Raw genomic sequence first — 57,671 nt, 5'->3', positions numbered from 1 at the left:
ATCATCCTTCCGATATCAGGTCGGAAATGCTTTTCATCGCATCGGAACCGAATTTTTCAAATTCCTCCATCGCCTTATTATGTTCAATATCATTCTTGATCTTTCCAATTTTTTCTTCGACCTCGTCGAATGACTTTTCATTGAAGTTGAATTCCATAAAATAGGTTAATTCATTAAGCAGTGATATTATTTTAGCATACCGAAGGAAAATATCAAGAATTCCGTCATAACTATCTCCGCGCCACGACCAGTCCCCAGACACTCTTCGCTCCTGAACGACGTATGACCCCGGCGCATTCATCGATCGTCGCAAGAGTAGTGCTGACATCATCAAGAATAATCACGTTCTTATTTTTTAACAAAGCGGGATCCTGGCACAGAAATGCTCCGGAAATATTCTCTTTTCTCCTCAGGACCGTGTCCACCTTGGTCTGTGGTTGCGTATTTTTCACTCTCGCGACAGTGTCTTTGACGAGACTGATGTTGAATCTTTCCGACACATTCCGCGAAATTAGCTCCGCCTGATTGAATCCTCTCCAATTTTGTCTTTTTTTGTGAAGCGGCACAGGAACCAAAACCGTTTCGGTTCTTCTGTTTTTTTCTTCATCAATGTATTTGTCTTCGTCCTCAGTCCACGAGAAATTATCCAGGAATATGTCATGGAATTCTGTGAATTCCTCGGCCTCAAGAACGCTTCTTTCAATGATCTTCGAAAGCGAAAAAGAGATATCCCTGACGAAACTGAACTTAAGTTTTTTTATGGCATCGCTGACCAGCTTGCTGTCATATTCCGATGACACCCAAAGACCGTCAAGCGAGGTCTTTCTCCTGCACCTGATATGCGTCTTTCCGCCTTCACTATATTCTTCGCACGCGGGACAAGCCTGAATTCTGCGTATTGGAACTTTTTTCAGGCAGCTTTCGCAGATCCATCTCTCTTTCGGTTCCAGATCCTCGAACTCCACGCCGCACCCCAGACATCTGATCGGAAACAAAAGGTCGATGATAAAGATTCTTGCGCGCAATAGGTGTTCCTTGGTTTTGCTCATGGCAAAATGGGGTTTAAATATAATTTATCTGAAATATATTTTAAATACTTTATTAATTATCACATCAATTAATACATCACCGGATCGACACCAAAAAAACGGGAATGAATTAATATTTCCATGACAAGCCATCCTCAACAAATTTGCGAGAAATCGTGGCTTTAATAAATCCGGCAATCAGCATTAGCTGATCGCGGTGTGTTTTGTGATGCCCTACGATATGCTTTCCATGAAAAAACCCACAAGATGTAATTTTTACAAGTGGGCAATATAGGAACATTAATTATTTTGCATGATTTCTGCTGTCAAAATAATCTACGAGATAATTTTCTATTTCTTGTTCAAGCTCTTTAAATCGCTTATCCGACAAGCGAAGCGCTTTTTTCACAGAGTCTCCAATCGACACATCGCCTGGCGTAGGCCTATCCGCAATCAAAAGCGCTTTAATCTTTTTCTTCTGTTTATCAGTTAATTTATTCTCTCTCATATTCACACCTCGTACCTTAATGTCAAGTCCACGCTACCACACTTATTTATTATTGTCAAGATACACCTATCACTAAAAGATAGAACAATATCATTCATTGCCCATCTTATTATCTTCAAATAACGCTTGATCTAATAAACATTTATTTTTTCTTCTTCAAAACGATCTTTCCCTTCTCCAGATCCAAAACAACAATGTCCCCTCTTTCAACATTCCCACCCACCAGTTCTTGCGAGATCATATCTTCCGCCATGGATTGCAGATTCCTTCTCACCAGCCTTGCGCCTTCATTCGGATCAAAAGACTTCGCCGCAACATAGTCCAGCGCCTTTTTCGTCGCCTTGATCTTGATGCCATTGGTCCTCTCGATCCTCTTTGCCAGATCTTCAAACTGCATCTTTGTTATTGAATTTATATCTTTTTTCCCGAGCGGATCGAATATGATCACGCTATCCAGCCTGTTGATGAATTCCGGCCTGAATTCGCCTTTAAGCTCTTTTATTATGGAATCTTTCGTATCAATATATTTCTTGCGTATCTTTTCTTTCTTTTCATCATCATTTACGTCCGATGTATTCGAAAACCCGATCTTGGCCTCCTCGGTCATTTCCTCGGTACCGATGTTCGAAGTCATGATTATCACCGTATTCTTGAAATTCACCTTTCTTCCCGCCGCATCGGTAAGCTCGCCATCTTCAAATATCTGCAGAAGGAGATTAAAAACATCCGGATGAGCCTTCTCCACCTCATCGAACAATATCACGGAATATGGATGGAGCCTGACTTTTTCCGTAAGCTGTCCGCCTTCTTCATAGCCCACATATCCCGCCGGCGCTCCAACAAGCCTCGAAACATTATGGCGCTCCATGAACTCGCTCATATCAACTTTGATCAGCGCATCCTGATTCTCATATATCACCTTCGCAAGCACCTTCGCAAGCTCTGTTTTTCCGACTCCCGTAGGCCCCAGGAACATAAAAACGCCAAGCGGCCTGTTCTCGCTGGAGATCCCGAGCCTTGCCCTGCGCACGGACTTCGAGATCACGCTTATCGCTTCGTCTTGTCCTATGATGAATTTTTTAAGCTTTCCCTCAAGGTCCTTCAGTCTTTCTCTCTCTTTCGAAACCATTTTTTTGACCGGAATCCCGGTTATCCTGGTTATCACGTCAGAGATATCATCAGCCGTAACGGGTGTTTTGCTTCCTTTCTTGTTTTCCTCGTCCTGCAATTTATAAAGCTCGATCACCTTTCTTTCAGTATCCCCCTCCTTATCCTTGATAAGAAGCGCTTCGTCATATTTTTCTTCATCGATCGCCTTTTCTTTTTCAAGCTGGATCGCCCTTTTCTTCGCCTCAAGGATCTTTATCTTCCCGAAATAGTTCTTTCCCGTATTCCTGCTTCGAACCAGAGCCGACGCTTCATCGAGAACATCGAAAGCCTTGTCGGGCAAAAATCTTTCCGAAAGAAATCTCTCGGAAAGTTCCACTGCCATATCCACCGCTTCCTCGCTTATCAAAAGATTGTGATGTTTTTCATAAAGCCCCTTGAGCCCTCTGAGCATCTTTTTTGTCTCTGCTACGCTCGGCTCTTCGACAAGGACCATTTGAAACCTTCTCTCAAGCGCCGCATCCTTCTTGAAGTGTTTCCTGTATTCGTCCAGTGTTGTCGCGCCGATACAGGAGATATCTCCCCTTGAAAGCGGCGGTTTCAGAATATTCGCGGCATCAAGACTGCCTGAACCGCTTGCGCTTCCGGCGCCTATGATCGTATGAATTTCGTCTATGAACAAAATTACATTCGGATTTTCCTGTGCTTCGGCAATGACATCTTTCAGGCGCGCCTCGAACTCGCCCCGAAAAACCGCTCCGGCGACAAGAAGCCCCACGTCCAAAGAATAGATCCTCTTATTAAGAAGGTTCACGGGAACCTTTCCTTCGAATATCCTTTGCGCAAGACCTTGCACTATTGCCGTCTTTCCAACCCCGGGCTCTCCCACAAGCACCGGATTGTTCTTCGTTTTTCTGTTCAAAATATTGATAACCTTTCCGACCTCTTCCTCCCTGCCGATGATCGGATCCGTCTTTTTTTCTTCGAAACTCTTTATAAGATCTATGCAAAAACATTCGAGGGCCGATTGCTTCTGGGACATCTGATCGCGGAAATTCGGCATATCCATCATAAACCCGTTCATACCCTGCGGACCTGGAAATATCTGTCCGGGATTTATCTTCTGAATTTTCACTGTCTGGTCGAAAAGATCGACGATGTCGGTAAATCTCGCCGAACTCTCAAGAAGCGCCTTTAGCTGCTGCAACAATGTTTCCGCCTTGATGCCCACGCCGGAAAACAGATCTATGGTCTTTTTGTCATTGGTCACAAGAATGGCATAAAGCAGATGCTCCGTACCAATATATGAATGTTTGTATTTGCTCGCGATCAGAACCGTTTTTTTGAAGATGTTCTTCAGTTCGCCCGAAAGAACCGGCTTCCATTTTTTCGCTTTCGGGATCACATCAATGACATCATGCAGATTTTTCAGATTGACCTTATCCATGCCGAGAACATTCGAGCCGATGCTTCCCTTCTGGGATATTATCCCATAGATTATATGCTCGATGCCGATATAGTTATGATTGAATTCTCTCGAAATGTTTTCGGCGTTGTTGATCACGCTTTTCAAGTTCGATGTGAATTTATCCTGTATTTTTGGTGGAAATAGACCCATGTTTTAAATTAAAAATGTAAAATGTAAAATGGCAATATATGCTCCAATACAATTGATTCCGCATAAAATGATACGAAATTAATGTTTTTCTGTTTTATGTTTCACGTTTCATGCCTCATCTACCCCATTTAAGCAGTTAATTCAAGTATACACAAGACTTGACAATTATCGTTTTATTGTATATAATATGCGGTTGCTCTTTTATAATGGATTTTTGTGGGGATAATTGGATATTTTCAATCGGGAAAAGGAGATTAGCTCCTTTCTGCCCGAATTATTAATAAATATCTATTTAAAGTATTCATCTACCCCCACAAGAATATTGGCACCAATATGGAAGTGCCGCTTATGGGTAAGTTACAAAATACGTGAGGAATATAAGATGAGTGAAAAACCAGAAAAACCCAAAATAAGCAACGAAGGAAAGAAACTAGCCCAAAGAGTATGGACTGGTACGAGCAATAAGGCAATCGAAGAGGAAATAAGTAATGACCTCAAATTGCTTGGGGAAAGAAACCTGATCTGGCAAAAGATCGAGGGCATCAGAAAAGATGCCAGACAGAAAGGAAAGAACGTAAATATCCCGGCAGATGGCTCCGCTGTTGCAGAAACATCAACCGAGAAAGAACAGCCTGCGACTGTTTTTGTTCCAGGTTTTGAACCGATTGCCTGCACAGATCCCAAAACTACAGTTTTCAAGAATCGAACCGGCGATTCGGAAGACCTTCGCACCGCAAAAAAAATGCTTGCAATAGGCATTGAGAGGGTGGAAGAGAACATTTCAGAGATGATTGATTCAGCCAAAAAGTCTGCTCAAGCATTGAAGCAGAAAGACGGCGGAAAGATCCTCTGGGAGGGCAAACAAAAAGAAACAGAAATGGTAATGTCCACAGAAAAGAATAAACCGGAAAATTTTGCGAAAAACGCAGGAGGTGGACACATATTAAGCCTCTACAAGGCGGCCCGAGGAAATCCCGAAAAACGAAGAATAAAACATCTCAGAGGAAAACGGGAGGGCGCTTCAGTGGAGGTCTGCACTTATCTGGCCATAGACCGGGATATCAGCGCTGAAATCGACATCCGAAACGCGAAGATCATGCAATCGGCAGGCCATAAGATCATTCAGATCGGAGACCTGCGCATAGTCATTCCGGAAGACATTGAAACACCGAACAACATACTGACGGGAAAATTCGCCTTGAAGGTGATTGCCATCCGGGAATCGGAAGAGCAGCCGCGCGCTTTCTTCCCCCAGATGAAATATCACCATGAATTAAATGGTGAGAGGCCGATATTGGTCGTAAGTGTCGACAAAGAGAAAAGAGAACCGTGTGAAAACTCATATCACACGACTCCATCGTTCAACGGAGACATAGTCCACCTTGAACCAAGGGCGGAGTAAACAACTCAACTTGGTAGCCCAAGGCTACCAAGTTGGAATATTTTTTCAAGAGTGATTGTCCGGATAAAGATCCGCACAGCCACCCTTTAAAAAGGAGATGATTGAAATGGAAAGCGCAAAAAATACAATAAAAAGAAAAGTTACAAGAAAGAAATTGGGAATCAAAGACAGGAAATCGTCCGGAATAATAATCCATCACAGAATAATAAAGGGGACGGACAGAATCAGGAGTGCGTATTTTACATACGCAAGCACAGGAATTGAAGAGAAAAATTTTGCAGCCATCCTTGTTCATAGCGATGGCAGGGATATGCTGATCCCCAAAACACAGATATCCGAGCCCGCAAAGTTTTTCTATATAGAACCGACTTCTTCCGAACTCATCAAAGAGATCGAGACGGAGATCGGAAAAATTAATTTGTACTCTGTCGATATCATCGCAGAATACTTCTAAGGAATGCCGGCAACATTCCTATTGTTATATATTTTGGCATTTTTAAAATATAACGACTCCGGAAACTCGAAGATCCGAATGGTCAGAGACAGACCTCTATATGTTTTCGGGCTTTAGGTATGCCCCATATCGCGCTCTTGACAAATTGTGTGATTGGGTGTATAATACTATGTTGTTCATTAAAAATACCGTTCTGTCCCTTTAGGGCACTTGCATGGGTCTATGGACATATGCAAACACCCTAACGGGACGCACTCATGACCGCTAATAAACGCGGAATAGAGTGTTTTTTTGAGAAGAAAAGAAGAATGAATTGGAGGATAAGAAATTATGTCAAAGAACCAGAAAGGAAGCAACGAAAGACAGCTGAAAAACGAAGCAAGAAGACTGTTGGCCATGCCGGAAGATGAAAGGGAAGCTAAGCTCAGTTTGATGAGAATAGTAAAGTCCGATAAGGCAGAGAGGATTAATCAGCTCATCGCTGAAATAATGGCAGAATCTGCCCCAAAGAAAGAGAGCGAGGAAAAACCAGCGGAAGTTACGGTGGTTGAAGAAACCATAAAAACAGAACCCGAGGCAGTTCCTGCAGTGGACATATCAGAGGAAGTTACCGTGGTTGAAGAAATCGCGGAAACAAAACCTGAAGTTACTCTTGAGGAAGAGAAGCCAGCGGAAGTTGCTATGGTTGAAAAAACCATAGAGACAGAACCTGCAATTATCCCACAGGAGGAGAAAGCTCAGCAGGAAGAAAAACCGGCAGAAGTTACTGTGATCGAAAAAATCACAGAAACAGAACCCAAGGCAGTTCCTGAGGAAGAAAAACCGGCAGAAGTTGAACCGGAAACAAAAATTCCGGGAAGAAATGCCGGACATGTTCTCTGGGAAGGGAAAAAAGAGGAACCAAAAAAGGAACGGAGGATAAAAAAGAACAATAAGGTCAAGATGTTGACAAGTAGCGTTGTCAGGGATGAACCAGAAATCGCACCGCGAAAAGCGTTCATTGTCTCTCTTGAAGAGATCATGAACAATATGAACGGTGACGCGCATATTAATGCGCTCCACAGCGATATAAAAGGGATGGGGATGTCAATGTCGACTCATGCAGCTTTTCTGCATAAGAAATTCGGCAAGATGATCCCTGTCATCATCCAAACTTCAACGGTGCCACACAGGCGCCAACCATCAAGACAGCTCTATGAAAAAGACGTTGGCAGCTGGGTACGCGAAAATGTGCCCGACTGGAAGAATGGTGTATGGTTCATGAGGATTGGACACACAAACATAGTGTCCGACAAGCCATTGAATGTCAACAAAGACATCAAGGGCTACGTCCTGATAAGCTCGAAGAAAGTCGAGCAGGCCGGACGCTTAACACAGTATTTCCCCCACATTATAGTCCTCGGAACCGAGGAGAGGATCGTACCAGCGTTCAGGCTGAGTATAAACGATGAAGCGGGAAACGCTGATGAGTCAGGAGCGGTCCACATCGGACCTACCGTCTCGGCAATGAGGGACGACAAGGAGGTAAAGGAATACCTCCACCTCGAACCTATCAACCTATAGGTAATTAGCACGAAATTCGTGCGGCTAGCAATTTACACCGGAATAACTTGGTGAAACTAAGTTGCTAGCTTCTTTTTTTAAAACATAGCAAGCCTTTATATATAAGCTAAATTCTGATATCATACAAAAGTATGAACGAGAACAATAACTACAATCCGATAGAATCTCAAATGCCACCAAATGGCCGTTCTTTTGACAATGAAAACAATGTTCCGGCAAAAACGGCGGCGCCCAGAAGCCGAAGGATAAATAATGTCGTAATGCCCAACAAACCCCATCTTGATCCGATCACGGCATATTATCTGTTGCTCCGATACGGAACTGAAAAATATCCCGGCATCTCGGAAGCAAAACTGTTTTTCTGGGATTCCAGCGGAGATCCCGATGCCGAAACGCTCAAAAAATGGAATGACGAAGGTTCGATCCTTATCGACGTTGCCGGCGGAGAATTCGATCATCACCTGATTGCGGGAGGGTTTTCTTCCCTGCTCGTCGCCAAATGCCTCAACATCGAAGAAAATCCCGAGATGAAAGCCATATTGGAATACCTCCGTGAAGACGACAATCACGGGCTTCACAATAAATTCGGCGATCTTGCCCACATCGTGAAGATGATGCACAAGCAGAACATCGAGATCCAAAAAATATTCGACCTCGTATTCCTCGCGCTCAACCCAATGATATATTTTGATGACGAAGCAAAAAAGGAATTCGAGGCCAATTCGGTCATTCACAAAGTTAAACGCGGAAAGAACAAAATGAAAGTCGCCGTAATCCGATCGGAAAGCCGGAATGTCGCAAAATACGCCATGCAGAATGAAAGGGTCGGCGTCGTGATACAAAAAAGACCGACAGGCCATATAATGATATTCACAAATAACATTTACAAGATAGATCTCAGGGATGTGATCGGAGCCATAAGAAAGAAAGAGATAGAACTTGCCGGAAAAGAAATACCGGACCTCCGCATTTTGAAAAAAGAAGGCAAGCATCCCGATGTCCAGCATTGGTATTATCACAGATCGCTTAATGCCATCTTGAACGGATCAGATGCCCTTTCGGACACTCCCGCCACGAAATTAACGATTGATGAGATAATAGAGATCGTACTATTCAGCGTAAGCACGGAATATCTTGAAAAATGCGATAATTGCGAAGAAAACAAATGCCCGCATTACAGGCATGGATTCTATAAATGCTACGCAAAAAGAAATAAAATGGTTTAAATTCGATCCGATAACAGGCCAAAATACCCCTTAGGCGGGGGTATTTTGTTTGTGAGTATAATACTTGACAAATCCGCAAAGAGCCACTAATATGCACACATTGGCTAAGGAGGTAGTCAAAATGATCGGTAATGGAAATGACCAGACGAAGATAATATGCGTCGAATTCACTGAAAAACAAAACATAGAAGGTCTCGGACTTGTCTGGGCCGCTGAATATGAAGATTATGGAAGCGACAGGATCGTTATTGTTCCCGATGTAAGATTCTTTGTGCCAAGCGTTGAAGGTTCCTATGTCGCTGTCAAACCAAAAGGATACAGATCATGCAATTCATATCACAAAGGCCTATTGGTCTATCAAACAAAAATTTTTGAAATGATTCCGATCAATGTCACGGAAAATGGTGTATCGATTTTTGAATCTGACTTTTACATCCCACCATGCTTTATGAAGAAGGGCGATTATAATGTATTTTTCCGGACAACGAAAATAAAGAATCAATTTGCTCTGATATGGATCAGCGATGAAGATATGAGAGAAAAGATATTCAGGCATCTCAGAAAAAATGTTCCCTATACAAATCTTCAAGTGAATTCATTCGACCTGATAACAATTGAGGCGGAATTCAGAGAAACCCAGGAGGGATTGGAAACAAAAATAATAAATTCAATTACTTACTGCAAGGGATAGCTTCCCTTTTTTTATTATAATGCCGGAACCTGCCGGCAGACAGGCAGCGGAGTTTGGTTCATTTCAGTTTCCGGCCTGCCCGTTTCGTTTTTTGCCTGATCGGATTTATTGGCTAAAGCCCGTTTATTTGGTAGAATTATGACTATGGAAGAAAAAAATCAAGCAATGATGTTCGCAATGAAGCTGATCGGCCTTCGCAGAAGATCGGTATTTGAAATTGAAGAAAGACTGAAACAAAAGGACTATCAGGAGGACATTATCGCCACGACCATAGATGAACTCAAAAAATTCAGATATCTGGACGATGAAGCATTCGCCGAAGCCTTTATCCGCGACAGGATCAACCTCCGCCCTTGCGGAAAAAGAATGATGGGAAGAGAACTTCGGGCTAAGGGCGTTTCTTCCGGGATCATTGAAGAAAAGCTTGCATCGTTGTTCGACGAACAAACGGAGATAGAACTCGCCCGGCGCTTGGTCTCAAAGAAGATGAAAGTGGTCAAGGACGGTGCAGACAAGAACAAAACCAGGAGGAAACTCAGCGCGTTCCTTGCATCCCGGGGTTTTTCATTCGATATCATTAGCCAAGCCCTGAAAAATAAGCTAGAATAGACTTATAAAAATTATCAATAAAATGAAAAGGACAGAGAAAATAGCATTGGTTATCACAATTATACTTATACTTTCGGCGGCTGGCGGGATCGCATTTTTCAATTATTCGCATAAGGACAAAATACTGCCGAATGTTTTCATAAACGGAGAGAGCTATGAAAATCTTACGCTCGATGAAGCGAAGAATAAGCTTGAGAACAAGATCAAGGATGCCATCGGCAATGGGATCACGTTCTCATACAAAGACAAAATATATACGGCCCAGCCTGCCGACATAGGACTTTCAATAGACACTGAGCGATCTGCAAAAGAAGCATACAGCTTTGGACACGATAAAGATGCACTTGCAATCCTGAAGGACGATCTTCGCCTTCTTGCGGGCAGGGTGGATATTTGGATAGATATGGAGATCGACAAAAACGCTTTCAATGATTTTCTGGCAAAGGAAATTGCCCAGATCGAAGATCCTCCCAAAAATTTCACGTACGATTATGATGGCGATAAATTCATTCCCGTTCCCGCAAGATCCGGAGTGGTCCTGGACCGGACAGACCTGAAACGCACTATTCTGAACAATTTTTCAAAATTCAAAAATGAAACCATAATCATCGCTCTTGTCAAAATGGAACCGGAAGTCACGAGCGACGCCAATAGCACTGCGCTCCTGCATGCAAATAACATAATGGCAAACAAACTGATCCTGAAATATAATTCCAGCAAATGGGCTCTTCAGGGCGAAGATATCATACCATTCGTAAAGTTCGATCCGATAGCGAGCGCAAGCGGAACTTTTGAAAAGGTCCTCGGGATATCGGCAAATGATGAGAATATCGGGAACTATCTTGCAACTCTCACCCCCCAGATAAACCAGGACCCGGTCAATGCCCAGCTTGAGGCAAATGACGGAAAAGTGGATGTATTTTCACTTGACCATGACGGGATCGCGCTTAATGTGGGAAAAAGCGCCGAAGAGATCACCAAGACATTCTTCATTCCCGACAACTATCTAAACAAACAGGAAAAAACTATCGAGATCGATCTTGTCGTCGAAAACGTCGAACCTGAGATCACGATCGAAAGCATAGACAATATGGGGATCACCGCGCTCCTTGCGACCGGAGAATCCGATTTTTCCGGCTCGCCAAAGAACAGGCGCCACAATATCGGAGTCGGCTCAAGCAAGTTCCAGGGCATTCTTGTGGGTCCCGGCGATGAGTTTTCATTTGTAAAGATCCTCGGCGAAGTCGGTCCGAAAGAAGGATATCTTCCTGAACTTGTGATAAAAAAAGGAGAAACTGTCCCTGAATATGGCGGCGGCCTCTGCCAGGTCTCCTCGACCGCATTTCGAGGCGCAGTACAGGCGGGACTGGAAATAACCGAAAGACAGAATCATGCCTATCCGGTAAAATATTATAATCCTCAGGGCACGGATGCCACTATATACCCTCCGCACCCCGACCTCCGGTTCAAGAACAACACTCCGGCCTATATCCTGATCCAAACCAAGATCAAGGGAAATAAGTTATACTTTGAATTCTATGGTTCCGACGATGGAAGAAAAGTTGAAATGATCGGCCCGAAAACATATGACAAGAAAACTGACGGTTCGATGAAAGCGGTTTGGACCCAAAACGTAACCGATAAAGACGGCAATGTGATCATAGACAAAAAATTCTACAGCATATACAAATCCCCCGCCCTGTATCCACACAAGAATCCGCTGGAGTAAAATAGTATAAGTATCGAGTATTCAGTATTTTGAAATCAAAACTTTATAATCAATATTCAATGTCTAAACAAGATAGCATCTCTAAGAAAATAATCCTTGCGTCAGGTTCTGCCAGCAGGATCAAACTCCTGAAAACTGCCGGGATAGAATTTACAAGTGAAAAAAGCGGATACGAAGAAGACATGGATGCGGATCTTCCAGCAAGCGAACTGTGCCAGAAGCTTGCGCTCGGAAAAGCAATGGATGTCGCAAAAAGACACGAAGGCGAAAATGCGATCGTTATCGGCGCAGACTCATTCGGGATCATTGACGGCAAATTTATAGGAAAACCCAATGACTCGGAGGAAGCGAAAAAAGTTCTGAGGCTCATCAGCGGCAGAAAACATGAGCTCATAACAGGTTTTGCCATATTCGACTGTGCAAACGGCAAATTCTCAATAGGTGTCGATATTGCGGAAGTTTGGATAAAAGTTCTTTCCGAAACAGAGATGGACAAATATATAAGAACAGGAGAGCCGCTGGACAAAGCACCCTCCTACACGATCGAGGGCATAGGTGCATTGTTCATCGAAAGGATTAACGGCAATAGTTCAACGGTTATCGGCCTTCCGATCCAAAAAATATATAAAATGCTGCTGGATTTCGGAGTTGACCTTCTGGACTACCACCGGCCCTCCCCCTCTTGATTTTTTTTAAATTTCGGTATATTATACTGTAGTTAGCAAAAAGAGCGCTCGTAGCTCAATAAACAGGAGCACTTGGCCCCTCTGCCGACTATACAGGCCCTTGTAGTGAAATGGATATCACGCTTGGCTTCGGACCAAGAATTTCGGGTTCGAGTCCTGACGAGGGCACAAACGCTATGCTAAGTTGAAAGTTAAAAATGAAAAATTAAAAGTCTTGGAGTTTTGCTTTGCAAAACACAATTATTTTACATTTTGATTTTTAAATTTTTAATTTGAGCGCTAAAAGCGCGATTGGGTTCGTAGCTCAATTGGTTGATCCGCCGGCTGGCGGACTCTTAAGCAATTGGTCGCATGATAATGTTCGATCAAAATTAAATAGTTCGGGTTCGTAGCTCAATTGGTAGAGCAGTTGCCTCTTAAGCAATTGGTCGTGGGTTCGATTCCCACCGAACCCACAAATCAAATTTTTAATTTTAAATGAATTTTTAACGACGCGATTTTTAATCGTTTAATATTTAAAAATTGGTCATTATTTTAAAATTTGAAATTAGAAATTAGAAATTCCTCCGCCATAGGCGGAGGCCATGGTGGCTATGGTGTAGTGGTAACACAGCAGGTTGTGGCCCTGCTATCCTGGGTTCAAATCCCAGTAGTCACCCCATTGTTTATTTCTTGAACACTGAAGGACCGTATCAAACGGTCTTTTTAGTTTAAATAAAAGCTTTTTGCCATTCAATTGGCAGTTCTGAAATAGAAAATTCACGAGTTGTCTTTTTTCTTCGGGTTCAGAACTTTCAAAAATTTCATATGCTCTATTTGCCAAATTTAGGACCTTATTTGCCGTTAGATAATAGCTTTCATTGGCTTGCTGGTATTTCCGCATGTCAAACAATAATTCCTGTTGCTTTTCGTTATACTCTTTCAGTTTTTTGTCATACATGTCCATAGTAATACGCCCATCCAGTCTGTCTTCATACATAACACCCATTCGTTTATCTATCTTATCATAGTCTGATCTGAGATTTTCCAAAGCCTTGTTATGAAATTCATTTTTTGATTTTTCCACAACTTTCAACGATTCAGTAACATCTTCTATGACATTTTGCGGAAGGGCCATATTCTTCAAAACTTCAGCAATCGGCTCTAAAAGCTTTTCCTCTCTGACCCAAACCCTTTTGCAAACCTCTTTGTAATTCGTGCAACTGTAATAAACATATTTTTTCTTATGTATTTCCGGACTAACCGCACAACCGCATTTACTGCATTTCACAAGCCCTTTCAAAACAAAAGGCTTTGACGCATTTTTTCTTGGTTGCTTGTTATAGCTTGCTTTCACTTCTTGGCACTTCTTAAATAGATCATAACTGATGATAGGTTCGTATTTATGGGGGTAAATCTGCCCTTTACGGAGCATTTGACCATGATAGAAGGGATTATTAAGTATTGCTTCAATTTGACGAGCCTTAAGCCGTGTATCTGCCTTATCCTTGCTTATCAAGCCCATCTCCCCTACCATTCTGGCAATTGTTTTCATTGAAGAGTATCCGGATGAGTATAGCTCAAATATCTTTGAAATAATATGAGCCCTCGCTGGATCAGTTACAATTGTTCTATTTCCTTTTCCGTCATCCACATTCAAATAACCAATCGGGGCTTTTCCGGTATATTCGCCTTTTCTTATTTTCATTTCAAAAGTCCGCTTCACGTTGTCGCTGATCTGACCAACATAACTCTTTGCGATAAAAACAGCCAAATCCCATCTTTGAATTTCAGAGCTATTTGAGTCCTTATGTATTACAAGATTTTCCCTGATAAAGTGAATGTCCAGTTTTCCATTTTTTCTAAACTCATCCAACAAAACAGATTCCCTGAAGCTTCTTTGAAGTCTATCAACTGTTTCAACGATCAGAGACAATTTTTCCTTTGATTTTTTTATTTCATCAATAACCAGATCAAATTTCTTCCTTTGGTCCTTGGTTGACGATTCTTCAAATTGATATTCACTTTTTATATCAAACCCTTTTCTAGTTGCATATTCTCTGGCACGAGCAAGTTGAGCAGGTATTGACTGCCCCTCGATCATCTGTTCTTCCGTTGAAACTCTGGCCAAAATTATTGCTTTCATAAATTTATTTATATAGCTTATCATACTCATCCGTAAATTCCTGTTTTAACTTTTCGTTATATAAAGGAAGTCCAATCAAAATATAATCCTTGCTTTCCTTTTTCAAAATTCCTTTAGGGTACTTCTTCGTAATCGCTTTTAGAAAATCGTCTTTCCATTTATCTTTTTCAAGTAGGTTATCGCCTTTCGGCTCAATAAAAACTTGATAGTATTGTTTTTTCGCGTTTCCCAAAAAAAGAAGAAAGTCGGGTTGAAAACCCTGTCCCGTTTTGAAGTCAAAAATTTTGTACTGTTCTTCGTTTCTCAAAAGATACACTTCTTTATATTTCTTTTGTAAGTTCCCAATAGTATCTTTCACAAACTCAATCAAACTCTTTTCCTCACTCGTGCCATAGAACTGGTCCAATGCATACCAATCTTCGTATTTCAATTCTTCTTCTATCCGTTGGCTATCCACATCTTTCATAACGCTCTTTTCTTTTACCTCATCAAAAAGATCACTGAATTTGAACGCGATAAAACCCGACCCATTAAACGGATTGATATTTTTTTGTAGTTCAATCAAAAAGCGGTCAAAAAATGCGGATAGTATCGCGAGCTTTTCTTTGTTCGTTATGTCCTCAAATTCTTTGTCTTTCGTAACAATTCGTATTTCAAAACCACCGATAAATCCAGTTCTAAATTGCTCAACGCTTTCAATTTCAATTTCTTCTTTCAAAAATTCAAATCGAAATAAAGAATTGTCTGCTTTTGCCTTATCGTTCAACGCCTTATAAAAAATGTGTCTTTCAAAATCTTTTATTTTAGCCATAACGGTTTTCAATCCCGTTTCCTCAATACTCAATCTTTCCTTATCGGTGTCTTCACTTTCAAAATCCAATTCTTGCTCTTTTACTCCCAAGTTATGCAAGTCAAAAGTAAAAGGAAACTTCGCCTCTTTCAAACTTTTCTTTCTTCTTTCTGGATTCGCTATCTGCTCGTTTTTCCAAACCTTTATGTCTTTATAGAACCCGCTCTTCATAAATGCGTCTTTCAATCTGAAAGTTTTTCGTATTTTTCCGTCATCAATAAAACCCCGTTCTTTAAGCTCTCGTTTCAATTCAGTGATATATCGATGGTCCGATTCTGAATGATAAAAGAGTTCTTCCAAAACCCGCAATTCGTGTTTCAAATCCTCATCAAACCTTCTTTTATTCTTTTGCGTATCTTTGTATGGAAACGGACAATATCGTACGCCCCGCCCAATAAGCTGTATTTCCGAAATAGTGGTACTTCCCGCCTTTCTGTCGCCTTTGCCCGTCTTTGATTCATCACGCCCCCTATACAAGCGTACAATGTCATACAGATTAAGTACGTCCCAACCTTCCGTAAGCCGATTAACAGTAAAAATAGCCTGTATATGATTATATTTATCTTCCAAGCTGTTTAAAAGCTTCTCTTGATCCGCGTCTGTCTTTTCCGCGGTCTTCGCGGTATTCGTCTTCGAGTTCGTAATAATACAATTCCGCTCGGCAAAATGATATTTTATTAACTGAATAATTTCCGCCTTTTTCACGCTCTCTTTTTTAATAAACTTAATCACATCCAACACGCGGGATTTTCCCTGTTCATACACTTCTTCGCCCTCATTAAACTTGCTCTCAATGTCTTTCAAAAAATCAAAATCACTCACCTTCAAGTTTTGGACTATTTTCAAAAATTCCGCAAAATCCTCTTTTGATTCTTCAATCGTTTTACTTCTGAAAAGTATCACGGGCTTAAAATTTGAAATGCCGTTTTTCAATGCTATTGCGTGCCTGTACCAGTTAAAAATAAGGACTTGTAAAATCCGGTCTTTCTTTTTAAGCGTTGAGGAAAGCAAGTTTATTTCTTTCGTATACCCCGCAGAAAGAAATTGTTTCAAATCAAATTTAAAAACCGTTTTCGGGGCGTATTTATCAATCACTTTTTGATTTTCGGGAATAGTCGCGGTGAATTCCAAAAGCACGTTTTTGTTTCCTTCGCCCTTGCCATTCTTGTTCAACAAAAGCTCAATAACCGTATGTTCCCAACCTTTCTTTTCAATTTCCAGCGGATTCGTGCTTTCCCTCAATTCCGTTTTCAAATCAATTTCAAGCTGTCCGATTTTCTTCGTATCGGCGTTCAAGTGATGTCCTTCGTCCGCCAACATCACAATATCTTTCTTTTTCAAGTCGCCAAGAAAAACCTGATTTTCTCTTTCAATGTGAATGTCATTATACAATTTTTGGATTGTCGTAAATTTTATCTCTATACTATCGATGTTGTTTGAAAACGTATTCACCTTCTTTATTTCAACCGTCTTTCCGTCCACAATAATTTTTTCTTTGAAAACATACTTGCTGTGTGCAGTATCAATAAAATTGTTTTCCGTTTTATCAACGATATTGTTTTGATTCACAAAGAATATAAACTTTCTATACCCCTGTTTATAGTAGTACAAAATCGCTCCCGCCATTAAGAGGGTCTTTCCCGTACCTGTCGCCATATTAAACATCAAATGAGTAGGATACTCCTTATGGTCTTTTTCGCAGAGCAAAAGATTTTCAAACGCTTCTCTTTGCCAGTCAAAAAATTCATATCTCAAATTATCCGAAACGTATTTCGGTATCGCGATAATCTCGGGGGCGTATTTTTTTATCGCGTTCTTCTCAGTATTAAGCTTGTCGTAAAGATATTCCATATCGTTTATTTGCTGTAAAATTCCTTTGTAAGCTTTTGATCATCTTTGCTGATCCCAAATCGTTTGTCGCCCATCTCGCTTTCTTGCACGTACATTTGATTCAAATCAAGCATAGTCAAGAACATTCGCTTTTGCTCATCAAGTGTAATTTTTTTAAAATTTTCTTCTTTCAAAACCTTCTCTTTAAACTCTTTTATTTTCACATTGTAATTGAAAAAATACTTTTCGTATAGCATATCAAACATTTTTTCAAGGGCTTTATGATCCTTCGCCTCGTTTATTTCTTCTTTCGCTTGTTCGTTCCATTTTGCTAGTTCGCAATAAATAAAGCTTCCGCCACCTTTCCATTTCACTAATTTTGAAATACCCGCTTGTTCGCCCTTAACAACCTCTTTCAATCTTGCCTCGGGCAAATCGTGAATATAATCCATTTGTTCAATACCAATCCAATGACGATTCATTTTGTGTGCCACCGATAAAGTCGTTCCTGTTCCCGCGTGATAATCCAAAACATAATCTCCCTCGTCGGTAGTCATTTCAATCAATCTTTTTATTAAAGCTTCAGGTTTTTGTCCGCCCGTAAACTCTTTTTTAAGTTCGGTATGTTGTGATTGATTTTCTTTATAAGCTCGCGGGTCTGCATATACTTGTTTTATGTCATTCCAAACCGTTGAAAGCGGTATCCCTTTGCTTTCATCAAGATATTGTTTTTCCCACTGGGCTTTTCCATTATTGTCGTATCCACGCATACGACGTCGATAGCGACGTCCGTCGCCATCAGTGTACTTAAACCAATCTTCAATATATTTTTCCGAATAAGGGATATAGATTTTGTTTTGTTTTCTTCTTTGATAGTTCTTTGTGTAGTGAAGTATATAATCGTGGATATTTACAGGTTTTGCCCCCGAAGCCCTCCCACCCGAAGGCGACCCATATGACCATATTAACTCTTCCACAAAATTACTCTCATCAAAAACAGCGTCGCAAAGAACTTTTAAATAATGCGATTGATTTATATCAATATGGATAAAAATGTTCCCGTCGTCTGTGAGTAAATCTTTTGCAACTTCCAACCTATTTTTCATAAAGGTCAACCAAGTGGAACGTGTAAATTTGTCATTATAAACAAAGGTATCTTTCCCCGTATTGAAAGGCGGGTCAATATAAATAAGCTTTACTTTGCCAGCAAATTCAACTTTTAAACTATGCAAAGCAAGAAGGTTATTACCCTTTATCACAAAGTTTTCTTTTATCGTTCCGTTTTCATCTCGCTCAATATCTTTTACTGCCACACCGTCCTTTCCACTGTCTTTCGTATGCCGTTTCCAGTTTACCAATGCCTTTTTATCGAACAAGCGGTCAATTTCATCGCGAGCAAGCACTTGATTGAAAAATACCTCGCTTCGTTTCGCGGTCTTTTCTTCGTACTTTTTGCTTTTCTCGGACCATTCAAAATACTCATCCATTCCTTCTTCCGTACTTTGCCCGCCTTCCAGTACACAATCTTTATACGGAAAACCAAGCACAACCTCGCCTCGGTCTTTCAAAAATTCCGGACCATCGGAAAGTCCAATTTGATTCGCGAATTGCGTATATGAATTGTTTATTTTGTTTTCGTCTAAGAAAAACTTGAAATCATTAATATTGAAAACATATACATCTTTGATTTTCGTAAAAAACTTTTCTTTTGTTTCTTTGTGGCCCGCCAAAAGAGCGATAAGATTCGGGTCAATCTTATCCGCGGAGTCCTTCACTTTTGTGTAGCTCAATTCCTTCGTTTCCGTATCAAGAAATGTTTTCTCTTGCTTCAAAATTTTTTCAACTGCTTGTTTAAAAGTGCCCATGATTATTTTTTAGTTTTAACTTTATCTAAAAATATATTAAACTCTTTTTTCTCAATCCTAAATTCCTTGCCTATTTTATAGGCTATGATTTTTCCAGCCTTTATATAACGATAAATGGTCATTATATTTACATTTAAAAGAACCGCTGTTTCTCCTGCGGTTATAAATTCTCTATTCTTCATATCTTTGCATTATGCCTATTATCATAAAACAAATGCACAGCTTTTACACCTACCATTATACTTTACAATTGTTTACAAGGCAAATTTCTAAACTTTAGAGGTTTTATTATGCTTATATGATGTAAATTCTTTAAGCCCTCTTTGAATATCCGCTATAAATCCATAGGACCGCTGATTGAATTCAGGTTTTCTGAACTTCTTCAGATCTTGGCTCATTCTCGGCCATATTGCTTTTGGTAAAATTGTTCTTAATCCTCTGATTCCCTCTTCATCTTTGCATAGAAGATTTAATCCGGTTAAATATATAGCTTGCTTCTTCTTGATCTTGGGATAAGTCAACAATATTTTTTGTAATATTTTCTGCGGATTATTGCCGATATCGAATAAAAACAAATTATTGTCAAAATATTTATTCCAATAAAGATTTAATATCTTCCTGCATAATTCTTTTTTGAAAATGTCTCTGAATAACGGATTTATCGGATAGTTTACCTCTTTCAAAATGCTATTCATCTTGCGTTTTTTGGCTAATCTTATTTCAAACCTCAATACTTCAAGATATTTATATTCCTTTTTTATTAAGTCAAACAATGATTGTTGTTTCAAGGGTTGCTCTTTATCTATCGCCCTGTTCTTAGGCTTACTCATATCTATTATCTTGTCATACATCGCAAAAGCGTTTGAATTTGCATAAAACTGCAACGAATGGCCATTGTTTCTAAAGCTGACTTTTTCCAGATCATACCTTCCATTGAGATTTATTTTCGATAATTCCTTAATGGCTAAAGTTGATGTATTGCCTTTGCTTAATGGAATGTTTTTTGAAGGATGAAATGCGGAAACTTTGGCATTTTCGATGAAACTCGTATAAACCTTTACGCCCATGTCTTCAATTCTCGCTTTTAGTTTATTTACCACTTCATTAAAATCGCTTTCTTCCATTTCGTCCAAATTGTTATCAAATAACAATTTCGGAGCTGAAAATTCTATCTTTAAATCAAAACTTGCTCCTCTTTTTATGATCGTCAATCTCGGTTTGTATATTCCCCTTTCCCTATCTTTCGCTGTCGGATTATTCATATATTTGAAAAAGAATTTCAGATTATCAAGCATTCTTTCAGTTGAAGGACTGAATTTATTGTTATCAGTTATGAGATAACCATTTCTCGGTATTGTTAAAATTATTGTATCAAGCATTTAAGTTTTCATTACATCTTTTATGTTGCTATTTATCAAGCAATTTTTCCACTCTTTCTATTATCGCTTTTTCAATGGCCTTGCTCATTTCCTTATTGATCGGATGATAAATATTGATATTTTTATCGCCAACTTTCTTAGTCGGATAGGTTATCCGGTATCCATTGCCGTCTAATCGCTTATAAACCCCGATTGAGCCTAAATATAGGCAGTTATCAATGACTACGCTGGCAAAAGCCATTAAGCCGTTATTTGGCTTAATCGGCAATATTTGTATTTCCGTTATTGTCATATTCTTCATTACTTTGATAAATTTCCGGATTATTTCTTTTGTCTATTTTCAAAAGCAGATCAAAAAATCCGACAAGGTTTTGTTTTGCCTCAAAGTCCATGTTTTTTAACCGGTTTTGATTTTCTGATCGATCCATTTGTAACAAATAAAAATAGCCTATTACTAGGCTACCTTTATTATATAATATTGTATAAGGCTTTTTCTGTATTACGGAAATTTTCTGTATTACAGTTCTTTTCTTCTCTTCTTTTCCATAGATATTATCTTTCCAATATATTCATAATCCAAATCTGTCTTAAATTTATTGCTCACTAGCTCTTTTATTCTCTTTCTTGGCAAGCTTTTGTTGCTATAAATAAATTGATTTCTCTTTTGAGTTAATTGTTTTTTGGCTTTTATTTTACCAATCTTAATATTTTTATCCTTATATTTATTCTGTAAATACTCGATTTCCCGCTTCCAAATCGTTTTATTTTTTATAAAATCTACTATATCTCTTTGACTGGCATAAGGACTTATTCTTATAGAAATCGGATATGCCATATCATCACTTTTCTGGAATAATTCACCAAATGGCTCTATTTTTTCCTCTATTACATCTTCTACCCTAAACAGACCGCAAGCACTCAATTCATAAATAGGATATAGCTTATTATAATAAATATATTGCAATATTACATCAGAAAAATCAAAATAGTGTAGTTTATACTTTTTGCATATTTTTTCGATGATATCATTTCTTAGATTATTATAGCTATTAAAATTATTTTCAAGAATTAAGTTATGAGGTGGCATTGAATAATGCCCATCAGGATCTGGCCCGAAACCCTTATCAGGAATTTTATATTTATTTCTCAATTCCTTTATCGTTTCAACAAAATATTCATTCTTAGTAATTTCTAAAAAATAGTTCCACATTTTTTGCACCCCCTTGCTTCTCATGTATAAGTCAAGGTCTTTTTCGTTTCGTTTTATCCAATCATCTTGTTTCTTATCTTTTTTGCTCATAAATTAATACTTTCATTACATTTTTATTAATCACTTTATTGTACTTATCGTACCAAATATGGCTGAAATTGCAATATTATTAAATGAAAAGTTCGTGCGATCCTTTTATATTTGCTATGCTAGCCCTAATTTTTTCAGTGTTTCATTTGCTATATTCGCCTCGGCAAGTGCAATATTGATAAGATCCTTTGTTTCTTCTGAAATACCACTATAATTATAACCCTTATTTATATTATTTTGTAATAATTTAAGCTCGCTAAATTTTTTATCAGAAATTTTTGCCACATACGGAAATCCATTGAACTTATCTTTTATTTTTATTAATAATTCTTCCTTACTAAACGATTCTATGTTAGTTATATCAATATAAGAACAACCATTCAAATAACAAGAGTTTTTTTCTTCCCACTCTTCCTTGCGAACAGTTAATGTATAGTATTTTTTACATGTAATTTCCTTCGAGGTTAATACAAAAAAAATATAAATATCGAGTATTGAACTCGATGATAATTTATATTTTGGTTTTACTACAATGGTAGTTTTTTCTTTGGATTTTCTATCCAAAAATACGTTTCTTGTCTTAATTTTGCTTAAAAGCAATTTTTCTGGCAAATCCATAAAAATTATTTGGTTTTTAGATCCAGACTCATACTCATATTCTCGTTTCCGCCCAATGTTGCATTTAATGCTTTCATGGGTTTTGTTTTATACGCAATTTCGGTTAAGGTCCTTGCTCCAAACCCCTTTACACTTTCCAGCACTTCATCAATAATTTGCGTTTCTGCTCCTAATAATTTATCAAAAATTACACTTTCCGTTTCTTCATTAAGCGAATAATGAATATACTCCTCACCGCTAGCAGTATAGTCGGATTTTGCTATTAAGATACCCTTGGACTGCAACTCAGATAAATCCCTATATATTTTTTGATCAAAAGGACCATACGTATATCTTTTATATCTATACTCGGATATTTGTCTACCATATTTCTTTTCACCAACCAAATCAATAAGATAACAGATCTTCATTAAAACTGTTACCGTTGCTTTCTCATGTTTTTTGGCTAAATAAGCCAATAATTGTTCGTTTTTTGTAGGCATATATTTATTGTAGCATATATAATAAATCTACGAAATTTTTATAAATCAATATCTTGACATTTTTAGTTTATCCTACAATCTGTCGGGTTGTTAATATGAATCAGATATAATATAATGGTTACGTACTATATTAAGGGATATTTTAAAGATTGACAAGTATTTAAAATCTCTTTGCTGTAATATAAATATTATTAACAATAAATACAAATATGGATGATACAACTATGCAACTAATCATTGGAGGTGCTGGCGTAATTATTAGTGCTTTAGTTTCTTTTTTAATTGCTTCGTCACGAATTGGAGAGTACAAAAATAAAGTTGATACTGCCGTTTCCGATATAACTGATCTTAAAAAAGAGCTTAAGGAAGTTAGGGACAAAGCTGTTGCTTGTGAAACATCCCTAAAGGAACGTGAACCACTAACAAGAAAACGAAGTCCGATTGCTCTTACTGACAGGGGCTCTAAAGTATTGAATGAAAGCGGGGGGAAAAAATTTATTGAAGATAATTACGAAGAGTTGAAGAACAACGTTGACGAAAAAAAGCCAGAAACATCTTATGACATACAAGAAATTTCTAGAAACGTAATTGAAGAAATGAAAAATGATCAGAGATTGAATTCCTTGAAAGAATATCTCTTTAAGGAAGGTATGGAGCTGGACGATATCGTTGAGGTTTTAGGTATTTATCTTCGAGATAAAATACTAAACGATAAAAAGTTAAGTGTTAAAGATATTGATAACTATGACCCCAAAAGAAAAAATTAAAATATAATATTAATTTTAGTTTCCAATCAAAGTTTCTAAAATGAATCTTTATAATAGAAATATAAGAAATATGCCCATTGGGTGTGTTTTTTTGGCGACACTTGATTTTCAAGGCAAAAAAGTATAAGCTCAAAATATTGCATTATGTTGTTTTTTTTAATTAAAGAATTGTGGTTTAATTCAGATAATCGCACCAACTAGATAAAATACTATATGAGCGAAAATCAGATCAAAGACAAAAGTATATTTGTAGTTGGAATACTTGCTACTTTTTTGGCATTTAGTACGCTTAAAGAAGAACTGCAACGGATAATTGTTCTATCTACGCCCACAAGAAATGTGAGCTTTTTCGATATTCTAGTTATATTTGTCTCCCTTCTTACTATTTCAGTGTATATGTATGCTTTGGATTTTGTTAAATATAACTATGGACCAAGAATACAAAACCATCTTTTCTTTAAAGCAATTATTTGGTTAGCAAACTTTTTCTATTCTTTTGCAATATTTTTTCCTATTTTTATTGTAATTATAATTATCTTCCAAATACCAATAATCGACAATCTTACAAAAAGATACAATGGATTAATCTGGCTTTTTGACGTAATAATGGGACTTATATGGTTAATCACATCCGTATGGAATACCTTTTTTATAAATCGAAAAAGAAAAGAGGACAGCATGAAGATTTTAGAAAAGAACGCAGAAAATACATTAGAAAACGCAACAAAAATGTTAAGAGACAAATATTATTCTTCCAGTATAATTGAATCTTATAAAGTTTTAGTTCTCAATTTAAGAAAAATATTGCTTCAGAAAGATATTTTGACAGAAAATACTTCAGATCCGGATATAAAGGCACTGGCTTTAAAATTCAAAATTATTCCAGAGGAATTGGTTGCAAATTTTAATGATATAACCGCAATGAGGAATAGAGCTGTACATCTTGATGTGACATTTACGAAAGAACAGGTAGAATTGGTTATAAATACAGTAAACCAAATTTTAACTAAAATTGCGCAAGACATTACTTAGCTGATTATATAAGTGCAAATTCTTTACTCAATAACTCATAATCCCGCCTAATCCCATTCCAGTCTAAAGTTCTGAACACATCCCCTAACCGACCCCATTTAGAAAAAGCAGGTACAACAGACCTGTTTTTTGTTTTATATAACACATTATTCGCTGGTTCTAACGCTCTTGTTTCATTTTCTGCTATTTTATTAAGGTTAGAAATGGAGATCAGCCACCTTGAAGGTTCAATGCTTAATTCTCCGCTTTTTAACGTATAAACTTGCCCCAATGCTGATAGGATCTCTCTTTTAATCTGCAAGTCTTTCGTTGTTATAAATTTTTCTCTAGCATATACCGCAAAGTTAAAAGCTCTTTCGATCAGCTCGATCCAATTCTGGCCTCTATCTTGATTTTGATTAAGTCTTTCCCTTGCTTTAGTAACTTCATTCTGCAATTCTTCTTTCCTTTTGATAAAATCATCATCATCAATCAAATCTCTTAATCTTAAATTCGTTAAATTATCCAATTGCTTTTGCAAACTCAAATAAGTATTATTCAGCATTTCATATGATTGATTGCGCCTTTCGATTTCCTTCCCATTATCGACTTTCAAAACTTCCAAAGCCCAATCCTTGAACCCGAGAGGTATAGTGTATTTATCTATTTCCTTTATGATCTGCTCTTCCAAATTCTTCATTGTGATTGCCGGTTCTTGGCAATTTAATTCTCTTTTCCTTCTTGTGCAACGATAATAAGTATAGTTGGCATATTTTTGTGTGCATTTGATAAACTTTCTTTTTTCTTCCGCCGTGATCAAACAACCGCAATGCCCGCACCGGATAATTCCTGTAAAAGAAAACTCATGCGTTTTTTGTTGCGGTCTATCTTTCCTTCCAAATAATTCTTGCACCCTTTCAAATTCCTCAATGGTTATCATAGGCTCATGAATGCCTTTGCTGATTTTGCCCTTGTACTTAAAATAGCCATAATAGAATGGATCATTAAATATCCTATAGAGTTCGCTTTGAGACATAGGCCTTGCTCCAGCTCTTTTTGTTTTTTTGGTCCGATAACCCCATTCATTATTGGCTATATCCAAAATCTTAGATGGCGGACAACTTCCTGTAAGCATTAAGCTCCACATCTTTTTAATTAGCTCAAATCTTTCCGGATCTTTGATTATAGTTTTATTGATTACGTCATTTGTATAACCTTGAGGCGCTTTGGCTGGGAATTCTCCCCTTTGCACTTTACCCTCCAATCCCCTTTTGGTGTTTTTCCTCAGATCCAAAATAAACTGGTTTGACATCCCGCTTTCCATGCTGAACATCAAAACATTATCTTCCGGCAAATACTGTTTGTCTATGGTTTGAATGGATTTGATAGTTCCTTGTTGCAACATCCAATTTATTTTTCCGCTATCAACCGGATTTCTGGATAAGCGGTTAATTTGCCAGCAAAGTATTCCTTGCGCTTTTCCTTTTTCGATTTGTGCCAGCATATTTTCAAAAATCGGTCTGTTATTTGGCTGTTTTGCGGACTTAGATTCGGTTAAAACTTTGATTATTTCCAAATCCGAATCTTTCGCCAATTCTTTTAGCTTATTTATTTGATCATCAATCGACTGGACCTGCCGATCATCGCTTTCAGATGATTTTCTGGCATAAAGAAAATATTTGATTTTTGTTGTGTCTTGATTCATATAATTGTAATTACAGATACTAAAAGGACGGTTCTGGTTGATCCAACAAACTAAAAGCCTGTCAGCAGAACCGCCCATCTAGTTGGACGATAAAAGCCTTTAGTATTTCATTGGATCAACGCTTGTATTATACCATAAAATCTATTTTTTCGCCAACAATCTGCTCACCCTTGAAACAAATCTCATTTCATTCTGATATAGTTTATCTTCCATTTTCAAGAGCCTTCTATGCTTTACTGTTGGCTTACCCCTATAATGCCATCTTTTCATTTTACTTTGATATTCCTCGATGTCCGGATAGGTATAGGCATAGCCATCAATTCTTGAGCGATAAGATAAATTATAGCAGTGTCGGCAAGCAAAATAATGGCTTCCATTGCCGAGATAAATTTTTGCCACTTTTCGCCCGCAATAATTCCCTTGATGATATACCGAACATTCAAACCAATATCTTAATCCGCCATAATTGCACTGAGTTGTAAGTATTGGGTATTTATGATTAATTTCATGCTTTTCTCCTGAAAAATGATCAGTAATTGTATAATCCAGCTTAAAATATTTTTCATTTCCAAAAGAAGCTAAATCAACAACATAGCTGACACTGCTTTTCTTTTCGCTCCAACCGCTTGTCCAATTGATCATTCCCGAATGATAGCCTTTAAGGCATCCCCATTTTCTCAAGTCATATATGCTGATTGTCCTGCAATCTTCTTTTAATATTTTGCTCATACCGTTTTAATCCGTTAAAAACCGTTTTTAAAACCGAAATAATTAGAGATTCTCCAGTTAATCAAGTTTACCCCCTATCTAGCTCACTATTGTTTTTATCATCCGATACAGTGAGTTGAGCAGTGGGGTAAATAAGCACTTTTCGTTTATCATTCGGGTCTGCTTCTTGATTGATCAATCCAGTAGTTTCCAGCATTGGAATAATCTGTTGCCTAAGTAGCCAGTCCGGAATAGGCCTGCCATAAACTTCATAATGTTTTTTGAATATATCCATCCTACTTATTCCAACCTTTATATCTCCGGCATTTCCTTTGTTTTTATCCTGCCAAGCGGTTAAGATGACTTCTCGAAAGAGATCATAGACAAACGGAGGCAAATTATATTCTTGGCTTTCAGAGATTTTATCCCAAATCTGGACCGCCTCTTTTATATCATCCGCATTGGCTATAATAATATTATCTTTTCTATCCCTAAACCACAAATTAAGCAAGGCAAACATTTTGACTAGAGAAATAAGCCTGCCTATATCCCTTTGATGCCTCGGCTTTAATATCGCCCTTTTATTTAAAAATATTTTCTCTATCATTTCCGGATCAGCGATTTTGATTTCTTCAATATGTTCATTTCTAATCGCTTCTATCCGCTCTTTCAACAGTTTGCGCTCTGGATCGCCATCCAGCCACAAAGCATAGGCGTTGCTATCCGTTTCTTTTTTGATTTTTTCATGTATTGCTTGTCTTAATTTTTCTTGGCTAGTTTGAGGAGATAGCAATAAAAACCTTGTGCTTTCTTGTTCATCGATCTGCAATCCGGCACTGCAAAAAATAACCGCTGGATAGCCCTTGATAAAAACAGTTTTGGTCCTGATCCCGCCTTTTTGGGATTTATCCGTGATCTTCAAAAGCATTTCTTTTTCATCGTGGGATAAAAGAGGCCTCAGTCTTTCCAAAAGCATTGAATGCGGTTGATCCAAAAAAATTAGAAGCTTCCTTGATAGATCTATCTCATAACCTTTGCGCTCTTTGTTAAATTCTCCGACATCGTGAAAAAATGATGTAGGCGTTGCATAGCCGATTTCTTTCACATCCTCTTTGGGAAACAAGCGGGCAATTTCTATGGGTATATAGCTTTTTCCTGTTGAGGAAGGAGCATTGAAACTGATATTGAATTGTGAGCTTTCTGTATAAGTGGATAGTCCGCACAGAAAAGTTACCAGCTTGTTTTCTTCGTCTTTCTTGATCGTTAATCCAAGAATTTCCACGACTTTTCCCGATGTCATAGGTTGAAATCTGGAAATCTCTATTTTCTCGGGAATGTTATTCTCAATTTCCCGCATTCTCTCCTCAAGTTTTTGTTCGTTAATGTTCATATTCATTTTAATATTAACCAATTAAATATCTAACGGCCTCCGGAAAACCGAATCCCTTGAGAAGCCTTATAAAGTTGATTGAATTCCCGCCATGATTGCATCCGAAACACCAGCAGGAATTTGTTTCAAGATAAACATAGAAAGACGGATGTTTTTCATTATGTAGCGGGCAAAGCCCGACCAGTGTTTTACCGCTTTTTCGGAGTGGCTGATCCACCAAGCTTTCAATCGGAACTTCCAAGGCCCTTTGAATCTGTATGTCCGTAATCCAGTTTTTGGGTGTATAGTTTCGAGATGTTGAAATAACTCTTTTCAATCTTGCGATCTGATTTTCCGTTTGAACCAATTTTTGTCCCGCATCAATTTTGATCCATTCCCTGAAAAACCATTTTGAAAAATCATCAGACTTATTATGTTTTACGATTGCCAATCTGTTTTTTATAGCCTCTAACTGTATTTTCTTTATTCCCTCCAGCTCTACTATTTTCTGTTCAACAATGCTTTTGGCCTCCGGAAAAATCTCCAGCAGTTCTCTTTCAGCAAATTTAGGCATTGATTTTCGCCATTTCTGCTCAAGCTCTTGATAAAATTTTTTAGCCGTATCTGGCATTTGTATGATCTTAATCGTAATATAATGTCACTTGTTATGCTTTTAGGGAATAAACCCCTCCAAATGGCAAACCTCCCTTATTTTATGTCGTCCTCAGGCGCATTTGATAGATTGCACAAGTGTTTTAATATGCCTTTTTTCTCATTTCTCGCATAATCATCTTTTTCAACTAATTTATTAAACCAGCGATGAATAGTTTGCTTGTTAAGTCTTTGTTTTTTTACCGCTTCCGCAAAACAAATGTATGAACTCCATAAAGGCTTTTTGTCTGATATATTCTTAAATCGTCTTTCAAGCGACTTCATAATTTTGATATTAAGTTTTATTAAGCATTTGGCTTTTAATCTTTTCGCTAAGCTGTTTCAGTCTCTGAAATTCCGCCTCATCCTCCGGACAGCAAATAGCAGTGATCAAAGTTATCAATTTTAATCCTTCCTTTAGTGCTTCTTCTTTGGATATTTCCTCATTAAATCTTTGCTTCCAAAGGAACTGATATTTTGCTATTTGATCATCCGTTATCATTTTGATTAAGCGTTATAAATTCTCGTTTTTATCTCTTTCAGAAAATTAAAAAATGCTAAAGGTTCTGTCTTTAGCTGATGAGTAAAGAATTGCTGAATCAAATTATCTAGTTGTTCGTCTCGTTTGATTAAAAAGATAGCCTTGTTGGGGTTTTGGTTGTCGATGGCTTCAATGTTATAGCCATAGCAACAAAGTGCTGAGCAGAGACACAAATCTGAACTCTTAAAAAAATCCGTTTCTTTCAATGTTTTCATAGTAATTATTTAGTTAATTATAATTTGTCTGCAAACAAAAAACCTGATTATGTAATCAGGTTAGCATTACGCCATCTTGGATAAACTTAAGACAATTTTAAGACAAATATTTTTTGTTAATTTTTACAGATTGTTTAGTTGTTATAAAAAAGTCTTTGATTCCTTGTTTCTCAAGTTTTATTCTTAACTGATATATAGCGTTATAGTATTTTTTGTCATCTGATTTACTTTCAGTCCTCTCTACAATTTCTGAAAAAAACCATTCTTGAGGAAGATCGCTTGGATTTTCAAACATTATTCTTAAGGTATGATATTCGTCCTTAAATTTCAAAAGTTTTATTTCTTTACCTTGCACATAGAAACGAGATTTATCTTTATCAAAATAGAGTTTTTTGGATAAATCCTCATTGAAAAATGCAGGTAAAATTTCAATTTTTGCTTGATAAGTTAGCATTTCGTCTTCGTAAATACTCCAACTACTGCCAAGCGACAAGAATTTTATTAAACCTTGTTTTTGAAAAGCAAATAAGATATGTAAGAAAAAAAAGTTTCTTTCTGAATATCTATTTCTAATAACTTCTGCTTCTGGGTATGAAATATTTGGAAATCTTTTTTCAAATGTATTTTCAATAATTACGATATTCCCAAAATCATCTTGCATTTTATGCAAATATTCCCTAAATAACAAACTGTGTTTTTCAAAAGTAAATATATTTTTTGATTGAATAACAGAGGTATTGCCAATTCTTTTTGACTCGTTGTTTCTAAAAAGCTTCCCTTGCATAAAAGCTTCAATATAAGAGCCGACATCATCTTTTATTTTACTCTTTTTAACAGAGTTTAAAGCAAATGAAAAACTTGTATAATCAAGTATTTTTCTAAAAATATCTTTTGATAGATATAGCTCGCTTTTTTCGTCTTTATACACAGGAGCTATTCTTTCTGCATAGATCAATGCCCGTTCTATGTCTGAAACAGAGGCGGTATCGGTAAAAAACTTATTGAAAAGCACTGCTTCCTCTCGGTTAGGTTCTTTTTCTCTTAATTCTAAAATCCATTTATATGCCCCTTTATATTGCCTTGGCTCGTCTGATATTTCATACTCATCCTCTACTGCTCCTATGTATGTTTCTATGTTCTCTATGTTTAAATTATATTTATTACTAACTGACAATAAAAATGAAATAAAATCAATGCTTGTCCATTCAAAAGGATGATAAAATAAAAAAATCGCACCAGAATCTCTTTTAGCCTTAGAATCAACACTGAAAATACCCCTTGATATTAAATAATACACAAATAAGGAGTTGTCATCAACAAACTTATTTTCAGATAGACTTTCTTGATTATTGAAAAAATATCTTTCTGGTAATTCTGTAAAGTCTAGTGGTAGGAGTAATACTTTATTCTTATTTTTTCCAGTTGTTGGATTTGGCTCTATTTTTGCTTTGGTAATTTTCATATAATTTTCATTTTAATCTTGCAAAGTTTCAAACATTGCTCTATAATAATGTTATCAAATGTTAAGTAAAAAGTCAATGACAAAAACAGCTAAAAACAAAGAAATAATGCCAGAATTGTTCACGCTAAAAGAGGCGTGTGATATTTTAAAGTGCCATCCGAATACCTTAAGACAATGGGACAAAAAAGGAATACTTCCGGCGATCCGCATAGGCATTAAGAGAGTAATGAGATACAAGAAAGAAGATATTCTGAAATTTATAAATCAAAAAAGGAAATGAGGTAAGTTTTAACAATTGAGTTGCCTAACCCTTATAGATTTTCTACAAGGTATGGCAAAAAAGCCCATCACAGGTATTAAGCTCCTCGTCAGAGCGCCTGTGATGGGTCATATCTCGAAAGGGATGTGGGTGGCGCAAGCCATCGCTGGCGGGGGGCTTTGTATATCCGGCCAGCAATAATTTTAAAAATAATTATTAAAATTAAAAAAATGAAGAAAATATTTGTTATTCCATTAATATTGATTGTTTTGATTATTAGCGGTGGTGGATATTTTATATATAATCAATATCAAACAACTAAAATTAAGCAGGCTGAGGAAAAACGCTTATTGGCGGAAACAGAAAAAGATCGTCAAGAGAAAGAAAAACAAATAAAAGAAGCATTGGAAAAAGCAAATCAAGAAATCGAATCATTAAAGCAAAAACAAAATGAGCAAGAAAAAGAGCCACAAGTTATCGTTAAAGAAACAATTATTAAAGAAACGACCAAAGAAGTTTCAAAAGAAATTCCTAGTATGCAACTTACTAATGAAGAAATTAGCACTATATCAAATAAAATAGTTTATATAGAGTGCTATTTCAATGACGGAGCGATTCAAACTGGTTCTGGTGTTCTCGATAAGGGCTTGGCTGTTGATGGAACATATATGATAGAAACTAATGCTCATGTAATTTTTAATTCCGTACCAGATCCGCATAATCCTCCAAAAATTAATTGTACGGCTTCTTTGCCTTATTTTGGGTTATCTGAAAAAGTGGGATTTGAATCGGTTTATTCAACTAAATTAGGATGGTTTGGATATGTGCTAGACAGAAATATTGATAAAGCATGGTTATATGTAGATAAAGCCATAAAGGGAACTTCTGACTTAGACAAAAGACTTGCTGATCCATTTATAAAAACATGCTACTACAATAAAACGGGAATGGATATTTACATTTTTGGGTATCCAGCATACGCCGTATCTAATAATATTGCGCGATTAACCTTAACCAAAGGAGTTATAAGTGGTAATACTGGCAGGGGGTATGACAGTCTAAATCGTGAAATTTTAGAAAGTTATTTTACAACAGCACAAATAGATGGTGGTAATTCCGGTGGTCTCGCAGTTACCAAACTTATAGAAGATCAAACAAACTCATATGGTACTCTTAAAACAGGGGAAATTTGTGCAGTTGGAACACCGACATGGGTTAGTATTGGAACATATGCCAACGTGGGATTGATACAAAACCGATAACTAATAATAAATAAACAATGAAGAACTTCATCAAAGGAAATCGGTTTAAAATAAACATCGTTTTTTGCATATTTTTTGTTGCTTTATTTATTAATTTTTTTAATGAAGAAACAAAAGCATACGGTGATTGTTCTCAATATGGTTATGCCGCATATTCTGATGGTTCGAGATATTGTAAGTGTATGAGTGGGTATGTTATGGATAGTTTATTGGGAAGTCCATATTGCGTTTCTGGTTTAACCTATTGTTATAATAAATATGGCTATAATTCAACATACAATAGCTTATCTGATAAATGCGAATGCAATTATGGCTATGAGTGGGGATATGATACGTTTGGAAATATGAGTTGTATAAAAGAAAAAAGCAAAGATGATATTTGCAGAGAAAATCTTGGCTTTAATTCGAGCTACAATTCTTATCTCAATCAATGTGAGTGTAGCAACGGCTACGTGATTGATGAAAGTATTTTTGGAGACAAAACTTGCACTTCTTGTTCTTCTATATATGGATATGGTTCAGCATACGATTATTTGAATAATTCTTGCAAATGTTCGTCTGGCTATGTATGGGGAATTGATTCTTTGGGCGAAAATCAATGTGTTTCGGGAAATCAATTTTGCCATGATAAATATGGCTATAGTTCCAAATATAATTCTTTAACCGATAAATGTGAATGTGACACTGGTTATGAATTAACACTAAAAAAGATTGGTGACGGGCTTGAATGTAAATCGTGCTTTTCTAAATATGGACTGCATTCTTCTTATAATTCGTTGATAGATAAATGCGAATGTGATAATGGTTATACATTGAACAATGACAACGAGTGTGTTGAAAAGCAGAATAATGTTTATTTTCTTTTAAAAGAAATAGATACAACTAGCAAAAAAGCGATTGTTAAAAGCGATTATGATTATCAAAATTATCTGATTTCATATGGCATTGGATGTCTAAGCTCATCAATCAGCCGATATAAGAATAATAAAATTGTAATCAACTTGGGAACTGATTTTGATGTTGATATGTTTGATAAAATTGTACTTTACGACGATAATGAAACTTGTGATATTACAAGCGTTAAAAATGTAAGTTCTAGTTATAGCTTAGAGCCAGAAGAAGATATTTATATTCCATATAATCTTCCAAGCGTCGAAGATATTGCACCAGCTATTTCCGAAGGCGCAATTATTCGCGCAGAGAATGGCATTGATGTTTATATTGTCAAATACATAGGATCGAAAAAATTCAAACGACTTGTTTTAAGTCCATCTGTTTTCAATAACTATGGGCATCTAAAATGGGATAATTTGATGGTTGTAAGCCAAGCATCTCTTAATTCTTTCACAACTTCTGAATTGGTCCGAGCTGTTGGCGATAATAATATCTATAGATTGTATCCGCAAGGAGATTCTGGACAAAAACGATTGCTGAAAGATACAAGTGTTTTAAGCAAATATGGTTATGATTCAGATTCAATTTACGAAATAAACAGCTTTGACAGAGAGTCATATATCACAGGCGCGATCTTAGAATAATATAAAGTTTATTAACAAATTAATATAAAGAGATGAAAAAAGCATTATCAGTAATTCTAGTTTCGCTAATAATGGCCTTGAGCATTTTTAGTTTTGCGGAAGCAAATGTAATAAGAGTTAAACCATATTATAAACCCAGCATAGGAAGATATGTTCAGCCTCACTATAAAACCAGCCCAAACAAAACCAAGTTTGACAACTATTCAACAAAAGGAAATTTCAATCCTTTTACAGGCAAAAAGGGATATGCAAGCCCCTTCAAATCTTTAAAAAAATATAGATAAATTATGGACAAAAATAAATTAATTCTTCCAATTACAATTTTATTAGCAATCGTTGTTTTAGGCTACATTTATTACTCAAATATAAACTCACAAAAGTGTAATATAAAGGGCAATATTTCAGGAGATAAAATATACCATCTATCAAATTGTCTTTCTTATGCTAAAACTACTATTGACGAGAGCAAGGGAGAAAGATGGTTTTGCTCAGAAAATGAAGCCATTAATGCCGGATGGAGAAAAGCCAAAAATTGCGGAGAATAACTTCTAACTAAAATTATGAAATTTTTTTCATTGACAGCAAAAATTTATTTCCTTATTCTGATGTTTTTTGGACTTGCTACCGCATATACTAGTGTTCAAGCGCACCCTGGCAGAACGGATTCTTCCGGTTGTCACACCTGCAGGACCAATTGTTCTTCGTGGGGTTTGAGTAGTGGTGAATACCATTGTCATAAAGCAAAAACTGTTGCTCCTCAACCAGAAGAACCGATCAAGAGTGTTTATGGGGAAGGTGGCACCGGATATACGAAATCCGCTCCAGAATATAAAACGCCACTAGATAATACAGGGTCTATAGCGAACACTAATGTTACGGGATCAAACTCGGCAGAAACATCCAAAATCGAACCGATGAGATTTACTAATTATTCAAAGGCATTAGAAGAAGAAAAGAGGAAAGAAGAAAATATGCCCAATATAGTTGAAGGCACGAATAACATAGACTCATCACTTGGAGCCTTAATTCTTCTTGCCTTAATTGGTGGGACTGGATATCTTATAGGCAAGAAAAAATCATCTAATAAAAAATAATTATGAAAAGATTCATAAAAGAAAACTGGTTTAGGACTACAATTATTATTGTTTTGTCAGTAATTGCCTTCATTTTTGTTTTAAGTAACAGATATTACTTTATACAAAGAGATGCGATGATTGTCAAATGTGATAAATTTACTGGAAGTTGCGAAGAAAAAAGCTTATCAAAAATGAAGACAGTGATTCAAAAACCTCCCGTACTATGTAATTTTGAAATAAGAAACATAACCAAAGACGGCAATTATTATATAGGATCTATAAAAAACAATTCAGCGGATAAACATTTTTTGAAAGCTGTGATTGCAAAAGTTTATAACGATGAGGATGTTCTGGTGGCGGGTGGCTATGATTCAATTGAAGACTGGATTGAACCAAGCAAATCATTGCCCTTTCGAATTCATACCTTTCTGGGCGATGACACAAATTTAAAGCGGGATATCTATCCATGGTTTACAACTTGCAAATAAGCAATTTATTAAATAATTATGAACAACTTCATTAAAGAAAACTGGTTTAAGCTCGTTATCTTATTGACAGTTCTTGGTTTGTTCTATTGGTATGAATACAGACCGACTAAAATAAAAGAAAAATGTTCCGCTGAGGCTCGTTTTGATAGAAGAGCAGATTCTTTAATTGGTGACGAATATGAAAAATTTATTAACAGTTATTATGATGATTGTTTAATGAGATTTGGATTAAAATAATATAGTGAGTAGCACTGGGGGTAAAAGCTATGATCCCAATTCCGGAATATAAATCCCGCCATTTAAGCCTATATATCCAATCTCAGTTCTAATGCCCTCCACTAGGCCACCCATCTTAAAATAACCGCTTGTCGAAGCGGTTATTTTTAATATTAAAAAAGATAGATCTTTGATCTACCTATGTTTCTCAGGCTTTTAACTTTTCATTCCATTTTTTTGTTCTATTCAATGTATCTTTGTCCATACGGTCATCGTAACACAATGGGCCGTCTATTATATCTCCTTCAGACGTCAGATACATTCTCGTACCATAATCGCACATACAGGGGCTTGCCTTATGATTGCAGAAAAAATCCAAACCATCATCGCCAAACAATTTTTGTGAATATCCCACAAACACGGCCTCACCGCTCCTGACACGCTTTATATTATTTTCAATGAATTTCTTTTTAGCGCTTATGGCTTCTTCCAAGTGTTCCTTTGTGTACACAATATTCGTCGTAAGCATAATACCCATACAATCGCACTGCCAATATGGAACCAAGGATATTTCTTCCGTAATTTCTTCAAGAAGATTTCTTACGGCTTCGGGTATCCATTTCGGTAACTGATGCCTTTTTATTCTGATTTTTACAGTCACCTCTTTCGCCTCGTCGGAGTAATCAATATCGCTCCTGTATTCTCTGAAGGCATTTCCTCTTCCATAAAATATCGATCGACTTTTTTGGACAGAAACCTTTTGCCCATCATCAAGCTGATACAGATCATACTTATTATCCTGAAAGCAGTATGGACTTGAAGACGCCTCATCAACCTTTTTTAGTTTCGTTTTTATTTCAATTATCTTGCTTTGTTTATCCATGTCATATACCTCCGAAATCTTTTCAGATCCTCATAGAAACATTCGATTGGCTATAATATTAATATAGCTTTATACTATAGCACTTTATGTTATTTATGTCAATAAGCCACCTTCCCTCATCTAAATAGATCCGATTGCTATCCCTCGTCTCATTTTATTTTTTCCTATCCAAAATCCTGAACGCATCCCTTAAGCGGACCATTCGAAATAATCGCTTGTCCAAGCAGTTATTTTTTACACCCGATAAAAAAGCTAATACCATGATTTTGTTTCTTGAGTATCAGCTATTGACTTTTAGAAGTAATAAGATAAAGATGGAGCAAGGAGGAATATTTAGACATGGCAGAGAAATCAAGAATTGAAGCGCAGTGCGGTGCATGTGGCGGAAGCGGCATATATTGCGGTTTTGCCGAACCGAAAGGAGTGGGCGTCGTTTGTCTTGAGTGTAAGGGAAGCGGGAAGATCGTTATTGAATACATACCTTTCACAGAACGCAAAAATAGGAAAGATATCCATACAGTTCGGCTTTCCCGGGGTAAATTCATATTTTCCGGTGTTGGTCCGGCAGGAAAAGAAATCGGCTATAAGGAATTTCTTGCAGGCAAAATGCCTCAGCAATAGATCTTATCGAAATAGTATCAGCGTTAAAGAAGGCACTCGGCTATAGAGAATAAATCTATGTGGTTCATGCCTCTTTTTTTATTATGGTGCCGGAATCTGCCTGCTTGCCTCGCTACTGCCACGGCGTAGGCGGGCTTGCCTCGCTGTCAACCCTCGGCAAAACGGGCCGGCAGGCAGCGGAGTTGGGTTCATTTTAAGTTCATAGTGAATTACATCGGGATAAGACATAAGACCGGATCCCCTGCCTCAGATCCAATATGTAAGCACCATCTTTCAAAGCATAATTCACAAACTCAGTTTTAATGTTCTCCACTAGGCCCCGTTCAGAAAATTAATCGCCTATAAGGGCGGTTATTCTAATATATCAGGCATTCAAACATCCCGTGATTGACAAAATAATAAATATCTGATAAACTGCCCTGTCTTTGAAATGATCAAAAAGACGAAGCAACGGAGGCAATATGGAAAAGAGTAAATTCATCAAATTGACGCATGATTGGTGGTATGGCAATTTCAATGGAAATGGACACGAGAATCAGGTTGAGCTGCTATATTTAGGCAATATCAATGCATATAATAAAACGCTATACCCTATTTATCGCGTGATGGTGTCAGGAACCGATGATTTTAAGATGGATTTCAATACGCATGATGAAAAAAAAGCGAACAGGATGCTTCATAAATTGCGTGAATTGGGATTCTTGGATATTGATGAACTTGAAAAACTGGGATTCAAAGTTTATTGAAAAGACATCGGTTAGCGTTATAATAAATCGGTTGTCAGTGCATTCTGATATTTCTCCCCGGGTGGTTTAAACTTGAACCATCCTTGTTTTTTTATACAAATAGCCAAACCGACAAATTCATTTCCCGCATCCTTCCAAGAAAAAAGAGAAGATGCATTGCCCTTCTCTCCTGTTTGCATGTTTGCAAACGATCATAATCATATAATGGATAGCGCCTAGTTTGCATCCTAGGAGACAGTACGAAAAAAAAGAATTTTACACTATCCACTATGCCATATGTTAATATATCAATCTCCGTATGTCAAGGATATGGCAGACAAACATCTGCTGAAGTTATCTTTTTGCGGATCATATCATAAAAAAAACAGCTATTGTTTATGCTGTTTTATTTCTTACGATCACATTGTGGCAAATTTGTCTTCCGGCAACCCCTGCACCATTGCTTCCTGGGTGACTTTCAACAAGCGCGCATAATTCACATAGATATCTTCTATTGTTGCTTTTAATTCGCTGCCCCCTTCCCGGAAAAGAGACATTTTTACATATATTCCCATTTCTTTCAGGATCTCATAATAGATCTCGGTGCCATTTTCAATGGGAAATCCCGTACTGCCCTCTCCAAAACTGCCTGCGAGATTTCTTGAAAAGTCCCTGAGAAAACAAACAACTCCGAACAAATTTCCATCGTCGCACATTTTTTCATGAGCCTTTACCAGGTCGAATCCTTTCAGCATATCCAATAGGTCATTAAATGCCGCAACTGCATAGGTCCCGCCTTTTTCCATTTCCCAAGAATACATCTGCAGATTAACCATCCATTCTCCGACAGTTAAACTGTCTGCCTTGTTATTCATTCCCGACATATTAATCCTCCTTTATGCTAAAGCTACCAAATTCTCATATAATGTCAACATTGTCCTGTGCTAAGCCGGAACGATACCACGATACGCCGGCACGGAAATAATTTCCCGGTTGATGTTTCCCCTGAATAAAGCTATAATTGGCAGATGGAAACCGGCAAACAGCAAAAAATAAGAAGAAGAAAACCAAGCATGTTCGGATTGCTTCGTCCATATAAGTGGTCGATCGGCGGCTTGGTTCTTTTGGCTGTTGCAAGCAGCGCACTGGGTTTGATGCTGCCCAAGATCATGTCCCGGAGCATAGACGCATACACGGACCATGCGTTTATTTTAAATACATTAATCGCCGAGTATGGGACCATGGTAGTGATCATATTCATTCTGACCTATGCACAAAGCATCGTACAGACCTATACATCGGAACGCGTGGCGCGCGACCTCAGAGAAAGACTTTCGGACAAGATATCCCGCCAGAAATATGCCTTTGTTGAAAAAGTTACGCCGGCCAAACTCCTGACCAATCTTACATCTGACGTAGATGCGATCAAAACCTTTATTGCCCTGGCGATCGCCGCGCTCGTTTCTTCGATCATTATCGTAGTAGGCGCCGCCATTCTGCTTTTCACTATCGACTGGGAGCTTGCTCTCGCGGTTCTGACGATCGTACCCGTCATAGGCATTCTTTTTTATCTCGTATTCAGCAAAGTCAAAGCTCTCACCACCAAAAGCCGCGAGGTCATCGACTGGCTCAATAAAATTATCAATGAAAGTATTCTGGGAGCCGCTCTGATCCGGGTGCTTGATTCTCATAAACCGGAATATGAAAAATTCTTTTCTGCCAATTCTGAGGCAAAAAACATCGGCCTGCAGATCCTGAAGATCTTTGCGAGCATGGTCCCGACCATCGGCTTCATTGCTAACCTGGCAATATTGGTAATCCTGGCCCTCGGCGGCCGTTTTGTGATCGATGGCGCAATTTCGCTTGGTGATTTCACGGCCTTCAACAGTTATGTCGGCCTTCTCATTTTCCCGGTCCTGATCATCGGCGTGATGAGCAGCGTTATCGCACAGGCGGCGGCATCTTATGAACGCATTTATGAAGTCCTGGAGGCAAAAGAGGATGGCCGGCATGGATTGCTGAAAAAAGAACTTGCGGGAGACATCGAATTTAAAGATATCACGCTTGCCTATGACGAAAAACCGGTGTTGAAAAATATATCATTCAAGGTCAAGGCTCACAGCCGAACTGCCATTATCGGACCGACAGCGGCCGGAAAAACCCAGCTTCTCTATCTTCTCATCGGCCTTGTCGAGCCTAATTCCGGCTCGGTGGAATATGACGGCCACCCCATAAACAGTTACGATGAACAGTTGTTGCATCGGCAAGTTGGACTTGTTTTCCAGGATAGCATTATTTTCAATCTGACCTTGCGGGAAAATATCGCATTCAGCGACACAGTGCAAGACGCCGACCTGGAGAAAGCGATCGGGACCGCAGAAATGAAAGATTTTATCTCATCATTGCCCGAGGGGCTGGATACGATCGTGTCGGAACGCGGGTCAAGCCTTTCAGGCGGGCAGAAACAGCGCATTATGCTCGCCCGCGCGCTTGCGCTCAATCCGAAAGTTCTGCTTTTGGACGATTTCACGGCCCGCGTCGACAACAAAACCGAACAGAAGATATTGGATAATATCATCAGGAACTATCCCGACATCACCCTGGTCTCAGTTACGCAAAAAATAAGTTCTGTCGAAAAGTACGATCAGATAATACTTCTTATGGAAGGAGAGATCATTGCCGCAGGTCTTCACGACGAACTCCTGAAAACTTGCCCCGAATATGTTCAAATTTATAATTCCCAGAAAAGCACGAATCAATATGAATAGATTTCGATATCTTTATATATAAACATTTCCGCTCAATATCATGACCAATTACGCCCTAAACAAACCATCCGGCCAGGAAGAAAAGCTTAGCGTGAAAAGATCGATCGGAAAGCTTCTGCCCCTGCTGAAAGACGAAAAAAGAAATATCATGCTCGCCACAATTGCAGTGCTGATCAATTCCGGATTGAATCTCCTGGCGCCCATTCTGATCGGCTACACTGTAGATAAATATATTTTGACCGGACAGTACAACGGCGTTCTCGTATTTTCCGCTATTTTGCTAGCGATGTATGTCATAGCCGTGATCGCAGGTTATTTCCAGACTATGCTAATGGGCGCGGTCGGACAGCATCTGTTGTTCAATCTGCGTAATGCGGTCTTCAACAAAATACAATCCCTACCGGTGGCATTCTTTAATCAGAACAAAACTGGCGACCTGATCTCCCGCATCAACAGCGACACTGACAAGCTGAATCAATTTTTCTCGCAAAGCCTGATCCAATTCGTGGTAAACACGATTATGATCATCGGCGCCGGTATTTTTATATTATTCCTGAATTTTCGGCTCGGTGCCGCAGCTCTATTGCCGATGTTGCTGCTTTTGGTCTTTACCCGCCTGATCTCTCCCTGGATCAAGCGGAAAAATGCAGCCAGCCTAAAAAATGTCGGAGGATTGAGCGCGGAGATCTCGGAGAGCATCGACAACTTCAAGGTGATCATCGCATTCAATCGCCGGGATTATTTCCGAAAAAAATTCAACGAAGCCAACAACGCCAATTACGCCAGCTCAATCCGCGCCGGGATCGCAAATAATACGCTTACGCCGGCATACGGACTTGCTTCGAATCTGGCTCAGCTTATTGTCATCGCCTACGGACTTTATCTGATCTCTGCGGGAGAATTTACTTTGGGATTTTTGATCAGTTTTTTGACATATATCGGAAAACTATATGATCCGCTCCGGCAAATGGCCGCGATCTGGTCTAATTTTCAGATCGCTCTGGCCGGATGGGACAGGATCCATGCGATCTTAACGCTTAAGTCGAATCTGAATATTGTTCCTTCCCCTGAAATAGCTTCAGCAACGGCGCCGCTGATCGAATTTAAAAATGTCCATTTCGGATATCCCGACGGCAAGGAAGTTCTGCACAATATCAATTTCAAATTGGTTTCAGGAAAAACATATGCATTGGTCGGTCCGACCGGCGGAGGGAAAACAACCACAGCCTCTCTTATGGCACGCCTATACGATCCGACCAAAGGAACGATCCTTTTGAACGGAAAAGATATCCGCTCATATGAGGAACGGGAAAAAGCACAACGGATCGGATTCATTCTGCAGGAACCGTTCCTGTTCTCCGGAACCATCAGGGACAATATTCTCTACGGAAATGAGATCTATAAAAACTGCACCAATGAGCAGCTGGAAAAGACGATAAGGGATTCGGGTTTGGAGTCTCTGCTGATACGGTTCGAAAAAGGACTGGAAACTAAAATTGCCTTAAGCGGAGGAACTCTGAGCCTCGGACAGAAACAATTGATCGCTTTTATACGCGCCGTGCTTCGCAATCCCCAACTGCTGATCCTGGATGAAGCGACGGCCAATATCGACACGGTGACCGAAAAACTTCTCGAAGAGATCCTGAAAAAACTTCCGCACGAAACGACCAAAGTTATCATAGCGCACAGGCTCAACACCATCGCCAATGCTGATGAAATATTTTTTGTGAACGCGGGCGAAATCACTCCCGCCGGCACCATGGAGCATGCTGTCGATATGCTGCTCCATGAGAAAAGAAAAAGCTAGGAAAGTCCCGTCGAATTGATTTCCGGCAAGATAACACTTTTCTATGCCGGATTTATGGATCCGGTTCAGATTTTCTGCGCCAGGTTATCAAGTAAACAATAAATCACTTACTAGAGTGATTGTTTTTGTTCATATCGCAATCAACTGACATATTTATCACTGACATATTTATCATGCTTGACTTTAGGATGGTTATATGATATACTATAACGTTATGCTGCCAAAATTGTAACAACGAACCGTTCTTTGCAACAAAAGAAAAAATGACTTCAGGACTATAAACTTGCGGCAAACTATCACTGGATTTGTAGCCGGTTCAAAGCCCTGAAGAAGAAATATCGGATGGACTGAAAGTTATGCAATAAAGGAGGATGAATATGGCCAAAAGTATACATAGATTGAAAAATCTGCTTACTATAGCGACCGAATCCGGGAAGATCAAATGGGTCCAGGTTGGAGACAAGGTCGATGATGACGGCAAGGTCATGAGCGATCTGGAAACAACATTCGACGGCATGACGGTAAGGATCGTTGTCAGAAGCTACATTGAACGCTCAAAATGGTGGGGAGACAAGACAAAAACGCTCTACGGATTGATCATAGATGATAAAAAAGAGAGAATAGTATTCTCTTCCAATCCCGATCAATTCGAAGGTGAAAAACCGGGCGATGACGAATATAACATGGACCTCTGGACCCTTGCCTATGAGATCCAACGCATGATCGAAGAAAAAGATCTGATGGGTTCTGTAAAGCAGAAACTTTCCGCAATGATATATTCTTAACTCATTTTTTCTTTTTATTTTTCCAAGTCTATATATTTATATAGATTTAGAAAAGCTCCGAATCGCATAGGTCCGGAGTCAGCCTCTGATAAAATTATCGGCGGCAAAGATTATCGTTCATTCAAAACAGATCAGAAAACCAAACAGTGTCTTGAAGCCGTGAATTTATAAACTAAGCGCGTATTTTATAAACTTGCGGCTTCAAGAAAGAACAACGGCCGAGAAAACAGGAGAGGATATAATGAAAAGAAGATATATGGTCATATTGACGATTCTGACACTTACGGTCTTGATGCTCGTAGTAGCGACAGATCGCCTGGAGAATAACAATGAAAACACCAGCTTCCTGCAAAATACGCAGTATGTGTTTAACAGCCCTGCAAGAGGCCACATAAACATTTCCGAAAAATTCGGGATCCTGAACAGCAGCCTGGAAGATAACAAGATCTTGGATAAATACGGATACGGCAGATGGACAGAAAAGGAAAGGAATGAACTGCATGAAATGATAAACATAACCATCGAGTCCGCCGGGGTATTTAACACATATGTGGATATATCGGAATATATCCTGGATGCGGCAAAATATCCTGAAAAGTTCGACGACATGCAATATGCCGAAATACTCTTAAGAAATGGATACAGAGAATGGACCGAAAAGGAAAAATTTGATTTTTTCCGGATGACGAACATAACAGCCGGATCCCCTAATGTCAGAAATACATATTGGGATCTGCTGAGAAATGAATACCGACAAGATTGGAGGAATACAGATGACAAATACCAAAAAGATATTAGCTATCCTTATGCTTCTGGCCACTTTATTTTTTTTGGCTGATAGCTACAGGATGCAACGGAATGAAGAAAAGACGATGCGAGAGTCGCGCGAATCGGCGATCTATCCGAACAGCACGCTCGAAGGAAAAATATTTTTTGATTCGAACAACAATTACAGACTGGATGCATCTGATATCCCCATGACGGGACCCGTTAAACTTAGTCTTATCCAATCCTTCCCCGAATCTGATGAAATATACAATATCGTTTCGGAAAATGGACGCTATATTTTCACGGCGCCGCGTAACGCAGATATAATCAGGATATCTCTCAATGGCTCCGCGGAAGAGCTGAACAACTTGACGGACCCGGCGGATCAAAGCGCCGACTTTAGGATTTTCAGGTTCTCTCTGATCAACGGATCGGAACAAGTCGGCTCCTTTTGGCAGTCAGACGGCAGCACTATCTGGTTTCCAGAGGGAAAGTCAGTTATGAATATCCTTATCATAGGAATCAAATAATGTAACTGCCTTTCCTTATTTTTTCCAAGCCTATAAATATCTTGTAGATCTGGAAAATATAAATTATCAAAACAAATGACGGTTTATCTCAAAACATAAACACTATTTCAGATCGGATGCCATGAGTGATATTTTGGCATTTGTTCTGAAGCAGTGTTTGTGGCTTCACGGAGGATCTATGACAAAATTAAAAATGTTCTTTATACTCGCAATAATAGTGTTGATAACCTCGGGCTGTTTGGAGAAAAATGGAAATAATTCCACCGACTCGAACCATAACAATAATACATCGATAGACATAAATGGAATCATTCATGAAAATACCGGCAATATGACTAAGGCAAACATCACGCCGGCAAAAACAAGGGCTCCCGTTAAAACTGCGGCCAAAACAAAAAATAATATATCAAGTATTCGGGTATATGACTTTCAAGAGAAAGATTATCCCGTAGTAATCATTTGTCTGAAAAATATAGATAGATCATGGGGAAATTATTCCATAGGCAATGTAAACGACAATGCGAATGACCCCACGCATATTTTTCAGCCGTCATCGAGCATAGCGATCAAATTTGATGACAATATTCATACGTTTTACGCCGAAGATATTGGCACTACGCTGCCCTACAACGAAGGAGTGATAATTGAAGTTCGGAAAAATTGCGAAAAAGAATTAATTGAGTCGGTTCAATAAATGGATCGGCTCTATTTTTTTGTATAAAAATATCCGTCCTAGACAACGGCTATTTTCTATATATAAACGTATTTATATTATTACAACTTTCCAAGATCAAGCGTTTCATCGATCCTGATCTCGCGAACGAACTCATCCATATGACTCACCATGATCATCGTTCCGTCATATTCATCAATAGCTTTGGCTATTACCGGAATGTGCCTGAAATTGATGTGATTCGTCGGTTCATCCAGGATCAAAAGCCCCGGTTTCATCAGAACCAGGCGCGCGAAGCTCAATAGCCCCTTTTGTCCTTCAGAAAGATCGGAGATCTTGTGGCCCATCAGCTCGCCCGTGATCAAAAATCCCGCGGCGATGGACCTCATTTCCTGGACATCATTTTCGATTATGGCACCAAAAAGAGAATCATATACTGTCTGATCGAAATCCAGCGAAGAAAAATCCTGGCTATAATATCCGACCCGGACTCCTTCCATGATCTTATGCTCGGGGGAATTGCCGGACACGAGCGAGCGGAGGAATGTGCTCTTTCCAACACCATTGGGGCCGGAAACAAGCATATGAGTTCCCCTGCGCAGGACCATCTCCAGTTTTTTTTCGACTTCCTCGCCATTCTTCAGGGCTTTCACCGCCGCTATCTCGACTATCTTTCCCGCGATATCCTGGCTTGGAATGGAAAAACTCCTGATCGTCTTATCCTCCCGCCTCACGTCAACCATATTCTCCTCGTCTTCCGTAACCTCCTCTTTGAGCTTCTTCGCAAGACGCCTCATCTTGCCTCCCTTATGGGCAAAAAAGTTGACCTTTTCTTTCCTGTCAATTATGTTCTTTTCCAGCTGGGCATTCTTCTTTTTCTCGCGCTCGATCCTGTTTTTGATCTCTTCCACCACGGTATAATAATCGCCGACATATTGCTCCGTTTTATGAGTGAACACATCAAGATAGACAACGCCGTCGGTAAAACAGTTCAAGAAATCGGCATCATGTGATATGACAATAACAGTCTTCTCATACATCATCAGAAAATTGATGAGATGGGCAATGCCATCTTCATCCAAATTATTCGTCGGTTCATCAAGAAGCAGGATGTCGGGATTCTGAATAAGCGCAAAAGCAAGGAGCAACCTGGCCTGCTGACCGCCCGAAAGGTCGCTGACTTTCTTTTCAACAGGAACATTAAGATTGACCGCTTCCAGAACTTCCTTGATCTTTACCGGAATATTATACGGCACATCCCTATAGGCCTTTTTGAAGTATTCCAGAACCGTAAGCGCTAGATCTCCCCTGTCCATAACCTGCTTCGAGGTCGCAATAGTCGCGCCATTTGAAACTGAGATCCTCCCGTTTTTTGGTTTGATCGCTCCGGTTATGAGTCCGAACATGGTGCTCTTGCCCGCCCCGTTCTGCCCCATCAATGTTATTTTCGAACCGTTCCTCACGCTGAAACTGGCCTCGTCCAAAAGGGGCTTTTTGTATTGATATTCGAATGACACTTCGTCGAACCGAAGCACTACCTCTGAATCTGCCATTATTATGAAAGATATAAATTACCAGGATATTCTAGCATGAAATATATGGAAAGTAAAGGATTTAGCCCCGAAAGATCCAAGCCAAAAACGCTCTTCGGAAATCCCTCACGGACCCTGCGTCCCGATAAAAAAAGACATTGCTAATTTTTATTCAAAGCAATGCCGCTTATGACTTCTTCTATGATCTTTTGATGCTCCGGAAAATAAAGAGTGCTGCCTTCAATTGCCTTTCTTCCTCTCTCAGTCAGACATATAAATACCCTTTCTTCCAGGCCAATATCCGTGCCTGTCTCTTTTGACGACACTTGAACGATAAAGGATTCGACCTCTATCCATCCGACCTCGACGAACAAAGACAGATCTCCGTCAAAAGTCGGCCATGGTTCATCAAAATCAACATGCGTATAAATATTCCTGACCCCTTTTCGGTCAAGTTCGTCGAAAAGATCTTCGAGTGTTTTTTTTTCAACCCATTTCTTTTTTATCCATTTTCTTTCTCTTGTTCTGGCAATTATCCTGTCTATTATGAACAGCATGATCCCGCCGGATTTCGCAATTTCCATTGACGCACCTCCTTTTTACTGGATTCATATTATATCATTGAATTTTCCATGTCAATCAAATAAAAAAAGGTGCTTGATCGGATGACCAACCTTGTTTTTTTGACCTCGCCGGCAGTATTTTCATCCATTCCGAAAATATGCAAGTTTAGCATTCATTTACCTCCATGCATAAAGATATCCATGTCAATTTTATCGGATGGACAAATAGTCATATCAAATACGGCTATTTACGCTCAAATACTTTTAAAAACACTTATATTGGTTTCCGACTGCCAGACATTCCATATGTGCTCATATTGACAGTTTACTGTTTTTGTGCTATAATATAATTGTGATTAATAATGACCTTTTATAACATGGATTTGAGTGGCTTTAACTGGTTATTGAGTATTAATGGCCAATTGAAGCCACTTATTAAAGTGACGATACAAGAACTGGGAGGTTCACATTATGTCAGAGAAGAAAAGAAGTAAAAAAGTAGCATTGATTATTTTGTTGTTTATGAGCTCAGTTATTGGCCTAGGCTCATACCTGATGTTCACTACCCTGCCGGAAACAATGGCAGTACCAAGCTGGGCAGAATCAAATGTTGTCAAAATCAACCCCGGATGGGAAAATCTTACATCATATGATGTAAGTGTCCGCCCATTTCCATGGATAGACACGGAACGGGAGACAATAGAGAGCCCGATCAGCAGCGCACTGTTCCTGTATAAAGTTGAGACAGGAAAGATCGAGAAAGTTAGATACGTAATCAAAGACCACAGCGTCAAGCTGTACGGATATGAACCCGAGCTGGCATATAACAATATATCAGCCAGATGGGACCTATATTCCACCGAATTGGCGCCAGTACCGAAAAAACCTGGAGACGGAATGTTTTTTTCCAATCCAAGGCCAACGGAAGATGGAAGGGGGATAATATTTGATGAAGAATATTCCGATATATACTTCGGAAAAGCCATGATCGTAATATTCACCACATTGGGCGGAGGCACGACTCTCTTCTTGATAATCAAGATGCTGTCAATCGCAAGAGACAAAGAATTTGAAACCAGAGAGGAAGAAAAATAGGTCAAAAGACCGAAGATACTTTCCTCTTTTTATTTTTTGCCGAAGAATCCAGGCTTCCATCCGCAAAGAATAGACAAAGCCAAACACCTGACAAATTATATAAATATATTATAATACGAATCGGAGGAAATATTATGGAAAGACCAATGGTATTCTTAGTTGCAGTGCTGATATCATATGCGGTTGCAGTTGCGCCAATTGCATATTTCAGCGGAAATGAGCCGACCCAGAAGATATTTATCATGTTATCCGGATGGATAATAATCGCTGTATCAATATCGACAAATTACATTATCACCGGGTTGGGATCGGTTAAAAAGATCAGCGTTGCATAATAGTCATTATAAAAACATACCCGGCATCAGTTGGGTATTTTATTTTATATACGAATTAAGCTGCACTTTCTATGAACAGAACCGGGAATCATCCGTCATCATTCCGAAGATCTTCATCCGAGATATAGTAAAGATTCATCGAAACCGCAAAAGAAAGAAGTATCAGCATTATCTCTTTTTCGAATGAATCGATGACTGCGAGATATTTCAATGGCCCCTCAGCAGACATCATTCCGCTCCGTTCCCCTTTTATATCCGCGACATATACATCCGGGATATTCTCTATTTCATCATCGATATCGGAGCTGCAAATATAGAAATCTTTGAAAAATGTATATTGCGTATCTGATATACGAATGGGTATATTTCCTGCGGCTTCCGGTGTATTTTCTTCCTCCAGTTCAACGCCTGCCGAATTGCAGGAATCATCGTTCTCAGGATCATTGATCGCGGCGCTGTCCTGCTCCGGCACAACCCGAACTGCCGTTGGCGCCTGAACTTTATCTGTTTCCGTGGATGTCGGCCCGTCTGTCTCGACCTGCACTTCCGCCTTTTGGAATTCAACGGCATTCTTCCTGGCGAGCGGCGAACCGAATTCTTCCACGACTATAACAGTCTCCGCTCCATCGAAAATTCCCCTCTTTACTGCAATACCTACATCGGAATAATTCGCATTCAAAAGATTTTCCCTGTGCGAGCTGCTATCCATCAGAGCCTTGTGAACTCCTTCCGCAGAAACGAAATCCATCGCCAGATTTTCTCCGGCGAATAAATATTCATATCCGGCCGATCTGATGAATTCCCATGGAGTTTTCCCGTTCGGGCTTTCATGGTTAAAATATTGAGATTTGAACATGTCATTCGCCTTTGCCTCAGCGGCCGAAACGAGCTGCGTATTCATGTTAAGTTCCGGTACCCCGTTTGCTTCCCTGGACCTGTTGGTAAGTTCCAGCATGATCTCGGGGGCGATCTCATGTTTTTCAAAAGCAAAAGCGACGACAACGCCGACATTAAAGATGGCAATCAGGGAGACGATTGCGCCGATCTTAATTATTGTGTTTTTTGAGCATATTTGCATTTTTGTTTGTGTTTTTGTCTGCATTTTCCGGCTATAAATAAAACAAAGGGCCTTTCACCCTTTATCCTAAATATCAAATTCTATACTATAATTATACACCAATTTTACCCTCCGGTCAAGACCGTTTTTTGATGATCAAGGCCTGCCAAAGAAAAACATCCCGGAACTCCCATCCGCTTACTTGAATATCGATCGGTTCAAAACTGTGATCGATAAGCTTTTCCCCTGAAAGTTTTTTCAATACATTGGCCAATTTTTTGATGCTCTTATCGATGCCAACCAGCCTGATTTTCGAACTATAGCAGCAATTGATCGGGGCGATCCTTATTTCTCCATTTGCACTCAGGATCCTGATGCAATTTCTGATCAGCTTTTCAAATTTTCGCTTCCCGTCCCTCTCGAAAAAAAGCGTGCTGGCTCCTCCATTCGAAACTATTATATCCGCGCGCGAAAACGGCAACTTTTTTGTATAATCCCCCTTGATAAAATTTTTTCCGTATTTTCCATCTGAAAGCTCTTTTCTTATTTCGAGGTCCAGGCCATATGCGCTTTTCACCTTGCCCCTCTTCAGACACTCAAGGATGAATTCTCCTTCGCCGCATCCGAGATCAATGACATCTTTCCCGGAAAAGTATCTGTCTCCTCCGGTAACGCAAAGATATTTAAGATAGATATTATATCTCTTTTTGCATGCATTGTCGTTAAAAACCTCCGGCGAATCATCGCTTAGCATTTCCACGGCTTCGCGTCTTTTTTTCTCTACATAATTCCCGAAAGCTGCATCCCACTCATTTCTCGGAAGTTGTATTTGGGCTTTTATATAGCTTTTAAATTCAGGCCGCAAGGCTCCGTCTCTTCCCCTGCCGGCATTTCGCACGATTTTTCTGGTAGTCATGACCTATGTGTTACATTTTCTTGCTGAGCGCGACTGCAATAATGATGATTATGCTGAGAACCACTCCCAAAACAGCAACGATCACACCGCTCAAGCCGGAATTCTCTATTTCCTCATTAAATTTCGCCAAGGCATCATCATTCGCATTGTTATCGCTTGCACCATCTGTTTTAATACACGCCCCATCCTCGCATCCGTTCTCGCAAACGTGATCGGCGGCCTTGCCTCTGCCATCTTTTTCGCAATAATATTCCTTCAGCGTATCCTGCGATACGCATTGATCGGAATTGGTTTTTCCCATATACACCACATCGCCTTTTCTGAAAACATCCTGTCCTTCGTCCGTATCGGTGCATGATCCTTGCGGTTTTACCGGAGACGAGCCGCCATTTTTCCCCAGGATCACCTCTATATCCAGACTTCCGCTGTCGGCGCACGCGCAGCATCCTCCGCAATTGCTTCCCGCCGAAAATTCAATATATCCGTCGCCCGACTCGCATTTCACCTCCTGACCCTTGTTGCTTCCTTGCGCATTGCATTTCACAACTTCTTTTATTTTCCAGTCGGAATACGGATTCACTGTCAGTTCTCCTTTTGATTCCCCGGGAGACGAATAGCCGCAATCGGCCGGAGCAGTGCCCCTTATAAGTATCTTGTAGTCCCCGTTATCCATCCTTTTTCTTTCCGCATACCATCCCTTTGCTCTCCTGGCTTGCTCCGCCTCAAAAATATCTCCCCAATAACTGCTTGTGCAGGCTTCTCTTCCGATATATTCATCGTAAAGATCATCTGTTGCATTTAATTTCGCATAATACTTGTTTCCGACAACTCCGGTCGCTGAAGAAAACGGATAGAAAGATCCTTTATTGGCGACATCGAAATTGACCGATACGTCCCAATCTTCTATCGCGGCGATGCCGACCGTAAATTCCGCGTATGAATTACCAGTCTTTCCCTGATAGTCGGCAGTTGCCGTTATCCTATATACCCCCTCCTGCATCGCGTTCACATATATCACGTTCTCGCCCCCGACTTCGCTTGCGTTATGGAACACGCCGTTATTTCCATTTCCGCTGCTGTCGAACACGATCTCTTTTTCCGTCCTTTCGAAATCCCAGAGAACTTCCAGGTTTTTTTTGCTCACGTTTATATCCGAATAAAGAGCTCCTGCCTCGGACTGAGACAAGGCTCTTTTATAGACCCGGACCTGATCGATATCCCCGACAAAACCGTCCGACCAATCGATGCAATTCCTATAATGATATCCGCAGGCATAACCAAGATTGACGTTCTTCATATCCGGAGCGTCCCAGTCGAAATTCGACATTGGTGTATCAACGTCCTCTCCGATAAATTTTCCATCGACATAAAGTTCGCCCTTGGGAAAATCGCCGCCGCGGAAAACAGCCGTGAAGAGGTGCCATTTATCATCCCGGTAGTCATATGAACCGTCAGTCGAAACGGAAAGGTCGTTCCTGGTTCCGTTATTATTTACAAAAGCGAAATATTCCACCGTCCCGTTGTCTTTTCTGATGCTGAACTTCGGCGCGAAGTGGTCTCCCGAGTCCTTATAATATTCGGCTTCATAGAATTTTCCTCCGACTTTGGTTTTGAACCACATGCTAATGGTCACATCGTCTTTTTTTCCGAACCCCGGGAGATCTCCTATATAAGTGTTTCCGTCAAAACTGAAAGCGCTCCCGGACCTGCCGCTGACCAGGTTCGAACCCTTGATCAACGCAGATGATGTCTCGACGCCGGACAGATGCTGTTTATAGAAATATGACGTTTCGAACGATCCGTCCGGAGCAACGACCACCCCTTTTATAAAAGATCTGTGTTGTTGGTCGATATCCTGAAAATTGGCCCGGATCATGACCTCATCGCCGATCGAATATATCCTTTTGCCGATCTCGAGCGAAAATTCCGGACCGATGCCGCTGTCCCGGCACGCGCCATCCTGGCAGCCATTCGGACAATCCTTGGTGATTTCCGCAGGCTGCATACCTTTGCAATACCATTCATGCAGCTGGTTCTTTCCGTCGGAGCAAATATCGATATAGTGCCCTCTGGAACCGGCATCAGCCGTATCGACCGTTCCTTTGGTGTAGTAAGCTATGCCGCCATCCGAATCTACGCAAGAATCAATGCTGACCACCCTCTTGGTGACTGCAACAGCGGCCAATGCGGTATCGGCCGAAGCCAATGGCACAAGCACGCCGAAACAAAAAAACACGGCAAAGTTTCTTGAGACCGTTTTTTTAATTTCATAGGCGAAATTTGTTTTCATTTTTGTATTTAGTATATTATTATTTTACATCTTATAACCGCAATTCATATATTTATTTTACACTATTTTTCCCATAAAGTTAATAATTTGCATTAAAAAAAGACCGGGGTTCCAGTCTGTGTGTTTATAATCCATTTTTCTCGATATCGCCTATGAGAGCGACAACAAGCCTTATTGCGCTTTCCATGTCCCTAAGATCCGCAACTTCCACCGGAGAATGGATATATCTCGCGGGATTTTTTATGGCAACCGTCAAAATGCCGCTCTGGCTCAGCTGGATCTCGGACGCGTCCGTGGTGCCGAAAGATGACACCTGGAGCTGATATTTTATTTTGTTCTCTTCAGCGATCTTTTTTATCCTCTCGACCATATGCATCGGGGCAATGAATCCCCTGCCTTCTTTGTCTGCAATGACGATCGCAGGACCTTCGCCTATTTTAAGCGGAGTGATCGCGCTTCCCATGCCGGGATTTCCGCCTGCTGCAGTCGTATCAAGTACGATCGCAAGATCGGGGTTAACCCTGAATCCGCTGACCCCTCCGCCTTTGCAGCCGACCTCTTCCTGGCAGGTGCCTACGGCCGAAATTTCCAGATTCGTGTCTTTGAGCCTTTTCATGACCTCGATCATCTCGATGACGCCCACCCGATTATCCAGGCACTTGCCCGTGACCAAATACTCGCTGCCGCCAAGATATGAAAGCTCGCGTTCGATCGTTATGGATGTGCCTATGTTTATACCGCACTTCAGCACATCATCTTTTGTGCCCGCACCCATGTCGATGAACATGCTGCTTGCGTCCACAGCTCTTTTCTTTTCATCATCCTGCATGGCATGCGGAGGCTTGGATCCGATAACTCCGATCACGTCTCCCTTCGAACCGTGCAGGACAACTCTTTGCGCCAGCACGACCGGATCATACCATCCTCCTGTCTTTATGAATCTTATGAATCCCCTTGCGTCTATGCTCTGCACCATAAGTCCGATCTCGTCCATGTGGGCGGCGATCATGATCCTTGGAGCGTTTCCCGCTTTTGTCGCGATGAGATTCCCCATGCTGTCCGTTTTTACATCGCCGGCAAAGTTGAGAAGTTCTGAAGACAAAAGTTCTCCTACTCTCGTCTCGTTTCCCGATGTGCCGCATGCATTCGAAAAGAGCGCCAGTCTTGCATATAGCTCTTTCAATTCTTCTTTACTTTCCATATATATCACCTCTCAAATCGGACAAAGAATTCGGGCTTAATATTTTCCCGGATTTACCTGTCCCGAAAATACGTTATATTTCAGATATAACATGCTTTCGGGGCATGTAAACATCACGTCATGATACCAGGATATGCCATAATCGTCAATATCGCACAAGGCAGAATGTCTTTGACCGAAAGGCATATCAGTATCATTTCGTTTTTTTTCATTTCTATGTTATAATAATATCAAATCAATTTAAAAATAATGAAACTAAAAAACATTTTCATAGTGTCGGCCATAACTTTGCTTCTTGTTTTTTGCGCAATGTTATATGTGTTTTTCATCCGGAACAGGATATCGACTGTCGAACCGGAGATCTCCACCGTCGCAATGGGAATATTGACCTCGGACGATAAAGTCATCGCTCAATATCAAGCCTTTGCAGACTATCTGAATAAATACTCCGGCGTCCAATGGTATGTCGTACCAGTCAAAGATGCGGGGTCTTTTATTGAACAGATAGAAAATCACAAGATAAAAAGCGCGTTCGTCGGAAGCGCCGTGGGATATCGCATAATAAAGAATAACCTTGGCTTTCCCGTCGCAAGGGGTGAACAGAACGGAATATCCACATATGATGCCTACGTCATAGCGAAAAAAGACAGTGGGATAGAATCCATTGAGGACCTGAGAAACAAAAGATTCGCATATGTCGACATAAATATGACGTCCGGATATCTTTTTCCGGCATATCTCCTGAGGTCATTGGGCCATGACCCCGATATTTTTTTCAGAGCATCTTCTTTCCTCAAAACCACATCAAACGTAGTCGATGCGGTCATTTCCGGCAATTTCGACGGCGGCGCAGTGAAAAGCTTGGATCTGCTAGCTTTGATCGAAAAAGATCCCGGCATCCAGGACAAGATCAATGTGATTGAAAAAGGGGGGTCTTATCCAAACAACACTTTTATGCTGAGCGTCGATTTAGACGATCAAACGGCTGCCAAAATACAAAACCTTCTTTTGACCATGAACAATTCCGAGGAGGGAAGGCTGGTCCTGGAAAACATGGACATCGACCGGTTTATCAAAACAAGCAATAGCGATTTCAGGGAAGTTGAAAAAATCATGAATTTCTAATCATTATGCTCAAGATCAAAACAAAACTTTTCCTTTTCTTCCTGACTAATGCGGTTTTTCTCTGCATAAGCACCGGCTTTGCGATCATTTATATTGAAAAACTGGGGAGTTCGATAGAAAACATGTCATCCCTCGGAAAAGCGGTAGACGACATCATAACTCACTCGGAAGATTTTTCCAAGGTCGCGTATTCATATTCGACGTTGAGCCCCGATAAATACGACTCGCTCCGGTCCGAAATGACATTTTCAGCTTCACATTTTGACCATGCCATAGAGGTTATGCAAAACGATCCCAATTTGCATGACTATATTTCAAGCATCAAAAAGATCAAAGATCAATATCTCGACCTTGCACAGAAGATCTCCTTGAACAGAAAATCCCGTTACGAACAGAACTTGGCACACAGCGCCACCCTTTCCGACCTTGAGGAAACAAGAGAAGGACGCATCGGAGAATACAGCAAGTTAACGGCCGATATGGAACTGCTGTTGACGCAAGTGGGTTACAGCGAAAAAGAATTTAATTTCCAATTTGAAGACAAAGAACATTCGGACGAGTGGCTGGCATTGATCGAAGATCTGGAAGCCGCCTCAAAAAAAGAAGAGTCGGATGAGTTCTCGGGGCTTGTGGCAACATATGCGGGAATTGCCGATCGGTCCATTATTGAAAAAAATTCATTGATCGATCTTGACCTCAATTACGGATATTATCTGGAAAAAATAGATAATGTGTCGCTCGAGAATCGGGTACGGAATGCAAAAACAAAAGAATATATTGATTCGATGATCAGCAGAGTCCGGCAAAGCAATAATGTTTTCAAACTGGGATCCATCTTCTTCATATTCTTCCTGCTTCTTTTCGGAAGCATAATGCTTGCAATATATTCAAGAAAGACTACAGCGCCGATATTGAGCCTGATCGATGTTTCAAAAAAGATACTCGGAGGAGATCTGTCTGTCAGAGCAAGGATAAGATCAAATGACGAAATGGGATACCTTTCCGACACATTCGACAAGATGCTCGACAGCATAGATGAAAAAAATGTCCGTCTCAAAAAAGAAAGCCTGCAGCTGAAGACTCTCCTTTCCTCCATAAGCGAAGGACTGCTGTTGATCGACGAGAAATACAACATACTCCTCGCAAACACCGCGGCTTCGCTTATAACCAGAACCGCTTCAAAAGATCTGCAGGGAAAGAATCTGAAAGAAACCCTCGAAATATTGCACAACATGGACATGGTGCCCAGCGACAAGTGGCCGTTCGAGCATGTTTTCAAAACCGGAAGGTCCATCTCGCTGAAATTAAACGATGAATACTATTTCAAAACAAGAGAAGGACGGATCTTCCCCGTCGAGATCATGATAGCACCCATCGAAAGCGGAAATTCTACCGGAGCGATTGTTGTGTTCAAGGACATAACGGAAATGAAACTGATAGAAGAAGAACGGGAATTTTCAAGAAAAAACCTTGAAAGCGTTTTAAAAAGCATATACATAGAGCGCGACAACGTCCAGGAAGAGAAAGACAAGCTCGAAGCGCTTCTCAACAGCATGGGCGACGCGGTTCTTGCGATCGACGAAGAGAAAAAAGTGATCGCATTCAATCCGGTCGCAGAAAAGATCACGGGACTTGGAGTGGATGAATTCGAAGGAGAAA

The 57,671-nt window shown here is 39.3% G+C and carries 59 protein-coding genes, 3 tRNA genes and 1 pseudogene (1 of these 63 cut by a window edge); 33 read left to right on the top strand and 30 right to left on the bottom strand.

Annotation, left to right across the window (positions count from 1 at the left end; all coding sequences use genetic code 11):
* Position 1: 1 nt before the first annotated feature.
* The 4 genes from WC788_04595 to WC788_04580 all read right to left on the bottom strand — a co-directional run bounded on the left by WC788_04595 (position 2) and on the right by WC788_04580 (position 4,261).
* Positions 2-157, bottom strand: a complete 156-nt coding sequence (locus tag WC788_04595) for a hypothetical protein (protein ID MFA6096876.1) — start codon at positions 155-157, stop codon at positions 2-4.
* Between the two features lie 73 nt (positions 158-230).
* Positions 231-1,049, bottom strand: coding sequence for a double zinc ribbon domain-containing protein (locus WC788_04590; protein MFA6096875.1), 819 nt, complete (start codon positions 1,047-1,049; stop codon positions 231-233).
* 283 nt (positions 1,050-1,332) lie between these two features.
* Positions 1,333-1,536, bottom strand: coding sequence for a hypothetical protein (locus WC788_04585; GenBank protein ID MFA6096874.1), 204 nt, complete (start codon positions 1,534-1,536; stop codon positions 1,333-1,335).
* 142 nt (positions 1,537-1,678) lie between these two features.
* Positions 1,679-4,261 (bottom strand): ATP-dependent Clp protease ATP-binding subunit, encoded by a 2,583-nt coding sequence (locus WC788_04580; protein MFA6096873.1) that lies wholly within the window; start codon positions 4,259-4,261, stop codon positions 1,679-1,681.
* 382 nt (positions 4,262-4,643) lie between these two features.
* Here WC788_04580 and WC788_04575 point away from each other — a divergent pair, with 382 nt between their 5' ends.
* The 11 genes from WC788_04575 to WC788_04525 all read left to right on the top strand — a co-directional run bounded on the left by WC788_04575 (position 4,644) and on the right by WC788_04525 (position 13,282).
* A complete protein-coding gene (locus WC788_04575) occupies positions 4,644-5,663 on the top strand; it encodes a hypothetical protein (protein MFA6096872.1) in 1,020 nt (339 codons plus the stop codon).
* 106 nt (positions 5,664-5,769) lie between these two features.
* Positions 5,770-6,117, top strand: coding sequence for a hypothetical protein (locus WC788_04570; GenBank protein MFA6096871.1), 348 nt, complete (start codon positions 5,770-5,772; stop codon positions 6,115-6,117).
* Between the two features lie 330 nt (positions 6,118-6,447).
* On the top strand, positions 6,448-7,680 hold the full coding sequence (locus WC788_04565; protein MFA6096870.1) for a hypothetical protein: 1,233 nt from the start codon (positions 6,448-6,450) through the stop codon (positions 7,678-7,680).
* Between the two features lie 131 nt (positions 7,681-7,811).
* Positions 7,812-8,906: a hypothetical protein gene (locus tag WC788_04560; GenBank protein MFA6096869.1), complete on the top strand. Its 1,095-nt coding sequence runs from the start codon at positions 7,812-7,814 to the stop codon at positions 8,904-8,906.
* Positions 8,907-9,027: 121 nt separating this feature from the next.
* Positions 9,028-9,597 (top strand): hypothetical protein, encoded by a 570-nt coding sequence (locus tag WC788_04555; GenBank protein ID MFA6096868.1) that lies wholly within the window; start codon positions 9,028-9,030, stop codon positions 9,595-9,597.
* 144 nt (positions 9,598-9,741) lie between these two features.
* Positions 9,742-10,206 (top strand): regulatory protein RecX, encoded by a 465-nt coding sequence (locus WC788_04550; protein ID MFA6096867.1) that lies wholly within the window; start codon positions 9,742-9,744, stop codon positions 10,204-10,206.
* Positions 10,207-10,228: 22 nt separating this feature from the next.
* A complete protein-coding gene (locus tag WC788_04545) occupies positions 10,229-11,935 on the top strand; it encodes a VanW family protein (protein ID MFA6096866.1) in 1,707 nt (568 codons plus the stop codon).
* A gap of 59 nt (positions 11,936-11,994) precedes the next feature.
* On the top strand, positions 11,995-12,621 hold the full coding sequence (locus tag WC788_04540; GenBank protein MFA6096865.1) for a nucleoside triphosphate pyrophosphatase: 627 nt from the start codon (positions 11,995-11,997) through the stop codon (positions 12,619-12,621).
* Between the two features lie 96 nt (positions 12,622-12,717).
* Positions 12,718-12,789, top strand: a tRNA-Arg gene (locus WC788_04535).
* Positions 12,790-13,003: 214 nt separating this feature from the next.
* Positions 13,004-13,076, top strand: a tRNA-Lys gene (locus tag WC788_04530).
* A gap of 132 nt (positions 13,077-13,208) precedes the next feature.
* Positions 13,209-13,282: transfer RNA gene (locus WC788_04525), tRNA-His, on the top strand.
* Here the strand turns inward: WC788_04525 and WC788_04520 are convergent.
* From WC788_04520 to WC788_04480, 9 genes are all read right to left on the bottom strand, one after another.
* Positions 13,250-14,746, bottom strand: a complete 1,497-nt coding sequence (locus WC788_04520; GenBank protein ID MFA6096864.1) for a recombinase family protein — start codon at positions 14,744-14,746, stop codon at positions 13,250-13,252. The genes WC788_04525 and WC788_04520 overlap by 33 nt on opposite strands.
* 4 nt (positions 14,747-14,750) lie before the next feature.
* Positions 14,751-17,447 (bottom strand): DEAD/DEAH box helicase family protein, encoded by a 2,697-nt coding sequence (locus WC788_04515; GenBank protein ID MFA6096863.1) that lies wholly within the window; start codon positions 17,445-17,447, stop codon positions 14,751-14,753.
* 5 nt (positions 17,448-17,452) lie between these two features.
* Complete coding sequence (locus WC788_04510; GenBank protein ID MFA6096862.1) at positions 17,453-19,291, bottom strand: site-specific DNA-methyltransferase; 1,839 nt, start codon at positions 19,289-19,291, stop codon at positions 17,453-17,455.
* A 2-nt stretch (positions 19,292-19,293) separates the two neighbouring features.
* A complete protein-coding gene (locus WC788_04505; protein ID MFA6096861.1) occupies positions 19,294-19,473 on the bottom strand; it encodes a helix-turn-helix domain-containing protein in 180 nt (59 codons plus the stop codon).
* Positions 19,474-19,560: 87 nt separating this feature from the next.
* Complete coding sequence (locus WC788_04500) at positions 19,561-20,502, bottom strand: hypothetical protein (protein ID MFA6096860.1); 942 nt, start codon at positions 20,500-20,502, stop codon at positions 19,561-19,563.
* A gap of 196 nt (positions 20,503-20,698) precedes the next feature.
* The gene (locus WC788_04495; GenBank protein ID MFA6096859.1) at positions 20,699-20,962 is read right to left on the bottom strand and encodes a septation protein SpoVG family protein; all 264 of its coding nucleotides are present in this window, start codon (positions 20,960-20,962) and stop codon (positions 20,699-20,701) included.
* A gap of 225 nt (positions 20,963-21,187) precedes the next feature.
* Entirely contained in the window at positions 21,188-21,970 is a 783-nt protein-coding gene (locus WC788_04490) for a hypothetical protein (GenBank protein ID MFA6096858.1), read from the bottom strand.
* A 114-nt stretch (positions 21,971-22,084) separates the two neighbouring features.
* Positions 22,085-22,588 carry a hypothetical protein gene (locus tag WC788_04485; GenBank protein ID MFA6096857.1) on the bottom strand — a complete coding sequence of 168 codons (504 nt, stop codon included), beginning with the start codon at positions 22,586-22,588 and terminating at the stop codon, positions 22,085-22,087.
* 5 nt (positions 22,589-22,593) lie between these two features.
* Positions 22,594-23,070 carry a Panacea domain-containing protein gene (locus WC788_04480; protein ID MFA6096856.1) on the bottom strand — a complete coding sequence of 159 codons (477 nt, stop codon included), beginning with the start codon at positions 23,068-23,070 and terminating at the stop codon, positions 22,594-22,596.
* Positions 23,071-23,279: 209 nt separating this feature from the next.
* Between WC788_04480 and WC788_04475 the strand changes: the two genes are divergently transcribed.
* Together WC788_04475 and WC788_04470 are read left to right on the top strand one after the other, a co-directional pair.
* Complete coding sequence (locus WC788_04475; protein ID MFA6096855.1) at positions 23,280-23,837, top strand: hypothetical protein; 558 nt, start codon at positions 23,280-23,282, stop codon at positions 23,835-23,837.
* A 213-nt stretch (positions 23,838-24,050) separates the two neighbouring features.
* Positions 24,051-24,869 carry a HEPN domain-containing protein gene (locus tag WC788_04470; GenBank protein MFA6096854.1) on the top strand — a complete coding sequence of 273 codons (819 nt, stop codon included), beginning with the start codon at positions 24,051-24,053 and terminating at the stop codon, positions 24,867-24,869.
* A 4-nt stretch (positions 24,870-24,873) separates the two neighbouring features.
* On the opposite strand, the gene WC788_04465 is transcribed toward WC788_04470, so the two are convergent.
* The 8 genes from WC788_04465 to WC788_04430 all read right to left on the bottom strand — a co-directional run bounded on the left by WC788_04465 (position 24,874) and on the right by WC788_04430 (position 31,499).
* On the bottom strand, positions 24,874-26,553 hold the full coding sequence (locus WC788_04465) for a recombinase family protein (GenBank protein ID MFA6096853.1): 1,680 nt from the start codon (positions 26,551-26,553) through the stop codon (positions 24,874-24,876).
* Between the two features lie 141 nt (positions 26,554-26,694).
* Entirely contained in the window at positions 26,695-27,282 is a 588-nt protein-coding gene (locus tag WC788_04460) for a hypothetical protein (GenBank protein MFA6096852.1), read from the bottom strand.
* Between the two features lie 67 nt (positions 27,283-27,349).
* Positions 27,350-28,366: a hypothetical protein gene (locus WC788_04455; protein ID MFA6096851.1), complete on the bottom strand. Its 1,017-nt coding sequence runs from the start codon at positions 28,364-28,366 to the stop codon at positions 27,350-27,352.
* Between the two features lie 298 nt (positions 28,367-28,664).
* Entirely contained in the window at positions 28,665-29,261 is a 597-nt protein-coding gene (locus WC788_04450; GenBank protein MFA6096850.1) for a CHC2 zinc finger domain-containing protein, read from the bottom strand.
* A 77-nt stretch (positions 29,262-29,338) separates the two neighbouring features.
* A complete protein-coding gene (locus tag WC788_04445) occupies positions 29,339-29,566 on the bottom strand; it encodes a hypothetical protein (protein ID MFA6096849.1) in 228 nt (75 codons plus the stop codon).
* Between the two features lie 10 nt (positions 29,567-29,576).
* Positions 29,577-29,783, bottom strand: coding sequence for a hypothetical protein (locus WC788_04440; protein MFA6096848.1), 207 nt, complete (start codon positions 29,781-29,783; stop codon positions 29,577-29,579).
* Positions 29,784-29,788: 5 nt separating this feature from the next.
* Entirely contained in the window at positions 29,789-30,037 is a 249-nt protein-coding gene (locus WC788_04435; GenBank protein ID MFA6096847.1) for a DUF5659 domain-containing protein, read from the bottom strand.
* Between the two features lie 97 nt (positions 30,038-30,134).
* Positions 30,135-31,499 carry a hypothetical protein gene (locus WC788_04430; GenBank protein ID MFA6096846.1) on the bottom strand — a complete coding sequence of 455 codons (1,365 nt, stop codon included), beginning with the start codon at positions 31,497-31,499 and terminating at the stop codon, positions 30,135-30,137.
* A gap of 76 nt (positions 31,500-31,575) precedes the next feature.
* Between WC788_04430 and WC788_04425 the strand changes: the two genes are divergently transcribed.
* From WC788_04425 to WC788_04390, 8 genes and pseudogenes are all read left to right on the top strand, one after another.
* Positions 31,576-31,779, top strand: a complete 204-nt coding sequence (locus WC788_04425) for a helix-turn-helix domain-containing protein (GenBank protein ID MFA6096845.1) — start codon at positions 31,576-31,578, stop codon at positions 31,777-31,779.
* Between the two features lie 209 nt (positions 31,780-31,988).
* Positions 31,989-33,020 carry a hypothetical protein gene (locus WC788_04420; protein ID MFA6096844.1) on the top strand — a complete coding sequence of 344 codons (1,032 nt, stop codon included), beginning with the start codon at positions 31,989-31,991 and terminating at the stop codon, positions 33,018-33,020.
* Positions 33,021-33,037: 17 nt separating this feature from the next.
* A complete protein-coding gene (locus tag WC788_04415; protein ID MFA6096843.1) occupies positions 33,038-34,558 on the top strand; it encodes a hypothetical protein in 1,521 nt (506 codons plus the stop codon).
* Between the two features lie 32 nt (positions 34,559-34,590).
* Positions 34,591-34,842, top strand: a complete 252-nt coding sequence (locus WC788_04410; protein ID MFA6096842.1) for a hypothetical protein — start codon at positions 34,591-34,593, stop codon at positions 34,840-34,842.
* Positions 34,843-34,845: 3 nt separating this feature from the next.
* A complete protein-coding gene (locus WC788_04405; GenBank protein ID MFA6096841.1) occupies positions 34,846-35,103 on the top strand; it encodes a hypothetical protein in 258 nt (85 codons plus the stop codon).
* Positions 35,104-35,163: 60 nt separating this feature from the next.
* Positions 35,164-35,295 (top strand): annotated as a pseudogene (locus WC788_04400) (YHYH domain-containing protein).
* 359 nt (positions 35,296-35,654) lie between these two features.
* Positions 35,655-36,122 carry a hypothetical protein gene (locus tag WC788_04395; protein MFA6096840.1) on the top strand — a complete coding sequence of 156 codons (468 nt, stop codon included), beginning with the start codon at positions 35,655-35,657 and terminating at the stop codon, positions 36,120-36,122.
* 18 nt (positions 36,123-36,140) lie between these two features.
* The gene (locus tag WC788_04390; GenBank protein MFA6096839.1) at positions 36,141-36,359 is read left to right on the top strand and encodes a hypothetical protein; all 219 of its coding nucleotides are present in this window, start codon (positions 36,141-36,143) and stop codon (positions 36,357-36,359) included.
* 187 nt (positions 36,360-36,546) lie between these two features.
* Here the strand turns inward: WC788_04390 and WC788_04385 are convergent, their stop codons facing one another.
* Positions 36,547-37,221, bottom strand: a complete 675-nt coding sequence (locus WC788_04385) for a hypothetical protein (GenBank protein MFA6096838.1) — start codon at positions 37,219-37,221, stop codon at positions 36,547-36,549.
* A 339-nt stretch (positions 37,222-37,560) separates the two neighbouring features.
* Here WC788_04385 and WC788_04380 point away from each other — a divergent pair, with 339 nt between their 5' ends.
* Together WC788_04380 and WC788_04375 are read left to right on the top strand one after the other, a co-directional pair.
* Entirely contained in the window at positions 37,561-37,842 is a 282-nt protein-coding gene (locus WC788_04380; protein ID MFA6096837.1) for a hypothetical protein, read from the top strand.
* Positions 37,843-38,303: 461 nt separating this feature from the next.
* Positions 38,304-38,588 (top strand): hypothetical protein, encoded by a 285-nt coding sequence (locus tag WC788_04375; GenBank protein MFA6096836.1) that lies wholly within the window; start codon positions 38,304-38,306, stop codon positions 38,586-38,588.
* A gap of 398 nt (positions 38,589-38,986) precedes the next feature.
* Here WC788_04375 and WC788_04370 read toward each other — a convergent pair whose 3' ends face one another.
* Positions 38,987-39,451, bottom strand: coding sequence for a hypothetical protein (locus WC788_04370; GenBank protein ID MFA6096835.1), 465 nt, complete (start codon positions 39,449-39,451; stop codon positions 38,987-38,989).
* A gap of 144 nt (positions 39,452-39,595) precedes the next feature.
* Here WC788_04370 and WC788_04365 point away from each other — a divergent pair, with 144 nt between their 5' ends.
* The 6 genes from WC788_04365 (at position 39,596) to WC788_04340 (ending at position 45,919) form a co-directional block, all read left to right on the top strand.
* Positions 39,596-41,335 carry an ABC transporter ATP-binding protein gene (locus WC788_04365; GenBank protein MFA6096834.1) on the top strand — a complete coding sequence of 580 codons (1,740 nt, stop codon included), beginning with the start codon at positions 39,596-39,598 and terminating at the stop codon, positions 41,333-41,335.
* A gap of 40 nt (positions 41,336-41,375) precedes the next feature.
* On the top strand, positions 41,376-43,142 hold the full coding sequence (locus tag WC788_04360) for an ABC transporter ATP-binding protein (GenBank protein ID MFA6096833.1): 1,767 nt from the start codon (positions 41,376-41,378) through the stop codon (positions 43,140-43,142).
* Between the two features lie 377 nt (positions 43,143-43,519).
* Positions 43,520-43,927, top strand: coding sequence for a hypothetical protein (locus WC788_04355; GenBank protein ID MFA6096832.1), 408 nt, complete (start codon positions 43,520-43,522; stop codon positions 43,925-43,927).
* 241 nt (positions 43,928-44,168) lie between these two features.
* A complete protein-coding gene (locus WC788_04350; protein ID MFA6096831.1) occupies positions 44,169-44,765 on the top strand; it encodes a hypothetical protein in 597 nt (198 codons plus the stop codon).
* Positions 44,701-45,225, top strand: a complete 525-nt coding sequence (locus WC788_04345) for a hypothetical protein (protein MFA6096830.1) — start codon at positions 44,701-44,703, stop codon at positions 45,223-45,225. The genes WC788_04350 and WC788_04345 overlap by 65 nt, the downstream gene beginning before the upstream one ends.
* A 178-nt stretch (positions 45,226-45,403) precedes the next feature.
* Entirely contained in the window at positions 45,404-45,919 is a 516-nt protein-coding gene (locus tag WC788_04340) for a hypothetical protein (protein MFA6096829.1), read from the top strand.
* An 80-nt stretch (positions 45,920-45,999) separates the two neighbouring features.
* Here the strand turns inward: WC788_04340 and WC788_04335 are convergent, their stop codons facing one another.
* The 3 genes from WC788_04335 to WC788_04325 form a co-directional block, all read right to left on the bottom strand.
* On the bottom strand, positions 46,000-47,451 hold the full coding sequence (locus WC788_04335) for an ATP-binding cassette domain-containing protein (protein MFA6096828.1): 1,452 nt from the start codon (positions 47,449-47,451) through the stop codon (positions 46,000-46,002).
* Positions 47,452-47,591: 140 nt separating this feature from the next.
* Complete coding sequence (locus tag WC788_04330) at positions 47,592-48,014, bottom strand: hypothetical protein (protein ID MFA6096827.1); 423 nt, start codon at positions 48,012-48,014, stop codon at positions 47,592-47,594.
* Positions 48,015-48,043: 29 nt separating this feature from the next.
* Positions 48,044-48,166 (bottom strand): hypothetical protein, encoded by a 123-nt coding sequence (locus tag WC788_04325; protein MFA6096826.1) that lies wholly within the window; start codon positions 48,164-48,166, stop codon positions 48,044-48,046.
* A 298-nt stretch (positions 48,167-48,464) separates the two neighbouring features.
* Here WC788_04325 and WC788_04320 point away from each other — a divergent pair, with 298 nt between their 5' ends.
* Together WC788_04320 and WC788_04315 are read left to right on the top strand one after the other, a co-directional pair.
* On the top strand, positions 48,465-49,088 hold the full coding sequence (locus WC788_04320; protein ID MFA6096825.1) for a hypothetical protein: 624 nt from the start codon (positions 48,465-48,467) through the stop codon (positions 49,086-49,088).
* Between the two features lie 134 nt (positions 49,089-49,222).
* Positions 49,223-49,423 (top strand): hypothetical protein, encoded by a 201-nt coding sequence (locus WC788_04315; GenBank protein ID MFA6096824.1) that lies wholly within the window; start codon positions 49,223-49,225, stop codon positions 49,421-49,423.
* An 88-nt stretch (positions 49,424-49,511) separates the two neighbouring features.
* Here the strand turns inward: WC788_04315 and WC788_04310 are convergent, their stop codons facing one another.
* From WC788_04310 to WC788_04295, 4 genes are all read right to left on the bottom strand, one after another.
* Positions 49,512-50,501 carry a CAP domain-containing protein gene (locus WC788_04310; protein ID MFA6096823.1) on the bottom strand — a complete coding sequence of 330 codons (990 nt, stop codon included), beginning with the start codon at positions 50,499-50,501 and terminating at the stop codon, positions 49,512-49,514.
* 115 nt (positions 50,502-50,616) lie between these two features.
* On the bottom strand, positions 50,617-51,396 hold the full coding sequence (locus WC788_04305; protein ID MFA6096822.1) for a class I SAM-dependent methyltransferase: 780 nt from the start codon (positions 51,394-51,396) through the stop codon (positions 50,617-50,619).
* Between the two features lie 10 nt (positions 51,397-51,406).
* On the bottom strand, positions 51,407-53,686 hold the full coding sequence (locus tag WC788_04300; protein MFA6096821.1) for a LamG domain-containing protein: 2,280 nt from the start codon (positions 53,684-53,686) through the stop codon (positions 51,407-51,409).
* Between the two features lie 124 nt (positions 53,687-53,810).
* Entirely contained in the window at positions 53,811-54,887 is a 1,077-nt protein-coding gene (locus WC788_04295) for a M42 family metallopeptidase (GenBank protein MFA6096820.1), read from the bottom strand.
* Between the two features lie 249 nt (positions 54,888-55,136).
* Between WC788_04295 and phnD the strand changes: the two genes are divergently transcribed.
* Both phnD and WC788_04285 read left to right on the top strand, forming a co-directional pair.
* Positions 55,137-56,012, top strand: a complete 876-nt coding sequence (gene phnD / locus WC788_04290) for a phosphate/phosphite/phosphonate ABC transporter substrate-binding protein (GenBank protein MFA6096819.1) — start codon at positions 55,137-55,139, stop codon at positions 56,010-56,012.
* A gap of 5 nt (positions 56,013-56,017) precedes the next feature.
* A protein-coding gene (locus WC788_04285) for a PAS domain S-box protein (protein MFA6096818.1) crosses the window boundary here: on the top strand, positions 56,018-57,671 show its 5' portion. 971 nt of this gene lie beyond the right edge of the window; only the first 1,654 of its 2,625 coding nucleotides appear in the window; it begins with the start codon at positions 56,018-56,020; its stop codon lies off the right edge, out of view.

Source organism: Candidatus Paceibacterota bacterium, from assembly GCA_041661265.1.
Lineage (GTDB): Bacteria > Patescibacteriota > Minisyncoccia > JAHIHE01 > JAGLIN01 > JBAZUT01.
This window is presented reverse-complemented; position numbering and strand designations above follow the sequence as displayed.

Excerpts from the sequence above, each read along its gene's own strand:
- WC788_04390 (MFA6096839.1), top strand. The coding sequence starts at position 36,141 with ATGAACAACTTCATTAAAGAAAACTGGTTTAAGCTCGTTATCTTATTG.
- WC788_04570 (MFA6096871.1), top strand. The coding sequence starts at position 5,770 with ATGGAAAGCGCAAAAAATACAATAAAAAGAAAAGTTACAAGAAAGAAA.
- WC788_04450 (MFA6096850.1), bottom strand. The coding sequence starts at position 29,261 with ATGCCAGATACGGCTAAAAAATTTTATCAAGAGCTTGAGCAGAAATGG.
- WC788_04540 (MFA6096865.1), top strand. The coding sequence starts at position 11,995 with ATGTCTAAACAAGATAGCATCTCTAAGAAAATAATCCTTGCGTCAGGT.
- WC788_04355 (MFA6096832.1), top strand. The coding sequence starts at position 43,520 with ATGGCCAAAAGTATACATAGATTGAAAAATCTGCTTACTATAGCGACC.
- WC788_04310 (MFA6096823.1), bottom strand. The coding sequence starts at position 50,501 with ATGCAAATATGCTCAAAAAACACAATAATTAAGATCGGCGCAATCGTC.
- WC788_04405 (MFA6096841.1), top strand. The coding sequence starts at position 34,846 with ATGGACAAAAATAAATTAATTCTTCCAATTACAATTTTATTAGCAATC.
- WC788_04555 (MFA6096868.1), top strand. The coding sequence starts at position 9,028 with ATGATCGGTAATGGAAATGACCAGACGAAGATAATATGCGTCGAATTC.
- WC788_04440 (MFA6096848.1), bottom strand. The coding sequence starts at position 29,783 with ATGATAACGGATGATCAAATAGCAAAATATCAGTTCCTTTGGAAGCAA.
- WC788_04415 (MFA6096843.1), top strand. The coding sequence starts at position 33,038 with ATGAAGAACTTCATCAAAGGAAATCGGTTTAAAATAAACATCGTTTTT.
- WC788_04335 (MFA6096828.1), bottom strand. The coding sequence starts at position 47,451 with ATGGCAGATTCAGAGGTAGTGCTTCGGTTCGACGAAGTGTCATTCGAA.
- WC788_04470 (MFA6096854.1), top strand. The coding sequence starts at position 24,051 with ATGAGCGAAAATCAGATCAAAGACAAAAGTATATTTGTAGTTGGAATA.
- WC788_04375 (MFA6096836.1), top strand. The coding sequence starts at position 38,304 with ATGGAAAAGAGTAAATTCATCAAATTGACGCATGATTGGTGGTATGGC.
- WC788_04485 (MFA6096857.1), bottom strand. The coding sequence starts at position 22,588 with ATGGATTTGCCAGAAAAATTGCTTTTAAGCAAAATTAAGACAAGAAAC.
- WC788_04495 (MFA6096859.1), bottom strand. The coding sequence starts at position 20,962 with ATGACAATAACGGAAATACAAATATTGCCGATTAAGCCAAATAACGGC.
- WC788_04430 (MFA6096846.1), bottom strand. The coding sequence starts at position 31,499 with ATGAAAATTACCAAAGCAAAAATAGAGCCAAATCCAACAACTGGAAAA.
- WC788_04425 (MFA6096845.1), top strand. The coding sequence starts at position 31,576 with ATGACAAAAACAGCTAAAAACAAAGAAATAATGCCAGAATTGTTCACG.
- WC788_04560 (MFA6096869.1), top strand. The coding sequence starts at position 7,812 with ATGAACGAGAACAATAACTACAATCCGATAGAATCTCAAATGCCACCA.
- WC788_04510 (MFA6096862.1), bottom strand. The coding sequence starts at position 19,291 with ATGGGCACTTTTAAACAAGCAGTTGAAAAAATTTTGAAGCAAGAGAAA.
- WC788_04465 (MFA6096853.1), bottom strand. The coding sequence starts at position 26,553 with ATGAATCAAGACACAACAAAAATCAAATATTTTCTTTATGCCAGAAAA.
- WC788_04330 (MFA6096827.1), bottom strand. The coding sequence starts at position 48,014 with ATGGAAATTGCGAAATCCGGCGGGATCATGCTGTTCATAATAGACAGG.
- WC788_04345 (MFA6096830.1), top strand. The coding sequence starts at position 44,701 with ATGACAAATACCAAAAAGATATTAGCTATCCTTATGCTTCTGGCCACT.
- WC788_04320 (MFA6096825.1), top strand. The coding sequence starts at position 48,465 with ATGTCAGAGAAGAAAAGAAGTAAAAAAGTAGCATTGATTATTTTGTTG.
- WC788_04325 (MFA6096826.1), bottom strand. The coding sequence starts at position 48,166 with ATGCTAAACTTGCATATTTTCGGAATGGATGAAAATACTGCCGGCGAG.
- WC788_04410 (MFA6096842.1), top strand. The coding sequence starts at position 34,591 with ATGAAAAAAGCATTATCAGTAATTCTAGTTTCGCTAATAATGGCCTTG.
- WC788_04475 (MFA6096855.1), top strand. The coding sequence starts at position 23,280 with ATGGATGATACAACTATGCAACTAATCATTGGAGGTGCTGGCGTAATT.
- WC788_04575 (MFA6096872.1), top strand. The coding sequence starts at position 4,644 with ATGAGTGAAAAACCAGAAAAACCCAAAATAAGCAACGAAGGAAAGAAA.
- WC788_04370 (MFA6096835.1), bottom strand. The coding sequence starts at position 39,451 with ATGTCGGGAATGAATAACAAGGCAGACAGTTTAACTGTCGGAGAATGG.
- WC788_04300 (MFA6096821.1), bottom strand. The coding sequence starts at position 53,686 with ATGAAAACAAATTTCGCCTATGAAATTAAAAAAACGGTCTCAAGAAAC.
- WC788_04365 (MFA6096834.1), top strand. The coding sequence starts at position 39,596 with ATGGAAACCGGCAAACAGCAAAAAATAAGAAGAAGAAAACCAAGCATG.
- WC788_04565 (MFA6096870.1), top strand. The coding sequence starts at position 6,448 with ATGTCAAAGAACCAGAAAGGAAGCAACGAAAGACAGCTGAAAAACGAA.
- WC788_04435 (MFA6096847.1), bottom strand. The coding sequence starts at position 30,037 with ATGAAAACATTGAAAGAAACGGATTTTTTTAAGAGTTCAGATTTGTGT.
- WC788_04595 (MFA6096876.1), bottom strand. The coding sequence starts at position 157 with ATGGAATTCAACTTCAATGAAAAGTCATTCGACGAGGTCGAAGAAAAA.
- WC788_04580 (MFA6096873.1), bottom strand. The coding sequence starts at position 4,261 with ATGGGTCTATTTCCACCAAAAATACAGGATAAATTCACATCGAACTTG.
- WC788_04480 (MFA6096856.1), bottom strand. The coding sequence starts at position 23,070 with ATGCCTACAAAAAACGAACAATTATTGGCTTATTTAGCCAAAAAACAT.
- WC788_04520 (MFA6096864.1), bottom strand. The coding sequence starts at position 14,746 with ATGAAAGCAATAATTTTGGCCAGAGTTTCAACGGAAGAACAGATGATC.
- WC788_04590 (MFA6096875.1), bottom strand. The coding sequence starts at position 1,049 with ATGAGCAAAACCAAGGAACACCTATTGCGCGCAAGAATCTTTATCATC.
- WC788_04490 (MFA6096858.1), bottom strand. The coding sequence starts at position 21,970 with ATGAGCAAAAAAGATAAGAAACAAGATGATTGGATAAAACGAAACGAA.
- WC788_04545 (MFA6096866.1), top strand. The coding sequence starts at position 10,229 with ATGAAAAGGACAGAGAAAATAGCATTGGTTATCACAATTATACTTATA.
- WC788_04395 (MFA6096840.1), top strand. The coding sequence starts at position 35,655 with ATGAAAAGATTCATAAAAGAAAACTGGTTTAGGACTACAATTATTATT.
- WC788_04350 (MFA6096831.1), top strand. The coding sequence starts at position 44,169 with ATGAAAAGAAGATATATGGTCATATTGACGATTCTGACACTTACGGTC.
- WC788_04550 (MFA6096867.1), top strand. The coding sequence starts at position 9,742 with ATGGAAGAAAAAAATCAAGCAATGATGTTCGCAATGAAGCTGATCGGC.
- WC788_04340 (MFA6096829.1), top strand. The coding sequence starts at position 45,404 with ATGACAAAATTAAAAATGTTCTTTATACTCGCAATAATAGTGTTGATA.
- WC788_04380 (MFA6096837.1), top strand. The coding sequence starts at position 37,561 with ATGGCAGAGAAATCAAGAATTGAAGCGCAGTGCGGTGCATGTGGCGGA.
- phnD (MFA6096819.1), top strand. The coding sequence starts at position 55,137 with ATGAAACTAAAAAACATTTTCATAGTGTCGGCCATAACTTTGCTTCTT.
- WC788_04305 (MFA6096822.1), bottom strand. The coding sequence starts at position 51,396 with ATGACTACCAGAAAAATCGTGCGAAATGCCGGCAGGGGAAGAGACGGA.
- WC788_04420 (MFA6096844.1), top strand. The coding sequence starts at position 31,989 with ATGAAGAAAATATTTGTTATTCCATTAATATTGATTGTTTTGATTATT.
- WC788_04295 (MFA6096820.1), bottom strand. The coding sequence starts at position 54,887 with ATGGAAAGTAAAGAAGAATTGAAAGAGCTATATGCAAGACTGGCGCTC.
- WC788_04515 (MFA6096863.1), bottom strand. The coding sequence starts at position 17,447 with ATGGAATATCTTTACGACAAGCTTAATACTGAGAAGAACGCGATAAAA.
- WC788_04460 (MFA6096852.1), bottom strand. The coding sequence starts at position 27,282 with ATGAGCAAAATATTAAAAGAAGATTGCAGGACAATCAGCATATATGAC.
- WC788_04505 (MFA6096861.1), bottom strand. The coding sequence starts at position 19,473 with ATGAAGAATAGAGAATTTATAACCGCAGGAGAAACAGCGGTTCTTTTA.
- WC788_04360 (MFA6096833.1), top strand. The coding sequence starts at position 41,376 with ATGACCAATTACGCCCTAAACAAACCATCCGGCCAGGAAGAAAAGCTT.
- WC788_04445 (MFA6096849.1), bottom strand. The coding sequence starts at position 29,566 with ATGAAGTCGCTTGAAAGACGATTTAAGAATATATCAGACAAAAAGCCT.
- WC788_04315 (MFA6096824.1), top strand. The coding sequence starts at position 49,223 with ATGGAAAGACCAATGGTATTCTTAGTTGCAGTGCTGATATCATATGCG.
- WC788_04385 (MFA6096838.1), bottom strand. The coding sequence starts at position 37,221 with ATGGATAAACAAAGCAAGATAATTGAAATAAAAACGAAACTAAAAAAG.
- WC788_04585 (MFA6096874.1), bottom strand. The coding sequence starts at position 1,536 with ATGAGAGAGAATAAATTAACTGATAAACAGAAGAAAAAGATTAAAGCG.